51 protein-coding genes and 2 pseudogenes (1 of these 53 running past the window's edge) are annotated in these 56,771 nt (G+C 74.1%); 18 read left to right on the top strand and 35 right to left on the bottom strand.

All coding sequences use genetic code 11. The annotated features are described in order from the left end of the window. The 3 genes from O2W17_RS12160 to O2W17_RS12150 form a co-directional block, all read right to left on the bottom strand. Window positions 1–397: the 5' portion of an ABC transporter permease gene (locus tag O2W17_RS12160; RefSeq protein ID WP_269192699.1), read on the bottom strand. It extends 548 nt beyond the left edge of the window; the window shows 397 of its 945 coding nt (coding positions 1–397); it begins with the start codon at window positions 395–397; the stop codon falls past the left edge of the window. Window positions 398–432: 35 nt separating this feature from the next. Further along, window positions 433–1,986: an ABC transporter substrate-binding protein gene (locus tag O2W17_RS12155; RefSeq protein ID WP_269192698.1), complete on the bottom strand. Its 1,554-nt coding sequence runs from the start codon at window positions 1,984–1,986 to the stop codon at window positions 433–435. A 128-nt stretch (window positions 1,987–2,114) separates the two neighbouring features. Beyond that, window positions 2,115–4,238: a dipeptide ABC transporter ATP-binding protein gene (locus O2W17_RS12150; protein WP_269192697.1), complete on the bottom strand. Its 2,124-nt coding sequence runs from the start codon at window positions 4,236–4,238 to the stop codon at window positions 2,115–2,117. A 428-nt stretch (window positions 4,239–4,666) separates the two neighbouring features. On the opposite strand from O2W17_RS12150, the gene O2W17_RS12145 reads away from it, so the two are divergent. Continuing rightward, window positions 4,667–6,073 carry an amidase gene (locus tag O2W17_RS12145; protein ID WP_269192696.1) on the top strand — a complete coding sequence of 469 codons (1,407 nt, stop codon included), beginning with the start codon at window positions 4,667–4,669 and terminating at the stop codon, window positions 6,071–6,073. A 97-nt stretch (window positions 6,074–6,170) separates the two neighbouring features. On the opposite strand, the gene O2W17_RS12140 is transcribed toward O2W17_RS12145, so the two are convergent. The 9 genes from O2W17_RS12140 to O2W17_RS12100 all read right to left on the bottom strand — a co-directional run bounded on the left by O2W17_RS12140 (window position 6,171) and on the right by O2W17_RS12100 (window position 16,450). Then, window positions 6,171–8,465: a penicillin acylase family protein gene (locus tag O2W17_RS12140; protein WP_269192695.1), complete on the bottom strand. Its 2,295-nt coding sequence runs from the start codon at window positions 8,463–8,465 to the stop codon at window positions 6,171–6,173. 87 nt (window positions 8,466–8,552) lie between these two features. Further along, window positions 8,553–9,557 carry a carbohydrate kinase family protein gene (locus O2W17_RS12135; RefSeq protein ID WP_269192694.1) on the bottom strand — a complete coding sequence of 335 codons (1,005 nt, stop codon included), beginning with the start codon at window positions 9,555–9,557 and terminating at the stop codon, window positions 8,553–8,555. 9 nt (window positions 9,558–9,566) lie between these two features. After that, on the bottom strand, window positions 9,567–10,541 hold the full coding sequence (locus O2W17_RS12130; protein WP_269192693.1) for a cyclase family protein: 975 nt from the start codon (window positions 10,539–10,541) through the stop codon (window positions 9,567–9,569). After that, the gene (locus O2W17_RS12125) at window positions 10,538–11,209 is read right to left on the bottom strand and encodes a class II aldolase/adducin family protein (RefSeq protein ID WP_269192692.1); all 672 of its coding nucleotides are present in this window, start codon (window positions 11,207–11,209) and stop codon (window positions 10,538–10,540) included. The genes O2W17_RS12130 and O2W17_RS12125 overlap by 4 nt, the downstream gene beginning before the upstream one ends. 130 nt (window positions 11,210–11,339) lie before the next feature. Beyond that, window positions 11,340–12,581: an aminotransferase class III-fold pyridoxal phosphate-dependent enzyme gene (locus O2W17_RS12120; RefSeq protein ID WP_269192691.1), complete on the bottom strand. Its 1,242-nt coding sequence runs from the start codon at window positions 12,579–12,581 to the stop codon at window positions 11,340–11,342. Next, window positions 12,578–13,597 carry a transketolase family protein gene (locus tag O2W17_RS12115; protein WP_269192690.1) on the bottom strand — a complete coding sequence of 340 codons (1,020 nt, stop codon included), beginning with the start codon at window positions 13,595–13,597 and terminating at the stop codon, window positions 12,578–12,580. The genes O2W17_RS12120 and O2W17_RS12115 overlap by 4 nt, the downstream gene beginning before the upstream one ends. Next, a complete protein-coding gene (locus O2W17_RS12110; protein ID WP_269192689.1) occupies window positions 13,594–14,469 on the bottom strand; it encodes a transketolase in 876 nt (291 codons plus the stop codon). Before O2W17_RS12110 ends, O2W17_RS12115 begins: the two co-directional genes overlap by 4 nt. Before the next feature lie 70 nt (window positions 14,470–14,539). Next, window positions 14,540–14,878, bottom strand: a complete 339-nt coding sequence (locus tag O2W17_RS12105; protein ID WP_269192688.1) for a hypothetical protein — start codon at window positions 14,876–14,878, stop codon at window positions 14,540–14,542. Between the two features lie 144 nt (window positions 14,879–15,022). After that, window positions 15,023–16,450 carry an amidase gene (locus tag O2W17_RS12100; protein ID WP_269192687.1) on the bottom strand — a complete coding sequence of 476 codons (1,428 nt, stop codon included), beginning with the start codon at window positions 16,448–16,450 and terminating at the stop codon, window positions 15,023–15,025. A 225-nt stretch (window positions 16,451–16,675) separates the two neighbouring features. Here O2W17_RS12100 and O2W17_RS12095 point away from each other — a divergent pair, with 225 nt between their 5' ends. Next, window positions 16,676–17,911 carry a pyridoxal phosphate-dependent decarboxylase family protein gene (locus O2W17_RS12095; protein WP_269192686.1) on the top strand — a complete coding sequence of 412 codons (1,236 nt, stop codon included), beginning with the start codon at window positions 16,676–16,678 and terminating at the stop codon, window positions 17,909–17,911. A 49-nt stretch (window positions 17,912–17,960) separates the two neighbouring features. Here O2W17_RS12095 and O2W17_RS12090 read toward each other — a convergent pair whose 3' ends face one another. Further along, complete coding sequence (locus O2W17_RS12090) at window positions 17,961–19,547, bottom strand: gamma-glutamyltransferase family protein (protein ID WP_269192685.1); 1,587 nt, start codon at window positions 19,545–19,547, stop codon at window positions 17,961–17,963. A gap of 97 nt (window positions 19,548–19,644) precedes the next feature. Then, a complete protein-coding gene (locus O2W17_RS12085; protein ID WP_269192684.1) occupies window positions 19,645–21,060 on the bottom strand; it encodes an amidase in 1,416 nt (471 codons plus the stop codon). Window positions 21,061–21,547: 487 nt separating this feature from the next. Here O2W17_RS12085 and O2W17_RS12080 point away from each other — a divergent pair, with 487 nt between their 5' ends. Both O2W17_RS12080 and O2W17_RS12075 read left to right on the top strand, forming a co-directional pair. Continuing rightward, a complete protein-coding gene (locus O2W17_RS12080) occupies window positions 21,548–22,387 on the top strand; it encodes a spermidine synthase (RefSeq protein ID WP_269192683.1) in 840 nt (279 codons plus the stop codon). Between the two features lie 32 nt (window positions 22,388–22,419). Beyond that, on the top strand, window positions 22,420–22,623 hold the full coding sequence (locus tag O2W17_RS12075; protein ID WP_269192682.1) for a PspC domain-containing protein: 204 nt from the start codon (window positions 22,420–22,422) through the stop codon (window positions 22,621–22,623). Window positions 22,624–22,648: 25 nt separating this feature from the next. On the opposite strand, the gene O2W17_RS12070 is transcribed toward O2W17_RS12075, so the two are convergent. The 7 genes from O2W17_RS12070 to O2W17_RS12040 all read right to left on the bottom strand — a co-directional run bounded on the left by O2W17_RS12070 (window position 22,649) and on the right by O2W17_RS12040 (window position 27,650). Continuing rightward, window positions 22,649–22,936 (bottom strand): DUF2516 family protein, encoded by a 288-nt coding sequence (locus O2W17_RS12070; RefSeq protein ID WP_269192681.1) that lies wholly within the window; start codon window positions 22,934–22,936, stop codon window positions 22,649–22,651. Window positions 22,937–23,085: 149 nt separating this feature from the next. Beyond that, window positions 23,086–23,862: a hypothetical protein gene (locus O2W17_RS12065; protein WP_269192680.1), complete on the bottom strand. Its 777-nt coding sequence runs from the start codon at window positions 23,860–23,862 to the stop codon at window positions 23,086–23,088. A 34-nt stretch (window positions 23,863–23,896) separates the two neighbouring features. Further along, the gene (locus tag O2W17_RS12060; protein WP_269192679.1) at window positions 23,897–24,364 is read right to left on the bottom strand and encodes a helix-turn-helix domain-containing protein; all 468 of its coding nucleotides are present in this window, start codon (window positions 24,362–24,364) and stop codon (window positions 23,897–23,899) included. An 87-nt stretch (window positions 24,365–24,451) separates the two neighbouring features. Further along, window positions 24,452–25,396: an asparaginase gene (locus O2W17_RS12055; RefSeq protein WP_269192678.1), complete on the bottom strand. Its 945-nt coding sequence runs from the start codon at window positions 25,394–25,396 to the stop codon at window positions 24,452–24,454. Between the two features lie 38 nt (window positions 25,397–25,434). Continuing rightward, window positions 25,435–25,995, bottom strand: coding sequence for an RsiG family protein (locus tag O2W17_RS12050; protein ID WP_269192677.1), 561 nt, complete (start codon window positions 25,993–25,995; stop codon window positions 25,435–25,437). Between the two features lie 78 nt (window positions 25,996–26,073). Beyond that, window positions 26,074–27,195: a CAF17-like 4Fe-4S cluster assembly/insertion protein YgfZ gene (gene ygfZ / locus O2W17_RS12045; protein WP_269192676.1), complete on the bottom strand. Its 1,122-nt coding sequence runs from the start codon at window positions 27,193–27,195 to the stop codon at window positions 26,074–26,076. Window positions 27,196–27,206: 11 nt separating this feature from the next. Further along, entirely contained in the window at window positions 27,207–27,650 is a 444-nt protein-coding gene (locus O2W17_RS12040) for a Fur family transcriptional regulator (protein WP_269192675.1), read from the bottom strand. 38 nt (window positions 27,651–27,688) lie between these two features. Here O2W17_RS12040 and O2W17_RS12035 point away from each other — a divergent pair, with 38 nt between their 5' ends. The 3 genes from O2W17_RS12035 (at window position 27,689) to O2W17_RS12025 (ending at window position 31,209) form a co-directional block, all read left to right on the top strand. Beyond that, window positions 27,689–28,537, top strand: a complete 849-nt coding sequence (locus O2W17_RS12035) for an aminotransferase class IV (RefSeq protein ID WP_269192674.1) — start codon at window positions 27,689–27,691, stop codon at window positions 28,535–28,537. A gap of 71 nt (window positions 28,538–28,608) precedes the next feature. Beyond that, window positions 28,609–30,099, top strand: coding sequence for a Na+/H+ antiporter NhaA (nhaA, locus tag O2W17_RS12030; protein WP_269192673.1), 1,491 nt, complete (start codon window positions 28,609–28,611; stop codon window positions 30,097–30,099). A gap of 375 nt (window positions 30,100–30,474) precedes the next feature. Continuing rightward, the gene (locus O2W17_RS12025; protein ID WP_269192672.1) at window positions 30,475–31,209 is read left to right on the top strand and encodes a hypothetical protein; all 735 of its coding nucleotides are present in this window, start codon (window positions 30,475–30,477) and stop codon (window positions 31,207–31,209) included. Window positions 31,210–31,221: 12 nt separating this feature from the next. Here the strand turns inward: O2W17_RS12025 and O2W17_RS12020 are convergent, their stop codons facing one another. Both O2W17_RS12020 and O2W17_RS12015 read right to left on the bottom strand, forming a co-directional pair. After that, window positions 31,222–31,962, bottom strand: coding sequence for an LmeA family phospholipid-binding protein (locus O2W17_RS12020; protein ID WP_269192671.1), 741 nt, complete (start codon window positions 31,960–31,962; stop codon window positions 31,222–31,224). Window positions 31,963–31,975: 13 nt separating this feature from the next. Next, a complete protein-coding gene (locus O2W17_RS12015) occupies window positions 31,976–34,318 on the bottom strand; it encodes an MMPL family transporter (RefSeq protein WP_269192670.1) in 2,343 nt (780 codons plus the stop codon). Between the two features lie 91 nt (window positions 34,319–34,409). Here O2W17_RS12015 and O2W17_RS12010 point away from each other — a divergent pair, with 91 nt between their 5' ends. Next, a complete protein-coding gene (locus tag O2W17_RS12010) occupies window positions 34,410–35,054 on the top strand; it encodes a hypothetical protein (RefSeq protein ID WP_269192669.1) in 645 nt (214 codons plus the stop codon). A gap of 30 nt (window positions 35,055–35,084) precedes the next feature. Here the strand turns inward: O2W17_RS12010 and O2W17_RS12005 are convergent. The 3 genes and pseudogenes from O2W17_RS12005 to O2W17_RS11995 form a co-directional block, all read right to left on the bottom strand. After that, a pseudogene (locus O2W17_RS12005) lies at window positions 35,085–36,706 on the bottom strand (DUF885 domain-containing protein). Window positions 36,707–36,777: 71 nt separating this feature from the next. Further along, on the bottom strand, window positions 36,778–37,323 hold the full coding sequence (locus O2W17_RS12000; protein ID WP_269192668.1) for an FABP family protein: 546 nt from the start codon (window positions 37,321–37,323) through the stop codon (window positions 36,778–36,780). A 136-nt stretch (window positions 37,324–37,459) separates the two neighbouring features. Continuing rightward, window positions 37,460–38,389, bottom strand: a complete 930-nt coding sequence (locus O2W17_RS11995; RefSeq protein WP_269192667.1) for an NAD-dependent epimerase/dehydratase family protein — start codon at window positions 38,387–38,389, stop codon at window positions 37,460–37,462. Window positions 38,390–38,515: 126 nt separating this feature from the next. On the opposite strand from O2W17_RS11995, the gene O2W17_RS11990 reads away from it, so the two are divergent. Further along, window positions 38,516–39,193, top strand: a complete 678-nt coding sequence (locus O2W17_RS11990) for a TetR/AcrR family transcriptional regulator (protein WP_269192666.1) — start codon at window positions 38,516–38,518, stop codon at window positions 39,191–39,193. Between the two features lie 178 nt (window positions 39,194–39,371). Then, window positions 39,372–41,105 (top strand): SpoIIE family protein phosphatase, encoded by a 1,734-nt coding sequence (locus tag O2W17_RS11985; protein WP_269192665.1) that lies wholly within the window; start codon window positions 39,372–39,374, stop codon window positions 41,103–41,105. Window positions 41,106–41,187: 82 nt separating this feature from the next. On the opposite strand, the gene O2W17_RS11980 is transcribed toward O2W17_RS11985, so the two are convergent. The 6 genes from O2W17_RS11980 to O2W17_RS11955 all read right to left on the bottom strand — a co-directional run bounded on the left by O2W17_RS11980 (window position 41,188) and on the right by O2W17_RS11955 (window position 45,247). Continuing rightward, on the bottom strand, window positions 41,188–41,481 hold the full coding sequence (locus tag O2W17_RS11980; RefSeq protein WP_269192664.1) for a DUF1416 domain-containing protein: 294 nt from the start codon (window positions 41,479–41,481) through the stop codon (window positions 41,188–41,190). 6 nt (window positions 41,482–41,487) lie between these two features. After that, a complete protein-coding gene (locus tag O2W17_RS11975) occupies window positions 41,488–42,315 on the bottom strand; it encodes a sulfurtransferase (RefSeq protein ID WP_269192663.1) in 828 nt (275 codons plus the stop codon). 259 nt (window positions 42,316–42,574) lie between these two features. Further along, window positions 42,575–42,916, bottom strand: coding sequence for a TlpA family protein disulfide reductase (locus O2W17_RS11970; RefSeq protein ID WP_269192662.1), 342 nt, complete (start codon window positions 42,914–42,916; stop codon window positions 42,575–42,577). A 29-nt stretch (window positions 42,917–42,945) separates the two neighbouring features. Next, the gene (locus tag O2W17_RS11965) at window positions 42,946–43,635 is read right to left on the bottom strand and encodes an LmeA family phospholipid-binding protein (RefSeq protein ID WP_269192661.1); all 690 of its coding nucleotides are present in this window, start codon (window positions 43,633–43,635) and stop codon (window positions 42,946–42,948) included. Next, window positions 43,632–44,456: a hypothetical protein gene (locus O2W17_RS11960; protein WP_269192660.1), complete on the bottom strand. Its 825-nt coding sequence runs from the start codon at window positions 44,454–44,456 to the stop codon at window positions 43,632–43,634. The genes O2W17_RS11965 and O2W17_RS11960 overlap by 4 nt, the downstream gene beginning before the upstream one ends. Then, on the bottom strand, window positions 44,453–45,247 hold the full coding sequence (locus O2W17_RS11955) for an alpha/beta hydrolase (RefSeq protein WP_269192659.1): 795 nt from the start codon (window positions 45,245–45,247) through the stop codon (window positions 44,453–44,455). Before O2W17_RS11955 ends, O2W17_RS11960 begins: the two co-directional genes overlap by 4 nt. 83 nt (window positions 45,248–45,330) lie before the next feature. Between O2W17_RS11955 and O2W17_RS11950 the strand changes: the two genes are divergently transcribed. After that, window positions 45,331–46,062 (top strand): winged helix-turn-helix transcriptional regulator, encoded by a 732-nt coding sequence (locus O2W17_RS11950; protein ID WP_269192658.1) that lies wholly within the window; start codon window positions 45,331–45,333, stop codon window positions 46,060–46,062. Between the two features lie 7 nt (window positions 46,063–46,069). Continuing rightward, window positions 46,070–46,978, top strand: coding sequence for a mycothiol synthase (gene mshD / locus O2W17_RS11945; RefSeq protein ID WP_269192657.1), 909 nt, complete (start codon window positions 46,070–46,072; stop codon window positions 46,976–46,978). 27 nt (window positions 46,979–47,005) lie between these two features. Here the strand turns inward: mshD and O2W17_RS11940 are convergent, their stop codons facing one another. Together O2W17_RS11940 and O2W17_RS11935 are read right to left on the bottom strand one after the other, a co-directional pair. Further along, the gene (locus O2W17_RS11940) at window positions 47,006–47,314 is read right to left on the bottom strand and encodes a twin-arginine translocase TatA/TatE family subunit (protein WP_269192656.1); all 309 of its coding nucleotides are present in this window, start codon (window positions 47,312–47,314) and stop codon (window positions 47,006–47,008) included. Between the two features lie 34 nt (window positions 47,315–47,348). After that, window positions 47,349–47,999, bottom strand: coding sequence for a flavodoxin domain-containing protein (locus tag O2W17_RS11935; protein ID WP_269192655.1), 651 nt, complete (start codon window positions 47,997–47,999; stop codon window positions 47,349–47,351). 240 nt (window positions 48,000–48,239) lie between these two features. On the opposite strand from O2W17_RS11935, the gene O2W17_RS11930 reads away from it, so the two are divergent. The 5 genes from O2W17_RS11930 (at window position 48,240) to pstB (ending at window position 54,074) form a co-directional block, all read left to right on the top strand. Beyond that, window positions 48,240–49,718, top strand: a complete 1,479-nt coding sequence (locus tag O2W17_RS11930) for a PhoX family protein (protein WP_269192654.1) — start codon at window positions 48,240–48,242, stop codon at window positions 49,716–49,718. Window positions 49,719–49,993: 275 nt separating this feature from the next. Further along, entirely contained in the window at window positions 49,994–51,112 is a 1,119-nt protein-coding gene (pstS, locus tag O2W17_RS11925; protein WP_269192653.1) for a phosphate ABC transporter substrate-binding protein PstS, read from the top strand. Between the two features lie 115 nt (window positions 51,113–51,227). Continuing rightward, on the top strand, window positions 51,228–52,181 hold the full coding sequence (gene pstC, locus O2W17_RS11920) for a phosphate ABC transporter permease subunit PstC (protein WP_269192652.1): 954 nt from the start codon (window positions 51,228–51,230) through the stop codon (window positions 52,179–52,181). Then, window positions 52,181–53,266, top strand: a complete 1,086-nt coding sequence (gene pstA, locus O2W17_RS11915) for a phosphate ABC transporter permease PstA (protein ID WP_269192651.1) — start codon at window positions 52,181–52,183, stop codon at window positions 53,264–53,266. The genes pstC and pstA overlap by 1 nt, the downstream gene beginning before the upstream one ends. A 28-nt stretch (window positions 53,267–53,294) precedes the next feature. Then, on the top strand, window positions 53,295–54,074 hold the full coding sequence (gene pstB, locus O2W17_RS11910) for a phosphate ABC transporter ATP-binding protein PstB (protein ID WP_269192650.1): 780 nt from the start codon (window positions 53,295–53,297) through the stop codon (window positions 54,072–54,074). Between the two features lie 6 nt (window positions 54,075–54,080). Here pstB and O2W17_RS11905 read toward each other — a convergent pair whose 3' ends face one another. Continuing rightward, window positions 54,081–56,135, bottom strand: coding sequence for an LCP family protein (locus O2W17_RS11905; protein WP_269192649.1), 2,055 nt, complete (start codon window positions 56,133–56,135; stop codon window positions 54,081–54,083). A gap of 152 nt (window positions 56,136–56,287) precedes the next feature. Between O2W17_RS11905 and O2W17_RS11900 the strand changes: the two are divergent. After that, window positions 56,288–56,771 (top strand): annotated as a pseudogene (locus O2W17_RS11900) (hypothetical protein); the annotation flags it as partial.

The raw sequence follows: 56,771 nt of genomic DNA, 5'->3' as shown, positions 1-56,771 counted from the left end.
TCACCAGCCGGGCCCAGAGCGACCGCGGCTTCGCCGCGGCGTGGATCGCCAGCGGAACGGCGATCGCCGCGCTGATCACCGTGCTGCCCAGCGCCAGCAGGATGGTCGGCATGATGTGATCGAAGATCACCGGGAGCACAGGGCCCGAGAAGGCGATGGACTCCCCCATGTCACCCCGCACGAGGTTGCCGAGCCAGGTCACGTACTGGGTGAGCAGAGGCTGGTCCAGTCCCATCGACGCCGTGAGGTCCGCGATCTGCTCCTGGGTGGCGTACGGACCGAGCAACGCGATCGCCGGATTGCCCGGGATGAGGTGGATGATGAAGAACATCGCCGTTCCCACGAGGAACAGGACGATCACGAGATCCCGGATCCGTCTGAGAACCAGACCAGCCATCTACCGCTCCTTCTCCATAGCTCCGTCGAGCGGTCCTACTGGGACAGGTAGGTGCCCCAGAAGACCGCCGGCCGGAAGGTGGCCAGGTCCTGCACCTTCGAGCTGGAGACCTGCAGGGTCTTGCTCGGGGAGATCGAGATGACCGGGATCTCGTCCCAGATCGTCTGCTGGATCTGCTCGACGACCTCGTATGCCTCGTCGGCGTTCGTCGCTCGGTTGTACTCGGCGAGCAGCCCGTCCATCGTCTCCGACCGGTACTCGCCCGGCCAGGTCGGGGTGAGGTAGTTGATCTGGCTGGGCGCTCCCGGGATCCCACTGAACCCGGTCATGCTCAGGTGCCAGGAGGTCGGCTCCGAGGTGAGCCTGTCGATCATGGTGGGGAAGTCGAAGACCTCCACCTGAGCGGTCAGACCGATCTCCTCGAGCTGCGCCTGGATGACGACGGCCATCTGGTAGTACTTCTCGTAGGTCTGCGTCGTCGCGATCCGGATCGGCGTGTCCGCGGTCACCCCTGCCTCGGTGAACAGCTCTTTCGCCTGCTCCGGGTCGTACGTCTCGTAGACGTCACTGCCAGCCTCGGAGTACATCGGCTCGTTGATCGGGAACACCATCGCCCCGCTCAACGGCGTCCACAGGACCTCGGGTCCGAAGGCCGCGGTCGACATGGCCTCCTTGTCGATCAGCATGTTCATCGCCTGCCGGGCGCGGACGTCGCTGAACGGGGACTCCGCGTTGTGGTTGAGCAGCACCGTGTTGATGAGGCCGGTGTCGGTCACCTGCACGTTGAGCGCCGGGTCGTCCTTGATGGCCTCGTACTGGTCGGGGCTGACCGACTGGGCCCAGTGGAACTGCCCGGTCCTCAGTCCGTTGAGCTGCTGGGTCGGGTCCGCGACGAAGCGGAACTCGATGTTGTCGACGTGGGCTTCCTTCGCGCCGGCGAAGCCGCCCCAGTCCTCCTCGAGCGCTGCGTACTCGGGGTACTTCTCCAGCAGGATCCGCTGACCGTGGGTGTACTCGGCCAGCTGGTAAGGGCCGGTCCCGATGATCTGCTCGTCGGACATCGGCTGGTCGCCGGCGGCCTCGGCGATCTCGGCCGGGACGATGATCGCTGCCTGGACGTAGGCCGCCAGGTCGCTGATCAGCGAGTACCGGGGCTGCGTGAGGACGATCTCCACCGTCGAGTCGTCCGTCGCGGTGATGGACTCGAGGTCGGCCGCGACGAGCTTGCCGGGGCCGGACACGAGCTGCCACCGCTCGAGGCTCGCCACGACGTCGGCCGCGGTCATCGGCTCGCCGTTGTGGAACGTGACCCCCTCGCGCAGCGGGATCGTGTAGGTCAGCCCGTCCTCGGACATGGTGTAGTCCTCGGCGAGCATCGGGCGGGGGTTCAGGGTCTCGTCGAACTGGAAGAGCTGCTCGAAGACGTTCTGCCCGACGTAGATGGTCAGCGCGCCGCTGTTCTGGGCCACGTCGAGCGTCTGCGGGTCGCCGGCGAGCGCAGCGATGAGGGTGCCGCCGTCGACCGGCGTCGAGGAGCCCTCGGCGTTGCCGGTGCTCCCCTCCCCCGATCCGCATGCCGCGAGCCCCAAGGCCAGCAGGGTGCCTGCGGCAGCGAGTCGTACCCGTGGCAACCGGTACGAACGCTGTGCTTGAAACGAGCGTCGAGTTCTCATGTCATCCCTTGCCTCGGGTAGCTGCGGACATCGGTGGTGCTGGATCAGACGAGCGGGAAGTGGCAGGCCGCGGACTGGCCCGGTCGTTTCTCGGTGAGTTCGGGGACCTCGACGTCACAGCGCTCCTGGCGCCGGGGGCACCGGTCCCGGAACCGGCAGCCCACCGTCCGGTCGACGAGGGCGGTCTCGGAGTCCAGGCCGAGCATCGGGGTCTCGGCTCCGTCGGCCGACCGACGGCGGGGGTTGTGCGGGTCGGGATTGGCCCGCAGCAGCACCTGGGTGTACGGGTGGGCGGGCGCGCGGACCAGCGTCTCGGCGTCGGCGATCTCGACCAGGGCGCCGAGGTACATGACCCCGATCCGGTCGGCCACCGACAACACCAGGCTGAGGTTGTGGGTGATGAACACGTACGTGAGGCCCAACTCACGCTGCAGGCGCCGCAGGACGTTGACGATCTGACCCTGCACGGACACGTCGAGGGCTGACGTCGGCTCGTCGGCGACCACGAGTTGCGGGTTGCAGGCGATCGCACGGGCGATGGCGACGCGCTGGCGCTGTCCGCCGGACAGCTCGGACGGCATCTTGGAGAAGTAGTCCAACGGCAGGCCGACGGTCTGCAGCAACTCCCGGGCGCGAGCCTCGAGGGCCTCTCCCCGGACGTCGGTCAGGGACCGGAGCGGCTCACTCACCGAGCGGCCGACGGTCTGGCGCGGATCCAGCGAACCGGTGGTGTCCTGGAAGACGATCTGGACGTCACGCCGGAAGTCGCGGATCCGCTTGCGGCCCTTGAGCTGCTCCACCGAGACGTCACCGACACTGATGGACCCGGCGGTCGGCGCCTCCAGCTTGGCGATGAGCCGGCCGAGCGTACTCTTGCCCGATCCACTCTCCCCCACCAGACCGAAGAACTCGCCCTTGGCGATGGACACCGTCGCGGAGTCGACGGCGAGCACCCCACCGCTGGTGCGGGTCGAGCCCAGCGACTCGCTGCGTGCGCTGGCCGCGTAGCGCTTCGACACACCGCCGAGTACGAGGTACGGCTCCGCCTGCCGGGGCGGTCCGGCCAGGTCGTCGGACATCTGCCTCGATACCTCGACCTCGCCGGGCAGCGGCTCGGTCTCCGGGTGCCAGCACGCGGCGAGCCGGTCGCTCGTGCGGAGGGCCGTCGCCATTCCACCGGCACCGGCACCTGTACCCAGCTGCACCGGGACGGGGGCGAGCGGGGGCTCGATCGCCGTGCACCGCTCGGAGGAGTTGTGGCAGCGGGGCGCGAACCGGCACCCCGGCAACTGCATGGCCGGGTGGGGAACCGAGCCGGGAATGGTCTGCAGCTCCTTCTGCCCGACGAGCCCGACGCGCGGGACGCACTCCAGGAGCGCCCGCGTGTAGGGGTGGCGGGGGATGGTCAGGATCTCCCCGACGGCGCCGATCTCGACGAGTCGACCGGAGTACATCACCGCCACCCGGTCGGCGATCTCGGCCGCCACCCCCATGTCGTGCGTGATGAGGATGCAGGCCATGCCGCGCTCGCGCTGCAGACGGACGAGCAGGGTGAGGATCTCCGCCTGGATGGTGACGTCGAGCGCGGTGGTCGGCTCGTCCGCGATCAGCAACTCGGGGTCGCACATCAGCGCCATGGCGATCATGACCCGCTGCTGCATGCCACCGGAGAGCTGGTGGGGGTACTTGCCCATGCAGCCGGCCGGGTCCGGGATGCCGACCTGCCGGAGCAGGTCCACCGCCTTGGCGCGGGCGGCCTCGGCGACGTCGCGACGGCTCGAGCCGGCCGACGCCGCGAGCTCCCCGGGATGCTGGCGCACCGCCTCGATCAGCTGCGCGCCGATGACCTTCGTCGGATTGAGGGCCTCCATCGCCTCCTGGAAGATCATCGCGATCTTCCGGCCGCGCAGCCCCGCCATCTGCTCCTGGTCGGCGGCGACCAGGTCGTCCCCGTCGAGCAGCGCCTGCCCGGTCTGCGAGGTCGGCGCCGTGTATTCCAGCAGCCGCATCACCGAGAGCGCCGCCACGGTCTTCCCGCTGCCGGACTCCCCGACGATGCAGAGGAACTCTCCCCGCTCGACGGAGAAGGTCAGCTCGCGCACGAGGGAGACCGGTGCCTCTTCCCCGTCGAGGTCGACGGTGAAGTCACGGACGTCGAGCAGTGACACGGTGGCCCTCTCTCCCAGGGGACGTCACCCGACCCGCAGTGACGAGGATCATCGTCAGCCGGTAGGGATGCGGGTCATCCTGCAGCGAGCGGCCGAAATAAGAAAGAGGTCTGGGGAAGAATCTGCCGGCCACCGGGACGGCTCGGTGGACGTCCGCGAACCCGGGGCAACCTGGCGCGTTACGAGTCTGTTGCGTACGGAGAGAAGACCTGTTCGCCGGCTTTCCGCCCTGCTAATGTCGCCGCCACGAGGCATCGTCGGCGACTTGTTTTATGGCGAACGTCCGACTTACTCCTCGGTAACATGGGGCGGCTGACCGCGACAGTTCCCCCGCGCCCACCGCCGTGGCTCCGCACCGGGCCCGCGGCTGCTGCGGGGTGTCGGCCGCCACGACCCGTGGCCCCTCCGAGAGAGACGTGGACCTGCGCATGAGCGACGACGACCTGCTCTTCCTCCCCGCGACGCGAGCAGCGGCCCTGATCCGCAACAAGGAACTGTCCCCGGTGGAGTACGTCGACGCCGTGCTCGAGGCGATCGACACGTCCGGCCCGGCCGTCAACGCCTTCGCCACGGTCACGGCGGAGGCGGCCCGCGCCGCGGCACGACTGGCAGAGCAGGCCGTCATCGCCGGCGCGGAGCTCGGCCCCCTCCACGGCGTGCCGGTCAGCATCAAGGACCTCTTCGCCACCACCGGGGTCCGGACGGCCTACGGGTCGGTCGTCTACGCCGACCACGTCCCGGACCACGACGACGTGCTGGTCCAGCGGCTGGACTCGGCCGGCGCCATCATGGTCGGGAAGTCCACGACCCCCGAGTTCGGCCACAAGGGGGTGACCGACAGCCCCGTGTTCGGGGTGACCCGCAACCCCTGGGACCTCGACCGCGCGGCCGGTGGGTCCAGCGGCGGAGCGGCTGCCGCCGTGGCGGCCGGGTTCGGCCCCATCGGCCTGGGCACCGATGGCGCTGGATCGATCCGGATCCCGGCCGGCGCGTGCGGGGTCGTGGGCCTCAAGCCGACGACGGGCGCACTCCCCTACGAGCAGGCCAGCGACGTGTTCAGCAACTACGCGGCGGCCGGCCCGCTCACGCGCACGGTCGCCGACGCGGCGCTGGTCATGGATTGCCTGGCCGGGCCGACGACGATCGACCCGTGGACGCTCGGCGGCGGTCGGCCACGACGGATGCCGCAGCTGACCGGCGACGACCTCTCCGGGGTGCGCATCGGCTACATCCCCCGGATGGCCAACACCACGGTCTCCGACGACGTCCAGGAGCAGACGACCGCCACCCTCACCGCGCTCGCCGACCTCGGTGCGCAGGTCGACGAGATCGGCGGCGGCATCGACTGGATCCCCGAAGCGGCCCGGGTGCTCTACTTCGCCCACCAGTTCGTCGCCTACGGCCCGTTCCGGGACGAGTACGGGGACCGACTGGACCCCACCCTGATCGACTTCATCGAGAAGGGCAGCACCTACAGCGTGCGCGACTACCGGACGGCCGGCCTGGCCCGGAGCGGGCTCTACCGCAGCGTCCAAGGGCTGTTCGACCAGGTGGACTTCCTGGTCACGCCGACCCTGCCGACCACGGCACCGCCCGCGGTGGACAGCCCGGACGGTCGGGAGCCGAGGCTGATGAACGGCTGGAACGCCTACCTCTACCCGTTCAACCTGACCGGGCACCCCGCTGCCTCCGTGCCGTCGGGCTTCGGCGCGGACGGCCTGCCCACCGGCCTGCAGATCGTCGGGCCGTGGTGGTCCGACGCCGACGTCCTCCGGCTGGGCGCCGTGGTGGAGAGCGCCCGGCCCTGGGCGCACCTGCGTCCACCGACCCGCTGAGCACCCGGCGCCACGGTCGGACCGAACCCCTCGCCGGGGTCGGTCCGCCCGGGGCGCCGCTCGCGTGCGGCCGGCGCGACCTGGGCCGCCGTCCGCGCTAGCCGGCCGCCTGCTCGGCCGCCGCCGGGCGCAGCACCGTCAGGTGTCCCACGGCCGCGATCGTCGTCCAGTCGTAGCGCATGGGGACCAGCTCACCCGCGGCCCACACGCCGTGCTGGTCCAGGTAGTGCTCGTCGTCCGGGTCCCCCGACGCACCGGTCAGGACCACCCAGGAGCTGTCGTCCCAGGCCCCGACGTCGAAGACGTACCGCGCGACCGCTCCGTAGGCTGCTCGGGTCCCCGTCGCCGAGAGGCAGCCGTTGGCCAGCACCGTGTCGTTGTCCCCGCCCACCGGCGCCCCGGGCGGGTCGAGCCGGTCGGCGACGCCGGGGAACACGGCGCTCAGCGGGTGGACCATCGCCGCCGGGTGCTGCTTGCCCCACGACCGGCCGTCCACGACGGCTGACGCGCGGTCCAGCGCCTCGACGACGGCCCGCGCCCACGTCCACCCGCCCAGCAGCGAGGTGTCCTCCGCCCGCAGCAGCCCCGGCAGGGTCCACCAGAGCTGGTTGCGGACGTCCACGCCCGGCGGCAGGGCGACGACCAGCGGATCGGTCGCCGCACGGAGCAGCCCGGACCGCTCGGCCAGCACCCCGGCCAGGGCCCAGCGGAAGGACGTGTAGGCAGCCGCGGCCGACGAGCCCGCGTCCATCCGCGCGTTCCAGCCGACGATCAGGTCCCGCAGCTCGGCACACGGGCCGTCGGGCACGTCGGTCGCCGCCAGCGCCCGCTGGAAGTCCGGGACGGCGAGGCTGAGCACGTCCCCGTGGATGTCCCGCATGTCCTCGGCCGTGGCCACCGGAAGGCGCGACAACCGCTCCTCCACCCGTCGGGCCCGGTGGGAGGGGTGGCAGTCGGTCATCAGGTAGTCCGCGTCCGGGGAGTCGGCCACCACCCGGTTGTTCGCCGTCACGATGTAGCCACGGGCCGGGTCCGTGGTTCGGGGCATCGACTCCCACGGGATCATCCCGTTCCACTCGTACTCGCCGGTCCATCCCGGAACGGGCAGCCAGCCGTTGAGCCGGGGCCGCCGGGGAACGACCGCGCGCACCAGGTGGCCGATGCCCCCCGAGGTGTCGGCCGCGACGAGGTTGTGATCGATCAGGCCCCAGCCGCGGCACGCCTCGAACAGTTCCGTGCAGGTGGCGGCATCCAGCATGGGCAGCAGGCAGTCGAAGGAGCGGTCGGTCTCGGCGAACTGCATCGAGCGCAGCGTGAGGGCCGCACCGGCCGCGGGATCCCCGGCCACGACGGGGCCGTGATGGGTCTCCACGACCGGCACGTCGACCGGGTCGCCGCCCGCGACCAGGATGCGCTCGGAGCGAGTGCTGGTCGGGAGCCAGCCGTCCTGGAACCGGTACTGCGAGGCGTCCGCCGAGAACTGCTCGACGTAGAGGTCGTGGATGTCGGCGAAGGCGTGGGTCACCGACCAGGCCACCCTGCCGTTGTGGGCGAAATGGGGGAAGGCCGGCACCCCGGGGACGGTCAGCCCGATGGCGTCGAACCGGTCGCACGCCAGGTGTGCCTGGGTGTACATCCCCGGCATCTCGAACGCGCGGTGCGGATCGCCGGCCAGCAACGGCCGGCCGGTGGCCGTGCGCCCGCCGGACACGGCCCAGTTGTTGCTCCCCCCCCCGGTGGCGTCCCCCGCCGCCACGCCGGCCAGGGCCTCGATGGCCGGTGCCAGGGTCTCGAGCGTCGCTACCCAGCGCTCCGCGTCGGCGCCGGGCGGCATGCAGAGCCGGTCGGTGCCCCCGTCGTCGTACCGCAGCAGACCGAGCTGGTCGGGGCCGATGGCGCGCAGCGCCGCGGCCCGCCACAGCTTGAACCAGACCGAGCCCATCAGGTAGCCCCGCTGGCGCATCGCGGCGATGCTGTGCCACGGCTCCCAGGGTTCGGGTTCGACCTCCAGCAGGCCGTACTCGTGGGGCAGCCGGTCGAGACCGGCCAGGCGCGCGTTGACGCCGGCTGCGTAGGCGGTGAGCATGGCGCGGGTCTCGTGGGTCAGGACGTCGAGGTCGCGCCGGCACGCCGCCGGCACGCCGAGCCGGCGGGCCAGGGTGTCGGCGGGAAGCCCGGCCGGCCCCACCCATTCGGCCCAGCGCCCCTCCATCCGTCGGCGAGCGGCATCCATCTGGAACAGCCGGTCCTGCGCGTGGACGTATCCCTGGGCGAAGAAGAGGTCGTCCGACGTCCGCGCGCGCAGGTGCGGGATCCCCCACTCGTCCCGGTGGACCTCGACGTCCTCGGTCAGTCCGGCCAGGCGTTCGGTGGCTGGGGTACCGCTCTGCATGGTGGCTCCGCTCATCGGTGGGCTGGGCAGGGATCTGTCGGGGACCGGGACCGGTCGCCGCCATGGCGCTACCGCGCGCCCGGCGGTTCACCGGGCGGCGCGGCCGCGGTGCTCGTCCAGGAAGGCGAGGGTCGACGCGAGGTCCCGCAGGCCCGCGTCGGAGCCGAGCCCACCGGCGGTCAGGGTGCCCGAGGCGTTGCCGAGCTCCGCGGCCTCCCGCAGCGGCCACCCGAGGGACAGCCCGCGGATGACACCGGCGCAGAAGGCGTCCCCGCAGCCGGTGGAGTCGACGACGTCCACGGGGATGGCCGGCAGGGAGAACTCGCCGTCGGCCGTGACCCCGAAACAGCCGTCGGCGTCCATCTTCACGACGACCGCTCGCGGCCCGAGGTCGAGGATGGCCCGGGCACCGTCCTGGGGTGAGGAGAGGCCGGTCAGCAGGGCGACCTCGTCCCGGTTGGGCATGAAGACGTCGACGTGCCGCAGCGAGGCGGCGAAGACGGCCAGCGCGTCAGAACGCTTGACCCCCAGGCAGTCGGCGGTCGTGATCGCGCCGTGCGACCGGGCGAAGGCCAGCAGCTCGCAGGAGGGGTCGCCGTCGAGCCCCGGCAGCGCGGACACCCCGCCGTAGTGCAGGACGTCGACGCGGGCGAGCGCGTCCCACGGCAGGTCGCCGCTGCCCAGCTCGGCATTCGCGCCGCGAACGTGCCAGGCGGGACGGACCCCGGCGCTGCTGATGGGGAGCATCGTGGCCGAGGTCGGCACCCCCGGCTTGACGACCAGTCCGCTGACGTCCACGCCCTCCTGCTGCAGCAGGGTCCGCACGAACGCGCCCACGTTGTCCTCGCCCACGGCACCCACGGCGAACACGTCGGCGCCCAGGCGGGCGAGGTCGACCGCCGTCCCCCCGGCCGTGCCGGCCACGGTCATCCGGATCTCGTCGATGATCAGCGACCGCTGGGTCGTGGGCAGCTCGTCGATCGCGCGTCCCAGGACGTCGAGGATGTAGATCCCGACGCAGGCGACCCGTGGGGCTGCGCCGGGCGCTCCGCCCCCGTCCGTCCTCGACGGCCGTCCTGCCTCAGCGGACATCGCCCATCCTCACTTGATCGCCACGGCGTTGGCCGGGGAACCGATGCCGCCGGTCACGTTGACCGGCGCGCTGCACAGCAGGAACTCGTAGCGCCCGTCCACGGCGCAGTCCTCGGCGAGGTCGGCGAGCCACCACAGCTCGCCGATCGCCAGCCCGAACTGCCCGATGAGGATGCGGTGGAGGTAGCCGAAGGGCGCCGCCTCCGGACGGGGGTCCGGCGGCCACTCCTCGAGGCCTGGGGCGTCGCTGGCGACGGCGGCCGCGCCGCTGTCCCAGATGTACCGCGCCATCGCCTCGGTGTGCTCGATGCCCGCAGCCGTCAGCCCCCCGGGGCGGGACATCGCGAGCCGCGCGGTCTGGTCCTGGCGCTGGTACCACTCCACGAAGCCGGTGCGGATCAGCACGACGTCGCCCGGCCGGAAGTCGATGCCCGCCTCGGTCCGGGCCAGCTCCAGGTCAGCCACCGTCAGCGCGGTGCTCGTCCCGGGGTCGAGGGGCCGGCCGGCCGCGGCCAGCGTCCGCGAGACGTCCAGGAGGACTCCCCGCCCCGCGATACCCCGCTGCGCCCAGGCCTCGATGCCGTTGCGCTCGCCACGGGCGATCTCCGCCGCCGAGACGCCCTGGTAGAAGACGTCGGGCTGGTAGGCCTCGTGCGACAGCGCGTCCCACTGGCTCGACGCCTGCGGGTAGTAGTTGTCGTACACGTCGTCGAAGGCCGCCCCACCGGCGAGGGGGAGCCGGGTGTGGCGGATCCGGCCGCGGCCGAACAGCGGCGGCGTGAACAGGTCGTGCGGCGCGTTCAGCGGGAACACCGCTCCCCGGACCACCGAGCGCGCGGCCGCCGCGACCGCTCCGGCCGACTGCAGGTTCATCCGGCCGACGGAGTCCCCGGGGCCGAACACGCCCCACCCGACCGGCGCTCCGGCGTCGTCCCGGGGCAGGTCGTCGTACGCCGGCAGCCCGTCGTGGCCCTCGCCGATCATCGGCTCGCCGCCTTCGCTCCGCCGTACCGGCGGCGAGCGGATTCCGACGCGACCTCCCCGAGCTCGTCGGGAGTGAGGATGCGGGGCGCACCGAGACCGCGTGCCGCGAGGTACACGTCCGCCAGCCACTCCACGAGCTGGGCACGCTCGTAGGCCTCGGCGAGGTCGGCCCCGTAGGTGATGGCCCCGTGGTTCTGCAGGAGCACCGCCGTGCGCTCGGCCAGGCCTTCCAGCGCGACGCGCGCCAGCGCGTCGGAGCCGAAGCGCTCGTACGGCGCGACGCGGATCGTCGGACCGCCGCCGGCGCGGAGGACGCAGTAGTGCACGGCCGGCAGCTCGTCGACCACCGTGGAGACCGCCACCGCGCGCGGCGAGTGCGTGTGCACGATGGCGGCCGCATCCGTCTCCCGGTAGACGGACAGGTGCATGGGCGTCTCCGCCGAGAGCTTGCCCTCTCCCCCGACGTGCCGGCCGTCGACGGTGACGAAGCAGATCGACTCGGGAACGATGTCCTCGTAGCGGATCTGTGACGGGGTGATCGCGACGACGTCGCCGAGGCGCACGCTCAGGTTCCCGGCCGGCCCCACCGCCAGCCCGTCCGGGTTCAGTCGCCGCCCGTACTCGATCAAGGTGTATGCGGCTGCACGTCGTTCGGGGTCAGGAATCATCCTCTGCTCGCCATCCTCGTGCCGGGGCTGTCGGGTTCTCCGCGGATCGGGACGCCCACCTCGATCTCGGGTGCTCGCTCGGTCGCACCGGCCACGGGTGGCCGTGACCACCCGGCCGGGCCCGCGCCGGCTACCCCACGAGGCGGCTGAGCTCGGCGAACGCGTCGTCGGTCCGCTGCAGCGCCTGGTCGATGTCCTCCCGCGTGTGGGCGGCGCAGACGAACCAGTTGTGCACTGGGTGGAGGTACACCCCGCGCTTGACGGCTTCGTTCGTCCAGATCCGGGCCAGCGTCGATTCCGCGGTGTCGTCCGCGAAACGCATGAGGGGCATCTGGACCGGCCCGGTCTGCCGGGTGACGAAGCCGTGGGCAGCCGCCTGGACGGTCAGCCCGTCACGCAGGTACCGGCCCGCATCCGCCATCCGCGCCAGCGCGTCGGTGTCCCGGAGCGCCGTGAGCGTGGCGATCGAGGCCGCCATGGACACCGCCGAGTACCAGAACGAGCCGGTCACGTAGACCCCTGTCGCGCCCTGGCGGAGGCTCTCCCGGCCGGTGATCGCGGCGAGCGAGTACCCGTTGGCGATGGCCTTGGACCAGGCGGCCAGGTCGGGCTGGACGCCGTAGGGCTCCCAGCTGCCACCCAGGTCCAGGCGGAAGCCGCACCGCACGTCGTCGAGGATCATGACCGCTCCGGTGCGGTCGCAGATCGCCCGGATCGCCCGGGCGAACTCGGCGGTCCCCATCTCCTGGTCACGGGCGAGCTCCTGGCGCGCCGGCGCGACGATGATGCCGGCCAGGTCGTCACCGGCCTCGGCCACGGCGGCCTCCAGCGACGCGACGTCGTTGTACTCGAAGTAGCCCAGGTGCGCGCGGTCCTCGGCCAGCACTCCCCCGGCCTTCGGGGTGCACCACGGGATCGCGCCGTGGTACGCGCCGTCGGCGATGAGGATCTTCCGCCGGCCCGTGGCCGCCCGCGCGATCGTGACGCAGGCCGTCGTGGCGTCCGTGCCGTTCTTCGCCAGCATGGCCCAGTCCGCGTGCGGGACCAGGTCGACCAGCAGCTCGGCGAGGTCCACCATCACCGGCGACGGGCCGTCGAGGAGATCCCCGGTGTCCAGCTGCGCGCGAACCGCGGCCTCCACCCCGGGGTGCTTGCGGCCGAGGACGACGGGGCCCCAGCCGCACATGAAGTCGATGTACTCGTTCCCGTCGGCGTCCCAGAGCCGGCTCCCCTCGCCGGCGGTCATGAACTGCGGGTAGGCGTCGGGCATGCCCGCGACGTTCATGTGCCCGTACATGCCGCCGGGGATCACCGAACTGGCCCGCGTGCGAAGGGCGGCGTCGGCCGTCCGGGCGGCGAGAACCTGCGTCATCTCATCAACTCTTTCGCTTGAGTGGCAATGCCCGTCGCATCGAGCTGGTAGTGCGCGTAGAGCGCGGCGGGGGGACCGAGCAGCACGTGCTCGTCGGGGACGCCGAGGCGCTTGAAGCGCGCTCCGGACACCCCGGCCTCGAACAGGGTCTCCGCGACCGCCGTCCCGAGGCCGTTGGTGATGTTGTGCTCCTCCACGGTGAGCACGGCACCGGTGGCCGCGGCCGAGGACACGACCTCGTCTTTGTCCAGCGGGCTGACGGTGAACATGTCGACGACGCGCGTGGAGTAGCCGTCCTCGGCGAGCAGGGCGGCGGCATCGAGTGCCGGGCGGACGGTCGACCCGGTCGCCAGGATCGTGAGGTCACTCCCCTCCCGCAGCCGGATGGAGCGGCCGAAGGTGATCTCCGGGACGGTGGGGTAGACCTCGGGGTCACGTCCTCGGCCGAGCCGCAGGTACATCGCACCGGGGTGGTCCATCGATGCCCGCAGCACGGCGCGCAGGTGGTTCTCGTCCGTGGCGCACACGACGGTGAGATCGGCGATGGTCCGCATGATGCCGAGGTCTTCCAGGCTGTGGTGGCTGGTGCCGTAGAAGCCCATCGACATGCCCGAGTGGTGGCCGACGACACGGACCGGCATCCGCGGGTACGCGCAGTCGGTCCGGATCTGCTCGCAGCCCAGCAGCGCGGCGAACGAGGCGAAGGTCGCGGCGAAGGGGACGTACCCGCAGGAGGCCATCCCGGCAGCCGCGGTGATCATGTTCTTCTCGGCGATCCCCACGTTGAGGAACCGGTCGGGGTGGCGCTGCTGGAAGTCCACGGCCCGGTTCGACCGGGCCAGGTCGGCGGTGAGCACCGCGACGCGCGGGTCCCGGTCGGCGATGTCGGCGAGCTCCTCGCCGAACACGAAGGCGGTGGTCCCGCGGCGGTCGTTGCCGTCGGCCGACCTGGAGTCCTTGAGCGCGGTGTCCGACGTGCCGTTGAAGATCTCCGACTGGTCCTGCCACTCGCTCATCGGAGGTCCCCGCCGCCCGAGAGACCGGCCGACAGCTCCGCGACGACGTCGTCGTAGTCGGCGCCGACCAGGTTCCCGACGTGCCAGTCGGGGCTCAACTCCATCCGTCGGACCCCCCGGCCCTTGACCGTGTCGGCGATGATGCACTGCGGTCGGCCGTCGTCGGCGTCCGGCAGACCGGCGAAGGCGGCCAGGATGCTCGGTAGGTCGTGGCCGTCGATGCGTTGGGTCGCCCAGCCGAAGGACTCGAACCGCTGCGCGATCGGTTCCACCGTCATGACGTCCTTGGTGAAGCCGTCGATGCCCAGCTGGTTGACGTCCACGACCGCCCGCAGGCGCCCGAGGCGGTAGTGCCCGGCCGACATGGCTGCCTCCCAGATCTGCCCCTCGGCCAGCTCGCCGTCGCCGAGCACCACCCAGGTGCGGTAGTCCGCCCCCGACATCCGGCCGGCCATGGCCATGCCGAACCCGATCGACAGCCCGTGCCCGAGGGATCCGGAGCTGAAGTCGATGCCGGGAATCTTCTTCATGTCCGGGTGGTCACCGAACGCACTGCCCAGCCGCGTGTAGTCGTCCAGCAGAGCAGGGTCGAAGAAGCCCAGGTCGGCCAGGACGGGGTAGAGGCCGATCGCCGCGTGTCCCTTGCTCAGCACGAACCGGTCCCGCTGCGGATCGCGAGGGTTCTCCGGGTCCACCCGCAGCTCGGAGTAGTACAGCGCCGCGAGCAGCTCCGCTGCAGAGAAGACGGCCGAGTAGTGACCGGCGCCGGCGATCCGGCTCAGCCGGACCGTTTCCAGCCTGATGAACATCGCCTTCCGCGCGAGCAGTTCAGGGCTCGCGGCGGTCGCCGGTCGGACCGTGCTGAGGCTCATGGGTCGTCCTTCGCTCGCCAGAACCGGAGTGCGGGATCGGGGTCACTATATTGGTCGGGCGTCCGGTATATCAAGTGTCCAGGACTTCCGAGAAACCGGCAGCGGGTGCGCCTCCCCGATGGCTACGGCGACGAGGGCACCTCCGACGGCGCTGCCCCGGTGGCCGGCTCCGCGCCCTCCTCCACCGCCCGACCGGCGTCCTGGCCGGCCGGCGCAGGTCGTGGCGCGGCGTCGCGACGGTCAGCGCGCGGGTGGACATGGACGGGTCCGAGCCCGGCAGGCTGGCGACACAGCAGCCAAGCGAGCGGTGCACCGGGGAGGTCGGAGCGGCATGCGTCGTCGGACGGGAGTCCTCGAAGCAGCCACCCTGGTCGATGGAGATGTCGACGAGCACGCCACCCGGCTCCATGCCGCCGCCTGCGCGTCGTCGACCAGGCGCGGCGCTCGAGCCCCGGGCCCGGAAGCGGTCGGCAGCCAGCGACCGGCGTCGGTTTTATATCATCCGTCCACCATAATCAATAGTGTGTCGGTCCCCTCCCCGCTCCGGGCTCCCTCAGAGCCGCGGGCGCCTGGCTCCCGCGGGATCGACGAGCTCGAACGAGGCCGCGACACGGAGCAGGTCCACCTCGCCGTACGGCTGCCCGACCAGCTGGAGCCCGACGGGGAGCCCGCCGCTGGTGAAGCCGCAGGGCACGGAGATCGCCGGGAGCCCCGTGAGCGTGATGTACCAGCACGACCGCATCCACGTCAGGTAGTGGCCCTGCGCCACCCCCGCCACCTCGTGCGGCCAGTCCCAGCCGATGGGGAACGGCGGCAGCTGGACGGTGGGCATCGCCAGGACGTCCGCGTGGTCGAAAGCCGCGAGGACCCGAGCCCGCACCGCCGCCTGGAGGCGGATCGCGCGGTAGAGGTCGTCGGCGGTGACCTGGAAGCCCTCCTCGACGTCGGCCCGCAGGTTCGCACCCAGGAGGTCCGCGTGCTCGCGGTACATCGGTCCCAGACGGCCGGCGACGCTCCAGGCCCGGATGGTGTGGAAGGCGACATCGGCGCCGCGGAAGTCGGCTGCCCAGTCGTCGACCGTCGCGCCGAGACGCTCCAGCGCGGAACGCCCGCGCTCCTCCAGGACCGCGGTCACCTCGGGGTCGACCGGCAGGCCGCCGAGATCGGAAGTCCAGGCGACCCGGAGGTGGGGCCACTGGTCCCGGGGCGACTCCTCCGCGAGGGCGAGGAACTCCGCCCCGGTCCCGGGGACCGAGTTCGGGTCCGCTGGGTCGAAGCCGCTGAGCACTCCGTGCAGCAGGGCGGTGTCCGCGACCGTGCGCCCCATGGGCCCCAGCACGGCGAGGTCGGGCCAGCCGCCCCGCTCCACGGGAGCCTGGGTCACGCGTCCGACCGGGGGGCGCAGCCCGACCACGTTGCAGAAGGACGCGGGATTGCGCAGCGAGCCGCCCATGTCGCCCCCGTCCGCGAGGCTGACCATCCCGGACGCCAGTGCGGCAGCGGCGCCACCCGACGAGCCACCCGCACTGCGGTCCGGGGCGTAGGGGTTCCCCGTGCTGCCGAACACCGGGTTGACGGTGTGCGAGCCGAGCCCGAACTCGGGCACGTTGGTCTTGCCGACCCGGACGGCCCCCGCCTGGGCCATGCGTGCGGCCGCGTGCGCGTCCGCAGCCGGCACGTGGTCGGCGAACAGCCGGCAGCCCCAGGTGGTGCGCATGCCACCCGTGGCCAGCAGGTCCTTGTGCGCCATGACGAGGCCGTGCAGTGGCGGCAGGTCCTCGCGGTGGACGAATGCCTCGTCAGCGGCGGTGGCCTGACGGAGCGCTCCCTCCGGATCCAGGGTCACGACGGCGTTGAGCACGGGGTTCACCTGCTCAATGCGCTCGAGGGAGTTCTGCAGCAGCTCGCGCGCGGAGAGCTGACCGGAGCGGAGCAGCGCGCGCTGCTCGACCGCGGGCAGGTGGCACAGCTCGACGTCCAAGAACCCCTCCAGGGTGGGTGTGGCCGAAACCTAGCTGCCGCGTCAACGCCCGGCCGGCCGCTCGGACCAGGTCGCGATCGGCACTGCCCACCGGTGCGCTGCTCGCCGGTCGCTGGCTCCCCGGCCGGACGACGGGGACGGGCGCCGACGGCTCCTGCCCACCCACCCACCCACGAGGCCCATCCCCCGCCGGAGACCGCCCCGGCCGACGACGGAGACACCACCATGACCACGCCGTTCCCCCCATCGGGCGTCGCCGCGTCCGACGTGCTCGGGCACATCGACCGGATGCAGGACGAGGACATCGACTGGCGGGACGGGCGCGCCTTCGCCTACGTCTACCACGGCGGCGAGGCGCTCGAATCGCTCCTCCAGCGGGCGTACCTGGCGGGTTTCTCGACCAACGGCCTCAGCCCTTCGGCCTTCCCGAGCCTGGCTCGGATGGAGCGGGAGGTGATCGAGATGGTCGGCGACCTCCTCGGCTGCCCGTCCCCCGCCGGGAGCATCACGTCCGGGGGATCGGAGAGCATCCTCCTGGCGGTCAAGACGGCGCGGGACCGGCTGCTCGAACGGCATCCGGAGGTGGGCAGGCCCCGGATCGTCCTGCCGACGTCAGCCCATCCCGCCTTCAGCAAGGCGGCCCACCTGCTCGGGATGACGACGACGCGCGTCCCCGTGGACCCGGCCGGACTGGGCGCGGACCCGGAGCAGATGCTGGCCGCCGTCTCCGACGACACGGCGCTCGTGGTCGCGTCCGCCCCCTCCTATCCGCACGGGGTCGTGGACCCGGTGGCCGAGCTGGCCGGGCACGCCCTCGCCCGCGAGGTCCCGCTCCACGTGGACGCGTGCGTCGGGGGCATGCTGCTGCCGTTCGCGCGTGACCTGGGCAGGACCATCCCCGACTTCGACTTCGCGGTTCCCGGGGTGTCGTCCATGTCCGTCGACCTGCACAAGTTCGGCTATGCGGCCAAGGGCGCATCCCTCGTGCTCTACCGGGACCCGGCCTACTTCGCCCACCAGCCCTTCGTCTTCGACGACTGGTCCGGCGGCCGATACGCGGCTCCCAACGTGGCGGGCACCCGGCCGGGCGGAGCCATCGCCGCGGCCTGGGCCGCGCTCACCCACCTGGGGAGAGAGGGTTACCTCGGCCTGGTCAGCCGTGCGCTGACCGCCTCGGACGCGATCCTCGCCGGGATCGAACGCACCCCCGGCCTGCACGTCCTCGGCTCTCCCCACGCCAGTCTGCTGGCGTTCGGCTCGGACGTGCACTCCCTTCCGGCGATCGCCAAGGACATGCGACGCCGCGGGTGGGCCATGGGCCTCCAGGGGCCACCCGAGTCGATCCACCTGACCGTCACCGCAGGCCACGACCGGGTGGCCGAGGCGCTCCTCGCCGATCTGCGGTCGGCGTGCTCGGCCGACGACGCGACCCCCTCCGAGCAGTCACCCGGGTACAGCTGAACACGCCGCCCCGGCCTCCGGCGCCGTCGCGGAGGCCGGCTTCAGCCGCTCAGCCGGCCACGGCCGCGCCGACCAGCGACCGCGGGTCCGCGGCACCCCGGGGCGAGCCGTCGCGCGGGAAGTCGATGAGGTGGGCGTGCCCGAACCCCACGAGGTCCCGGCCCGCGGTCTCGACCTCGTGCCCGCGCTCCTGGAGACCCGTGCGCCAGGGCCCCGGCGCGTGCTCCTCGATGCGGACGCGGTGCGTGTCGGGACCGTCCCACACGTTGAACCCGGTCCCCTCCTCGACCCCCAGGACCCACCGCGGAGCGCTGAGCACGGCACCCGGGTCCTGACCGGCGACGAGCAGGCGGGCGAGCATCTGCAGCACCACCTGCGGCTGCGAGTCCCCGCCCATCGTGCCGAGCACCGCGCGCAGGGACCCGTCGGGGCGGGTGACGAGCGCCGGGGCCAACGTGTGCGGCGGGCGCCGGCCCGGCCGGTACTCGGCCGGGTGCCCTTCCTCCAGGCTGAAGCCGATCCCCCGGTTGTGCAGCAGCACTCCCGTCCCGGGCACCGCCACGTGGCAGCCGAATCCGCCGGCGTTGGACTGGATCAGGCTGACGCCCATGCCGTCGCCATCGGAGGCGCAGAGGTAGATCGTGCCGCCGGCGCGGTAGCGATCACCCACCCGCGCCGGACGGTGGGGGTCGAACATCGCAGCCCGCTCGTCCAGCCGGTCCGGGGCGATGAGCCGGGCGCCGTCCGCGCCGTCGAAGAGGCACCGCGGCCGGTCGAACCCGGCCAGCCGCGCCGCCTCCACGGTCACGTGCGCCCAGGTCGCGTCGTCGGGGTCGGCGCCGAGCCCCAGCCGCTCAGCGATCCCCGCGCCGGCGAGCCCCAGGTAGCCCTGGGAGTTCGGCGGGACGGTCCAGACCCGGTGGCCCCAGACGTCGAGGGCCAGTCCGCCCACCCAGTCGGCGAGCGACCCGGAGAGGTCCTCGGGGGTGTACTCCCCCGCCCCCACCTCCAGCAGCCGCTCCCCGAACTCCCCGCCGTAGAAGCCCTCGCGTCCCTCGGCCGCCACGGCGCGGAGCATCCGGGCGGGGCCGGGCCGCAGCAGCACGTCACCCGCCGCGACCCCCGACCCGACGAGCTCGTCGCAGCCGGTGACCCCGGCGAGCCGGGGAAGGGCCGCGGCGAGGAGCGGCGACGTGGGGAACCCAGCTTCCGCCAGCTCGATCGCCGGCGCCAGCACGTCGGCGAGGGGCAGCCGTCCGAGCCGCCCGTGCAGCGTGACCCAGCCGTCCACGCAGCCCGGCACCGGAGCGCTCCGGACATCGCCGCGCAAGGGCATGGCGCGGTGGCCCTCGGCGCGCATCCGGTCCGGATCGGCTCCGCTCCCGGCACGCCCGGAGGCGTTGAGCACCAGGGGCTCCGCCGCGCCGGTGCCCGGGCCGCCGACGAGGGCGAACAGGTCACCGCCCAGGCCGCACATGTGCGGGGTCGTCACCGCCAGGGCCGCGCTGGTCGCGATCGCGGCGTCGACCGCGTTCCCACCGGCCCGCAGCACGGACGCACCGGCTTCCGACGCGAGCCGGTCCACGCTGCACACCAGGCCGTCCGGGCCGGTGACTGTCTCGGTCTTCCAGGTCATGACGGGCAACTTTCGGTCGGGGTGCGGCTGCGTCGGTCTCGCAGGTCCAGGGTCGGAGCGGGCCGGACGACGTCGTCCGTCCGCGCGGCACGGCTCGTCAGAGGTCCGGCACGGCCTGCGCCCACGGCTGGACGGCCTCGAAGGCCGCCGACGCGGTGAGGCAGAGGGCGTCGGCGTGCCACGGGGTGATGATCTGCAGCCCGATGGGCAGCCCCTCGGACGTGAAGCCACAGGGAACGGAGGCCGCTGGCCAGCCGAGCGCGTTCGCGGGGAACATCAGCGGCCAGCGACCACCCGGGACGGCCTGCACGGGGTGCCCGCCGATGTCCCCCGGCTGACCGTCGTAGGGCCACGCCCCACCGGTCATCGTGGGGCTCAGCAGGATGTCGTAGCCGTCCATGAAGGCCCGCGCCTGGTCGTAGAAGACCGACCGCTGGCCCTGCGCCTGGACGAGCTGCGTCATGGTGATGTCCCTGCCGGCCTCCATCAAGGCGGCCAGGCTGTCGTCTACCCACTCCGGGTGCTCCCGGGCCCGCTCCCCGAAGCTGCCGACGATGCCCGCCCGGAACAGGGTGCGGTGCCACTCGGACGGATCCGCCCAGCCCGGGTCGACCTCGTCGACGGAACAGCCCAGCTCGCTGAACCGGTGCGCGGCCGCCTCCGTCGCGGCGCGGACCTCCGGGTCGAGACCCACCCAGTCGAATCCGAAGTTCGGGGTCCAGGCGACGCGCAAGCCGGTGAGGTCCCGGGCGCAGGCCGACAGGTAGTCCTCCGGCGTGCTGTCGATCGACAGCGGGTCCCGGCGATCGGGGCCGGCCATGACCGAGAGCATCAAGGCCGCGTCCCGCACGGTGCGCGACATCGGACCGATGTGCGACCGCGCGCTCCAGTAGTCGCGGTTCGGCCAGAAGGGCACCCGTCCCGCCGACGGCTTGATGCCGTACACCCCGCACAGCGCGGCCGGGATGCGGATGGACCCGGCGCCGTCCGAGCCCAGCGCGATCGGCCCCATCCCGGCCGCGACCGCAGCCGCGGCTCCACCGCTCGAGCCGCCGGCCGTGCGACCGAGGTCCCAAGGGTTCCGCGCCGCCTCCGCCACCAGGTTGTCGGACATGTCCTTGTGCCCGAGCTGCGGGGTGTTGGTCTTCCCGATGATGATCGCGCCGGCCGTCCGCAGGCGCTGCACCGCCACGGCGTCGAAGTCCGGCACGTGGTCCTCGAAGAACTTCGAGCCCCACGTCGTACGGAGGCCCGCGGTCGCGAACAGGTCCTTGACCGAGACCGGGATCCCGTGCAGCGGCCCGAGGTCTCGCCCCTCCGCCACCGCCTTCTCCGCCTCGCGGGCGCTCTCCCGCGCCCGCTCTTCGTCGAGCGTGATGAACGCGTGCAGCGACGGCTCCACGGCCGCGACGCGTTCGAGCACGGCGTCCACGAGTTCCACCGGCGACAGTTCCGCGGACCGGATGCGTTCGGCCAGCTCCGTCGCGGGCGTGTACACCAGGTCGGTCGTCATGCTGGGCCTGCTCTCGTCGGGGCCGCCGCCGCGGCGCCGGACCGCGCCGCGTCGCACCGCCGCGCCCGGTGGGTGGGTGGTGGGCTGCCGGGGCGCCTTCGTCGCATCCCGGCGGCGAGCGGCCGGCGACGCGCATCCGGGCGACGGCGACCGCGCGAGGCCGGCTCTTCCGTCACGTCGTCGACTCCTCCGAGCGCGGGATCGAGAGCTGGTCGCAGTCGCGGAACCCGTCCCGGAACGTGGCGCACGCTACGACCGCGCGCGGGGCGGGCGCAAGGATCATCCCGTGTCTCCCGTCACCGGGCACCCGGCACCCCGTCGATCCGGCCGGGCACGATGGGGGCATGCGCGCGTTCCACGACCGGCCCCTCGTCCGGACCGGCACCGCCCGCGGACGGCTCCCGGACGTGGCACCCGCCCCCCGTGGTCGCGCCTCCCGGGCTGCTGCCGACTCCGAGCGGGCGACCGTCCGCACGTCGTGCCGTCGATGAGGACGCCCCCCGGCCCGACCCCCGTCGCGGGCGGCACCGCTGAGCTGCTGGCCGACGCCGACCGCGACGGGGCCTGGATGCTCCTGGTGGACGGCACCCCGCAGTCGCACGTCGACCTCGACGACCCGGCGCACCTGGAGTTCGAGTACGTCCGGCGGATGGGCCACGTGCTGGACCTCGCCGCGGAGCCCGGCGCCGCCCTCGACGTCGTCCACCTGGGCGGCGGAGCGCTGACGCTGCCGCGGTACGTCGCGACGACCCGGCCCGGCTCCCGGCAGCGCGTGGTCGAGATCGACGAGCCGCTCACCGGGCTGGTGCGCGACTTCCTGCCCCTCCCGCGGCACGCCCGGGTGCGGGTCCGCGCCGCCGACGCCCGGGAGGCGCTGGGCACGATGCGCACGGCGAGCGCCGACGTCGTCGTGACCGACGTCTTCGCCGGCGCGCGCACCCCGGCGCACCTCACCACGGCGGAGTTCGCCGCCGAGGTCGCGCGGGTGCTGCGCCCCGGGGGCGTCGCCGTCGCCAACGTCGCGGACGGTCCCCCGCTGCGCTTCGCCCGCGGGCAGGTCGCCACCCTGCGGACCGCGTTCCGGCACGTCTGCCTGCTGGCCGAGCCCGGCACCCTGCGCGGCCGCCGATTCGGCAACCTCGTCGCGGTCGCGTCCGACGCCGAGCTGCCGCTGGCCGACCTCAGCCGCGCCTGCGCGCGCGACCCGATGCCGTCGCGCGTGGTCGACGGCGGGGACCTCGACCGCTTCACGGGCAACGCCCGGCCGGTCCCCGACGCCGAGGCCCAGCCCTCGCCCGAGCCGCCCGACGGCGTCTTCACCCGCTGACCGGCAGCGCCGGCCGGCCCTAGGCTGCGGGCATGACGATGCCTGCCTCGTACCGGCTGCGCCGGGACACCCGCCACAAGATGGTCGCCGGCGTGTGCGCCGGGATCGCCCGCCGCTACGGGCTCTCGCGCGGCGGCCTTCGCGTGGCCTTCCTGATCTCCTGCGTGCTCCCCGGCCCGCAGTTCGTCGCCTACCTGCTGCTGTGGGTCCTGATGCCGGCCGACGACCGGCCCTGAACGCCGCCCGCGGACGGGCGACCGGCTACCAGCTGTTGCCGCTGCTGAGACCCCGGACCGCGGGGCGCACGTCGACCAGGTAGACGACCGCGGCGATGACGGCGGGCAGGCCGAGCAGCGACATCGGCGTCTTCTGCCAGAAGATGATCAGCAGGGCGAGCCCGGTGATCGCAGCCCAGCCGGGCTTGGTGAGCTTGCCGGCCGCGACGTAACCGGAGGCCGGCCGGACCAGGGCGTCGGCGAACGCCCAGGCGGTGAGCGCCAGGGACGCCCAGTACAGGATGAGCAGCAGCCATCCGTCGAACACGCCCATGGGTCCGAGCCTACCCGCGCCCGGGGGCGGCCCGGGTGCCGCGCACGCCGACTCGCCCGGACGGGGTGGGCGGCCACGGACGCGACAGGGCCCCGGAGCGCTGGTCGCAGCTCCGGGGCCCTGGTCGGTGGTCCGACGTGCGGGTGACGTCAGCTCTTCTTCGCGGGCACCGCGGTCGGGTCCGCCGGCTTGGCGGTGCGGGCCCGGGTCACGCGCGCCGAGGTCGCCTTGGCCGGCGACTTGCGGGCGGCGGCGCTGCTCTTCTTGGCGGAGGTCTTCGCCTTGGGCTCGGCGACGGCGTCCTCGGCGACGTCCTTGGTCGCGTCGGCGGCGTCCTCGAGCGCGTCCTCGGCCTTGGCAGCCACCTTGGTGGCCTTGGCCGCGGTCTTCTGCGCGACCGAGGTCACCTCGTTGGAGGCCTCGACGACGGCCTCGGCGGTGTCCTCCAGCACGTCCTCGAGGGTGTCCTCGACGCTGTCGACGGCCTGCTCGGCGCGGCGGACGACCCGGCGGACACCGGGCTGGCGGCGCAGGTCCTCGACGACCACGGCGCCGCGCTCGGCCAGCGTCTCGACGGTGGTGAGGGCCTGGGTGCGGGCCGTCTCGACCAGCCCGACGACGGTGCTGCGCAGCGCCTCGGGGCGGACGGCGGTGGCCAGCTGCTGGGCGGTGGTGCGGGCGGTGCCGACCGCCTCGGTGGCCCGGGTGCGGGCCTCCTTGACGGCCAGGTCGGCCTGGACCTGCGCCTCGCCGGGCAGCGCCTCGGCCTTGGAGCGGAACGAGGCGACGGCGGTGCGGGCCCGCTCGACGGCCAGGTCACCGGCGCCGACGAAGGCCAGCAGCGGGGTGCGGGCCTGCTCGGCGAGGGTGCGGCCCTGGGCGACGGCGACGTCGCCGTGCTGCTTCGGGGTCTGGGTGGTGGTCATGCCGACTCCTTCGGAGTGGAGGGGAGGGGGACGTTCAGTTGGCGGCCGGGGCGGCGGCGGCACGGTGCTCACGGACGTAGGTCTCGTAGAGCTCGAGCAGGACGGCCTTGTGCCGCTCGGACAGCGCGTCGTCGTTGCGGATCGCCGCCACGGTGTCCGGGTTCCCGGTACGCCGGTCGAGGATCCCCGCCTGCTCGTAGAGCGTCTCGGCCGAGATCTTCAGGCCCCGGGCGATCGACGCGAGGATCTCCGCCGACGGCTTGCGGAGGCCGCGCTCCACCTGGGACAGGTAGGGGTTGCTGACGCCGGCGGTGCGGGCCAGCTCGCGCAGCGAGACACGCGCGGCGCTGCGCTGCTCGCGGATGAAATCGCCCACCGAGGAGCTGACCACCGAGACGCTGGGGGCATCGGCGACCGTGTCGGCCACGCTGCCGGCGACCCGGTCCACCGTCGAGCGGACCGTCGTCACCTGCTCGCGGACGAATTCACCGGGCTTCTGCACGCTCTCGACGTTAGCCCGGGGTGCTAGCTCTTGCAAGCGGAACGGTTAGCACGGCGGCGTGAACCCCCTCACACGCGAAGCCGCAGCTCAGGCGTCGAGGGCAGCCGACTCCCGGACCTCGCCGACGACCCCGTCGCCACCCGGCACGGGTGGCCGGGCCCACGGAGCAAGCACCTCCGCCGGCACGCCGATCCGGCGCAGCCCCGCGGTGAGCGCCGGCGTCCGGCCTCGGTCGCCGCCGTCGTCCAGCTTCAGCGCCACCGCTCCCCCACCGGGCAGCGCCGCCACGTGGACGCCGTCCGCACCGCCCTTCACCAGCAGCCCGGGTACCGCGCGCATCAGCTCGGTGTCCTCCCGGCCGGTCCCCGCGACGAACCACGGGTGCGCCCGCACGGCGTCGGCCACCGCCCGGTCCCGGGAGCCCTCCGGCGCCTGCACCAGCGAGAGCACCCCGCGCGCCAGGCCGGTGAGGGACAGCGCGTGCTGCGGAGCCCCGCAGCCGTCGACCACGACCGCCGCGACCGGCTCCCCGGCCGCCTCGCCCAGCCGGGCCTCGATCGCCTGCTGGAGCGGGTGGTCCCGCTCGAGGTACCCCGTGGTCGGCCAGCCCGCCGCGACGCACGCCGACAGCATCGCGGCGTGCTTGCCGGAGCAGTTCATCGCCAGGCGGTCCGGCGCCCGTCCGGCGACCAGCCAGCCGGCCCTCGTCGCCTCGTGCTGGGGAAGGGCCGGGGGGCACCCCAGGTCGTCGGGCCCGAGGCCGGCGGCCGCGAGCATCGCGGCGGCCAGCTCCCGGTGCCCGTCCTCGCCGCTGTGCGAGCCGGCCCCGACGGCCAGCTCCTCGCCGGAGCGCGGAGCCCAGCCCGCCGCGAGCAGCGCGGTCGCCTGCACCGGCTTGTTCGCCGAGCGCGGCAGCACCGGCCGCGTGACGTCCCCGGCGGCGAACCGCACGTCGCCGCCGGCGCCCAGCACCGCGAGGGCTCCCCGGTGCACCGACTCCAGGAAGCCCGACCGCCACACCTCGACGAGCACCGGGGCGTCCGGCCAGCGGCCGGCCGGGCCCTGCTCGTTCAGTGCCGGCCCTCGTCGGCAAGCAGGGCGGCGACGTCGGCCTCCCCGTCGCGGTACCGGCGGCCCAGCTCCGCGGCCAGCCCGTCCATGACCTGCTGCACGCCCCGCCGGCGCTCCGACAGCCCCTTCTCCGCCTCGGCGAGCGACCGCGCCGCCGCCTCCAGCTTGTCGTCGGGGAGCTCGGTGATCGCCGACAGGTCGGCGCCCGGGGTCAGCGAGTTGACCCAGGACTCGTACTCCTCCGGGCTGGCCGGCTGCACCGTCTGGTGCCGCCCCAGGCCGTGCGCGGGGCCCCGGCCCTTCTCCGCGAGGATCTCCGGCAGGAGGTCGACCAGCGACCGCCCGTCGTCCTCGGCGCGCCGCTGCAGCTCGCGCCGGACGATGTCCAGGCGCCCCTGGAGCAGCCGGCGCGTGTAGGAGAGGTTGACCTCCTGCTGCTCCGCCTCGCGGCGCAGCCGCCGCACCTCGGCCATGGGCCGCCGGACGGCGTCCTCCAGGAACGACGGGTCCAGCAGCGCGTCGACGGCGGCACCCCCGGCGGGGGACGGCTTCGGGCTCACGGGGCGGCCTCCAGGGGCGGAACACCCGGCACGCGGGCATCGGCGGTGGTCATCGGTGGCCGCCGCGGGGCGGCGGGGTCACGGCGCGATCGTCCCAGACCGGACCGCCCGCACGCGGTCACGCGCCGCGGCCTGGGTGTCGTCGAGCGCCGGCGGGGCGTCCCCGGGGTCGATGGCCGCCGTCGAACCCCCGACGGTGAGCGCGGCGTCCTGGGCCACCGACTGCTTCACCAGCGCCAGGGCGACCACGCCGAGCTCGTGGTGGCGGACGACGCTGCCCACCCGGCCGACCACGCGGGTGCCGGCCTGCACCGGCTCGCCGGGCCCCGCGAGGTCCTCGCTGACGCCGTCGAGGTGCAGCAGCACCAGCCGGCGGGGCGGACGCCCGAGGTTGTGCACCCGGGCGACGGTCTCCTGCCCGCGGTAGCAGCCCTTCTCCAGGTGCACCGCGGTGGTGAGCCACTCCAGCTCGTTGGGGATGGTGCGGTGGTCGCTGTCGATCCCGAAGCGCGGCCGCCGGGCCTCCACGCGCAGCGCCTCGTAGGCGGACAGCCCGCTCAGCCGCGCCCCGGCGGCCAGCAGGCGGTCGGCGACCGTCCCGACGTCGGCCCGCGGCACCAGGACGTCGAACACCGGGGCGGAGCCGTCCCCGACGGCGGGCATCCGCCGCACCCAGCCCCCGTCGGCGGCGGCGACCGCGTAGGGGGCCCCGGGCACGGGCAGCCCCGCTGCCACGAGCACCGCCGGGCCCTGCGGCCCGACGACGGCGAGCAGCGCCCAGGCCTCGGTGACCAGCTGCGGCTCCACCCGGAGCATGAACCGCATCCGCTCCAGGTAGGCGTGCAGCGCCGCGCCGGTGCCCGGCTCGACGTCGGCCCACGTGGTGCCACCCAGCTCGGTGACCACCAGGTGGTGCTCCACGTGCCCGTTCGGGCTGAGGACCAGGGCCTCGCTGCCCGTGCTGTCGCCCAGCTGCTCGAAGTGCTGGCTGGTGATGCTGTGCAGCCACGTCAGCCGGTCGGCGCCGGGCACCACGAGCACGTCGCGGTCGCTGCGGTCGACCAGGCCGGCGCCCTCGGCCAGCACCCGCTGCTCGCGCAGCGGGTCGCCGTAGTGGGCGGCGACGGTGCGGGCGACGTCGGGCGCGACCTCGACGGGCACCGCCCCCGGTCGGGACAGGAGGGGCGAGGGCGTGGTCATGACGACTCCGTTCAGGCGCGTTCTCGGCAGGCGCGGCACGTCCCCGAGAGGGCGACGTGACCGACGTCGACGGTGAAACCCAGGTCGGCCGCCAGACGTTCCGCCGCCTCGTCGAGCAGGTCCGGCGCCGCCGACGCGATCTCCCCGCAGGAGTTGCACACCACGTGCAGGTGCGGCCGCTCGGCGGCGTGGTAGACCGGCGCGCCCCGCCCCAGGTGGGTGTGCCACACCAGCCCGAGCCGCTCGAGCAGCTCGAGGGTGCGGTAGACCGTCGAGGTGTCCGGGGCGCTGCCGCCCGGGCCGGCCTCCTGGCGCAGCCGCGCCCCGATCGCCTCCGGCGTGGCGTGCGCCAGCGCCCCCACCGCGGCCAGCACCCGCGCGCGCTGCGGGGTCAACCGCAGGCCGCGGGCCCGCAGCTGCTCGGCGAGCGGCGCGGCGACGTCGTCCGGGCCCATGGGATGAGCCTATGCCGGGGGTGCGGCAGGCTGGGCGCGTGACGGAGCAGCGCAGGGTGGCGGTCTGGCGGGACGGCGCGGCGGTGGCGGTCCCGGCCGGCGAACCGGTGGTCGCCGCCTTCGACCAGGGGCTCGGCCGCGGGGACGGCGTCTTCGAGTCCGTCGCCGTCGTCGGCGGGCGCACCCCGCACCTGGCCGCGCACCTGGCCCGGCTGTCCCGCTCCGCCGCCCTCCTCGGCCTGCGCGATCCCGGGGACGCCGCCTGGACCGAGCTGGTGACCGCGGTGCTGTCCGGCTGGGACGCCGGGGCCGAGGGGGTGTGCCGCCTCTTCCTGACCCGGGGCCTGGGCGACGGCACCCCGCCGACCGCGCTCGCCCTGCTCGCCCCCGTGCCGCCGGAGACGCTCCGGCAGCGGGCCGCGGGTCTGTCGGTGGTGAGCCTCGGGCTCGGGCTGCCCGCGGACTTCCGCGCCCGGGCACCGTGGCTGCTGGGTGGGGCGAAGACCCTCTCCTACGCGGTCAACATGGCCGCCCAGCGCCACGCCCACGACCTCGGCGCCGACGACGTCGTCTTCACCAGCCTGGAGGGCCTGCTCCTGGAAGGACCCACCTCCACCGTGGTGTGGGCCGCCGGGGGCACCCTGCACACGCCGCCGGCGGACACCGGCATCCTCGCCGGCACCACCCAGGCCCGGCTGTTCGCCGCCGCCGAGGCCGACGGCTGGCCCACGGCCACCACTGCCGGGACGGTCGAGGACCTGCACGCCGCCGACGCCGTCTGGCTGCTGTCGGGGGTGCGCGGCGCGGCGCACGTGCACACCCTCGACGGCGTCCGCCGGGGAGACGCCGGGCTGTCCCGACGGGTCCGGGCACTGCTGGCCGGGTAGCGTGGAGCGGAGGTGAGCCGGGAAGTCTGGTCGGCACTCTCTTCGCCGACCCATCCCCACGGAGCCGCCGCATGACATCCCCCGCATCCACCCGCCTCCTCGGCCGGGGCTCGTGGTCCGAAGCGCAGCGGGTCGCCTCGGTGCTCCGCAAGGAGACCGTCGGCGGCGCCCTGCTGCTGATCGGCGCGGCGATCGCGCTGGTCTGGGCCAACTCCCCCTGGGCGGGGTCCTACGAGGCGCTGCGCGACACCCGCGTCGGGCCGGCCGCGCTGCACCTGGACCTCACGCTGGGCACGTGGGCGGCCGACGGCCTGCTGGCAATCTTCTTCTTCGTCGCCGGCCTGGAGCTCAAGCGCGAGTTCGTCGCCGGCGACCTCCGCGAGCCCCGCCGCGCGGCGCTGCCGATCGCCGCGGCGGTCGGCGGGATGGCGGTGCCCGCCCTCTTCTTCGTCGCGTTCAACCTGGCCGGCCCCGAGGGCGCCCTGCGGGGCTGGGCGATCCCGTCGGCCACCGACATCGCCTTCGCGCTCGCCGTCCTCGCGGTGATCAGCACCCACCTGCCCAGCGCGCTGCGCACCTTCCTGCTCACCCTCGCCGTCGTCGACGACCTGCTGGCCATCGTCGTCATCGCGATCTTCTACACCGCCGAGCTCGTCGTCCCGGCGCTGCTGCTCTCCCTGGTGCCGCTGGCGATCTTCGGCTTCCTCGTGCAGAAGCGGATCCGCTCCTGGTGGCTGCTGCTGCCGCTGGCGGCGGTCACCTGGGTCCTGATGCACGAGTCGGGCGTGCACGCCACGGTCGCCGGCGTGCTGCTGGCCTTCACCGTGCCGGTCATCCGCAGCGACGCGGCCGGTGGGCCCGACGCCGGACCGGGGCTCGCCGAGCACTTCGAGCACCGCATCCGGCCGCTGTCGGCGGGGGTCGCCGTCCCGGTGTTCGCCTTCTTCTCCGCCGGCGTGGCCGTCGGTGGGCTCTCCGGTCTGGGCGAGTCGCTCGGCGACAGCATCGCCATCGGCATCATGGTCGGCCTGGTGGCCGGCAAGGCGATCGGCATCACCGGCGCCACCTGGCTGGTCGCCCGCTTCACCCGCGCGCAGCTCGACGAGAACCTGGGCTGGCCCGACGTGGTGGGCCTGGCCCTGCTCGGTGGCATGGGCTTCACGGTGTCGTTGCTCATCACCGAGCTCGCCTACGGCGCGGAGAGCGAGAGCTACGAGCACGCGAAGGTCGGCATCCTCTTCGGGACGCTGCTCGCCGCCGTGCTCGCGGGGATCATCCTGCGCCTGCGGAACCGCCGCTACAAGCAGATGTACGCGGCCGAGAGCCGCGACGTCGACCGGGACGGGATCCCCGACGCCTGGGACACCGTCGACGACCGCGCCGAGCACCAGCCGGGCTGGGAGGGTGCCACGCCCCCGGGACACACCTTCGGCGAGCGCCGGCTCGGGGACGAGGACGACGCGCCCCCGCCGGCCTACGAGACCGTGGACGACGAGGCGGAGCACCAGCCGGGCTGGGAGGGCACCCCTCCGCCGGGGCGCACGCTCGGCCCCGACCGCTGACCGCCGGCGACACGCCCGGCGCCGACCGCGGCACGCGCCCGTCCAGCGCGTTCGCCCAGAGCAGACGAAATCTGTTGCAGGCCCCGATCTCCCGGTCGTACCGTCGTGGCACACGAGAGAGGAGGTGGTCCGTAACTTGCTGAGCTACAGGACTCGTGAGGTGGCTGTCCGCTAGCCGCCGTCCAGATGGGCCGCCCGTTCGGATGGGAATCCGAACGACGGCATGATCGCCCGTCCGTCGCACGGCGGCGAGCGAGAACCGGACAGTCACCCGACCCCCGGGCCGCCGACATTTGTCCAGTCGGCCCGCGTGCTGCTCCCCCTGGGAGGCGCCGCGGAGCAGCCCGGGGGTTGTCCGTTCTCCGGGAGGTCCGCGTGCAGCTCGGCGGACTCCCCGTCGAGACCGACGTGTCGCGGGGCTCCTGGGTCGCCCGGGCCGTCGCCGACGAGCCCGCCGGCACCGTCGGGTCGCTCGTGCCCCCCGTCTTCGCCGCGTACGCGCGGGTGCTGCACCCCGCCTACCGCTACGACGGCGACGACGACGTCGAGATCCCCTGGTCGGCCGTCGCCGCCCTCAACGGCACCGTCGCCCACCCGCTGATGCAGTGGCCCGCGGTCACCGGTGGCTGGGAGTACCTGAACGAGGACAGCCAGCCGCCCACCTGGGACGGTGCTCCCGCCGAGGGGCATCTGCCCACCACGGTCGCCGAGCGCCTGGCCGGCGCGCTAGCCCGGCACACCACCGCGCCCGGGGGGTGCCTCTTCGGCCGGTGGTCGGGATTCGGCTTCGACGCCGACGGTGTGCGCGACCTGCCCGCGCTGGCGCTGCCCGGGGGGCGCGACGTCGTCCTCGTGCGCGGCCGGGTCGCCGACGCCGCCCGCAACCTGGCGCCGGAGCCGTCGGAGCAGAGCGCCAACCTGTGGTGGCCGGCCGACCGATCCTGGCTGGTGGCGACCGACATCGACCTGATGTCCACCTACGTCGGCGGCAGCGCCGCCTGCGTGGCCGAGCTGCTGGCCGTCCCCGGCCTGGAGGTCGTGCGCAGCCGCCCGGCCGACCGGGTCGGCTGGGCCGACGACCCGGTCAATCCCGTGCCGGCCCGCGGCTGAGGAAGGCCCCGCTCAGGGCTCGATGAGCACCCATTCCCCGGCCACGTCGACGAGCACCCCCGTGTCGGTCGGCTCGATGCCGGTGATCCGCTGGGCGAAGGGCAACGGGTCCAGCGGGACCCGGAAGGTGAAGCGCTCACCGAGCAGCAGCTCGCTCACCCCGCTGATCCCGGGGATCCCGCCCAGCCCCCGGGGCTCCACCACCAGGGCACCGTCGTCCGCGCCGATGTCGACGTCGGCGGAGGCCTCGACCGTGCGGCCGAGCACATCGGCCGAGCCGACCACCCGCAGCTCCCCCGGATCGGCCGCGTCGAGCGAGAGCGAGCGGCCGGTCAGGTCGAGGTACCGGCTCAGGTCGTCGTAGCCCAGGAACGCCTCCGCCTCCGTGCCGGTGATCAGCATCCGGTCGGCGTCGCCGCGCAGGAGGTCGTGGAAGGACAGGTAGACGTCCTCCAGGCGGGCGTCGACGGACGCGATCCGCAGCGGGCCGGAGGTCACCCCCTCCATCGACAGCTCCACGTCGTCGTAGCGACCGCGGAGGACCTGCGGGAGGAACAGCGGCCCCCGGACCGTCACGACCGGCTCCTCGAGCGTCCCGGTCTGCTCCTGCAGCGCCTGCGCGACGAGCTTCTCGGCCGCCCGGCGGGCCACCAGGTCGGCGACCCACAGCAGCAGGACGGTGCCCAGCAGCACGCCGGCGGCGATCCGCACACCGCGGCGGCCCAGCCACCGCGCCGGCCCTGCTGCCCTCACCCACCCGCTCCCCTCATGCGCCTGTCCCGACGGGAGCGGCGGGCTGCCGGTCCGGCACGATCCCGGCGTCCCGCTGCTCCAGCAGGGCGTCCTGCTGCGCCGCGTCCAGCGTGCCGCCGGAGGTCCGGATCCGCTTGCTGGGCCAGCCCGCCGCGCGGCCGAGCAGCGTCAGGACGGCCGGGGTGATCACCGGCCGGATGAGGAAGGTGTCGATCAGCAGGCCCAGCGCCATGATGAAGGCCACCTGGCGGAAGCTGTCGAGCGGGATGATCGCCACCATGGCGAAGGTGGCCGCGAGGATGATCCCCGCCGCGCTGATGGCCCGCGCGGTGGCCGGCATCGCCACCGCGATCGCCTCGCGCAACGGCCTGCGGGACGCCTCGTCCCAAATCGAGCCGACGGCGAACACGTTGTAGTCGGAGCCCAGCGCGAGCAGCAGCACGGCGGTGGTGAACGGCACGTAGAAGGTCAGGCCGGGGTCGTCGAGGAGCCCCTGGAACACCAGGACCGTGATGCCCAGCGATGCGGCCACCCCCAGCGCGCTGGTCGCCAGCAGCAGCAGGGGCGCCAGCATCGAGCCCAGGTACAGCGCCAGGATGACGAACTCCACGACCAGCGCCGCCAGCAAGGTCTTCCGGAGGTTCTCCTGGGTGATCAGCGCGAGCTCCGCGGCGACCGCGGTCTGGCCGGCCACCCCCGCGGTCGCCCCCTCCACCCCGGCCTGGTCCAGCAGGCCGGGCAGCCGGTCCCGCAGCAGGGCCAGGTCGTCGATGGCGTCGGCCGCCAGCGGATCGCTGTCCAGGATCACCACGAATCGGGCGAGGTCCCCGTCGGCCGAGAACACGATCCCGAACTCCTCGGGCAGCGGGTTCTGGGCCGCGCCGAGCACCTGGGCCACGCCCGGCTGCGCCTCCAGCAGGTCCTGGAAGCGTCCCAGCGCGGCGCGCTGGCCGGCGATGCCGGGCGCGTCCACGAGCACCTCGGTGGGCGCCACCACACCGCGGACGCCGGCGTCGTCGAGGATCTCCGCGCCCTCCCGCACCGGGTCACCGGCGGGCAGGCCGGAGACGAACGACAGGTCCAGCCGGAGGTCCGACACGGGCAGCGCGGCCGGCACGAGGAGGCCCAGGCCGACGGCGACGGCGATCCAGGCGCCGCGGCGGGTGGAGGTGGTCCGCGCCATCCACCGGGCACCGCGCCCGGCCCGGCGGTCCAGTGCGCCGCCCTTCGCCACGCCCGACGGGAAGAACAGCCACGGCCCCAGGACGGCGATCACCGCGGGCACCAGGGTCAGCGAGACGACGACCCCCACCACGACGGTGAGCGACAGCGCGGGCCCGAAAGCACGGAACAGCTCGAAGTCGGCGACCAGCAGGGCGGCGGTCCCGGCGGCGACGGTGATGCCCGCGACCGCGACGATCGGCCCGTCGGTGGTCACCGTCCGCCGGGCGGCCTCCTGCGACGGCAGCCCGGAGTCCAGGTGCCGGCGCATGCCGGAGAAGAACAGGACGCAGTAGTCGGTGACCACACCGATCAGCAGCGCGGCGGTGAGCGGCTGGAGCTGGTCGGGCAGCGCGAAGCCGAAGGCCGCGGCCGCCCTCGCCAGGAGGTACGTCGCCAGCACGTAGCCGATCCCGGCGGCGACCAGCACCACCAGGGGTGCCACGACCGACCGGAAGGTGAGCCCGACGACGACGGCGATGAGCACCAGGGTCGCCACCTCGAACAGGTGCAGCCGCGCCTCGAGGTGCTCGGCCTGCTGCACCCGCGCGGGGGTGATGCCGGTGACGTACGTGTCCACGCCCGGCTGGTTGCGGAAGTGCTGCGCGTACTGGCGGGCCAGCGCGGTGCCGTCGGCCAGCGACGTACCACCGGTCGTGTACAGGTAGGTGACCGCGGTCTCCGGCGTGTTCGTGGGCAGCGGTACCGCGGCCACGATGTTCCCGTCGGCGGTCGGGGCCTCGCTGCGGAGGGTCGCCTGGGTGTGCTGCAGCGCCCACAGGGCGATGTCGGCCCGGGTGAGGGCGCTGAGCCCCCCGGGATCGTGGACGACGACCGCGGTCTGGGACAGCACCGGGACGCGGAACTCCGTGAGCGAGCGCATCTGCACCTCGGCTGCCTCGCTGCCCTCGGGCAGCAGGCTGCCGAAGTTGTTGCTGCCCCCGCCACCCGACGGCGTCGGCAGGAGCACGGCGGCGACGGCGGCGGCCAGCCAGAGCCCCATGACGACCCACCGGCCGGCCACCACGACGGAGCGGAACCCCCGGCCGGCGGCGGACACCCCCCGGCCGGCCGCGGACAGCCCTCGGAGCGGCGCCCGCAGAGCAGACCGCGCCGCCGACCGTGCAGCCAACACGGCCTCCCAGCATGCGACCGGCACCGACTACCGGTGGTGGGAGGAGGGTAGGGCGATCCAGGACGAACCGCAGGCGGAAGGACGCTCCCCCATGCCCGAGGACCGCACCGAACCCACGGCCGGCGCCTCCGCCGCCCCGGCGGCTGCCGACGCGCCCACCGCGGGCCACGACGAGCCGGCCGCCGGCCGCGAGGCGCCGGGCGGACGGGCGGGAGGCCGGCCGAAGAGCTGGTGGCTGATCGCCCCGGCCTTCGTCGTGGGCCTGTTCGCGGGTGCGATCCTCCTCGGGCTGCTCCGCGAGGACCCGCCGCCGGTCCCCGCCACCACCGCCGAGTCCCCCGCCGCCGGAGCGGCGGAGACGTCCGCGCCGGACGGCGAGGGCCCGGGGGCGAGCGCCGAGATCACCGTGAACGAGGCGTGCCTGCGCGTCGTGAACGGGACCAGCGACCTGATCGACGTCATCGGCGACCTGGGCGACGCCGCGGCAGGCCTGGACATCTCGGGGCTGGACCAGTCGATCCGGGAACTCCAGCCGCTGGAGCGGCGGCTGCGCGACGACCTGGACGGCTGCGAGACCGACACCACGCTGCCGGGCGACCTGTCGCCCGCGACGGGGACCCCGGGGCCCTCCGGCACGACCGCGCCCACCGGTACGACGGCGCCCACCGGCACGACCGGCCCCACCGGCACGGCCGCGCCCTCCGGGTCGCCGGCGACCAGCGCTCCGCCCGACTGATCCCCCGCCGCGGCGGTCAGCCCCGGGCGCTCAGAGCTGCGCCAGCTCGGCCGCGAGGTCGTCGAGCCCCAGCGACCCCTGGGACAGGGCCGCCATGTGCCAGGCCTTGAGGTCGAAGCCGGTGCCCCGGGCCTGCTCGGCCGCGGCCCGGCCCTCCCGCCAGGCGCGCTCGCCGAGCTTGTAGCTGATCGCCTGCCCCGGCATGCCCAGGTAGCGCACCAGCTCGCTGTCGAGGCCACGTCGGCGCCGGAGTGCTCGCCCAGGAAGGCCCGGGCGAGCTCGGGCGTCCACGGCTGCCCGCGGTGCCCGGCCAGCACGCCGTCGGCGTCGTCGGGCACCGGCAGCCCCAAATGCATGCCGATGTCGATGACCACCCGCACCGAGCGCAGCTGCTGCGCGTCGAGGAAGCCCAGGCGCTCCGCCGGGTCGGCGAAGTAGCCCAGCTCGTCCATCAGCCGCTCCGCGTACAGCGCCCAGCCCTCGACGTTCGCGCCGACCGAGCCCAGCGAGGTCTGGTAGGTCGACAGCTGCCCGGAGACGAGCGCCCACTGGGCCAGCTGCAGGTGGTGGCCCGGAACGCCCTCGTGGTACCAGATGGAGACCAGGTCCCAGAGCGGGAAGCGGGTGCGCCCCAGGGTGGGCAGCCAGGTGCGGCCCGGCCGGGAGAAGTCCTGCGCCGGCCGGGTGTAGTAGGGCGCCGCGGCGCTCCCCGGCGGCGCGATCATCGCCTCGACCCGCTTCACCGGCCCGGCGAGGTCGAAGTGGGTGCCGTCCAGCGCGGCGATCGCCTCGTCCATCATCGCCTGCAGCCGCTCGCGGATCGCCTCGGCGCCCTCGACCGCCGGGCCGTTCAGCGACAGCCAGCGCATCGCCTCCAGCGGGGTGGCGCCCGGGCGCACCCGCTCGGCCTCGACGCGCTGCTCGGCGAGGATCCGGCGGTGCTCGGCCCAGCCCCAGGCGTAGGCCTCCTCCAGCCCCTGCCCGGCGCCCAGCTCCGATCCGGTCCAGCGGCGCGCGGCGACGGCGTACCGCTCCCGGCCGACGGCGTCCGGCGTCCCCTCCGTCCGCGGCGCGTACTCGTCCCGCAGGAAGTCCCGCACCTCCGCCACGGCGCCGTCGGCGGCGCGGGCGGCGGCGGCGAGCTCGTCCTGCAGCGCAGCCGGACCGGCGGCCACGAAGGTCGTGAAGAAAGGCCCGGCGAGCCATTCGTCGAGCTGGGCGACGACGGTGCGCACCTGACGGGGCGCCACCAGCAGCCCGCGCCGCGCGCCGTCGGCGAGGGTCCGGCGGTACCCGCGGTAGGCCTCGGGCACCCTGGCCAGCCGACGGCCGAGGACGGACCAGTCCTGCTCGGTCGCCGCCGGCATCAGCAGGAAGACCTGTCGGACGGAGTGCAGCGGGCTGAACAGGTTGTTCAGCGAGCGGAAGCCCTCCCCCGCCTCGAGGCCGGCGAGCTCGGCGCCCAGCCGCTCGCGGAGCAGCCGGGCGCAGCGCCGCTCCACCGGGTCGTCGTCGAGCGAGGGGTCGGCCGCCAGCGCCCGGTCCAGCTCGGTGAGCGTGGTCCGGGCGAGGGCGGCCTCGGCCTCGAGCCCGGCCGGGCTGTAGTCGGGCAGCCGGTCGTCACCCGGGCGGGTGCCCAGCGACGTCGCCACGATCGGGTCGAGGTCGCACACGGCGTCGACGTAGCGGTCGGCGACCGCGCGCGGGGTGTCGCGCGGAGCGCTCACCGGAGGCGCTCCAGCCGGGCCGACATGGTCGGGCGCAGCGGCTCCTCGCCGACGGCCCGGTCGATGGCGTACATCAGCGCGCCCTCGACGATCCCGTAGAGCCGCACCGCCCGGGTCACCTCGGGGGCGTCGGGCGTGCGGGCCACCACGTCGCTGGTCAGCTCCCAGCTCGTCGTGGTGCGCGCCGTCCCGACGTAGATCTCCACGAGCCCCTCGGGGCCGGCCACCAGCAGCTCGACGTCGTCACCGCCGCGGGGCCGCCAGAAGCCGGACTCCCGGACGTCGGGGCCGACGATCGCCCCGTCGTCGGTGAGCCGCCAGGTGCGGGACTCGTAGGCGAGGAAGCCCCGGCCGTCGTGGCTGAACCGGATCCACTGGCCGAACCGGAGATCCTGGTCGGACCCGGCCACGGCACCGCTCAGGATGCCCTCGCCGTGCCACTCCCCCAGCAGGGGCAGCACCGAGAGGATCTCCTCGGAGACCTCCGGGCCGCTGCGGACGTCGGCGGTGTCCGGCACCGGCAGCTCGGTCTCCCCGCTCATCGCCGGGCCCCCTCGGGACGGCGGGACAGGCGGACCGCGCCGTACCCCAGGGCCAGGGCGGACAGCGCCGTCAGGGTGACCAGGACCCAGGCAGAAACCATGGCGACCACCGTAGTGACGGCGCCCCGGCTCGACCTCAGGCGACCACCGGGGCGCCCGCGACCGTCGCCCGGACGACCTCGTCCCAGGGCGTGGCCGGAAGGCCGAAGGTCGCGGTCGTCGACGTCGCCTCGGAGACGAAGTCCTGGTCCCACTGGTGCCGGATGGCCACCACCTCCCGCATCACCGGGACGGCGACGCCCACGGCCCGCAGCACCGGCCACGGGATGCCGCTCACCCGGGCGGGCGGGGCGCCCAGCTCGGCGGCGACGTCCCCGAGGGCCTCCCGCTGCGAGCGCGGCGCGGTGGTGGGCACGTGCCAGGCGCGACCGAGCGCCCGCTCGTCGGTGCCCAGGACGGCCAGCGTGGCGGCGACGTCGGGCAGGTAGGCCCAGCTGCGCCTCGCGTCCGGGTCGCCGACCACCCAGGCGCGCCGGCCCTTCCGCAACGCGGGCAGCTGCCGGACGAGGTGCGAGTGGTCGGCAGGCACCTGCGGGCCCACGAAGTCGGCGGCCCGGGCCTCGGTGACGCGCACCCGCCCGGCCTCGTGCGCGGCGAGGGCCTCCCGCCACATCCGCGCCCGCACGACGCCCTTGGTGTCGGTCGCCGCGAGCGGCGTCTCCGGCGTCATCGGCCCCGACGGGCGGCCGTACCCGTAGAGGTTCGACATCGTGACGAGGACGGCGCCGGCGCGCTCGGCGGCGGAGAGCAGGGCGGCCGCCACCGGCGGCCAGTCGGTGGCCCACCGGTGGTAGGCCGGGTTCACCGCGTTGTAGACGGCGGCGGCGCCGCGGGCCGCGCCGGCGAGGGCGTCGGCGTCCGCGGCGTCGACCTGCCGGTGCTCGATGCCGTTCCCGGACCTCCCGCCGCTGCGGGAGAGCACCCGCACCTCGTGGCCGCGGTCCCGCAGCTCGCGAGCGGTGGTCAGGCCGACCGGCCCCTTGCCGACGATCACGTGCAGTGCCATGGGTGCTCCCGGGTCGATGTGCGAGCGGTGCTCTCGTCCGAGGACGATGCTCACGGTCCCCGGTCATGCTGTCAAGAGCACCGCTCTCGATTGCGTGCACTGCTCCGCATCTGGCAGGGTGGCGGGATGCCCACCGCCCGCGCGCGCGTCCGCGCCGAGATCACCGGCGAGATCGCCGACGCAGCCCGGCGCCAGCTGGCCGAGGTCGGCGCGGCCGCGCTGTCGCTGCGCGCCGTGGCGCGCGAGCTGGGCATGGCCTCCTCAGCCGTCTACCGCTACGTCCCGAGCCGCGACGACCTGCTCACCCGGCTGATCATCGACGGCTACGACGCCCTCGGCGCCGCCGCGGAAGGAGCGGACGACCCGGCGGCGGCTCCCCGGGACCGCTGGCTCGCGGTGTGCCGCGCGGTCCGGGCGTGGGCCCTCGCGCACCCGCACGAGTACGCGCTCCTCTACGGGTCCCCGGTGCCCGGCTACACCGCGCCGCGGGACACCGTGCCCGCCGCGGCCCGGGTCGGCGTCGTCCTGGGCCGGATCCTCGGGGACGCCGCGCGGGCCGGCGTGCTGCCCGAGGGGTCCGGCGAACGGGATCCGGCGCTGGTGAGCGACGAGACCGCCGCCGTCCTGGGCGGGTCGCACCCGGCCATCGACGAGGACGTGCGGGTGCGGGCCCTGCTCACCTGGAGCTCGCTGTTCGGGGTGATCAGCTTCGAGCTGTTCGGCCACTTCACGGGCTCCGTGGCGGACCACGACCGCTGGTTCGACCGCGCGGTGGGCGAGCTGGCCGGCACGCTCGGCCTCTGACCGGCCGCGAGCGGGCGCCGCCGCGTGCATCCGCCACCCCGGCGGGGTGAGGCCGACCAGACAGGCGCGGTCGCTGGTGGCGCCGGGGGGTCGTACGGCAGGCTGAGCACGGACCCCGGGCGGCGGGGAAGCGACGGGAGGAGCAGTCATCGAGAAGGCCGAGGCCGGCCGCGGCACGGTGCCGACCCCGGACGACGAGGCGCTCCCCGGCACCCCGTCGTGGTACGCGGTGCTGCACGACTCGTCGTTCATGTTCGCCGCGGTCTGCGACACCGCCGGGACGCTGCTCACCGCGAATCGGCTGACCGTGGAGGGCTGCGGCTTCGACCGGCGCGAGCACCTGGGCCGTCCCTTCTGGGAGGCCGGCTGGTGGGCGGTCGACCCCGAGGTGAGCGCCACGGTGCGCCGGTGGTGCCAGGAGGTGGCGGCCGGGGGCGAGCCGGTGCGCGCGGTCACCAGCTTCTTCCTCGCCGACGGCACGCGGCGCACCGCCGACCTCACCATGCAGCTGGTCCGCGACGGCGAGCAGCAGACGTTCCTCCTGGTCACCGGCATGGACATCACCGCCCGGCTGCAGGCCGAGCGGGTCACCGCCGAGGCGCGCGCGGCGGGCGTGGAGGCCTCCACGCTCCGCCAGATCGCCACCGCCCGGGCCCGTGACCTGGAGGTCCTCCGGGAGACCGAGGCCAAGCTGTCCCGCGCCCTCGCCATCACCGAGCGGGTGCTGGCCAACGTCGCCGACGGCATCTACGGCCTCGACATCGACGGCCGGGTGGAGTTCCTCAACCCCGCGGCGTCCCGGCTGACCGGCTACCCGCCGGAGGACCAGCTCGGCCGCGACCAGCACGCCCTGATCCACGGGCGCCGCCCGGACGGCTCGGAGTACCCGCGCGAGGAGTGCCCGGTGTGGCGGGCGCTGCGCACCGGCCGGACGGTGGTCGCCGACCACGAGACGCTCTGGCGCAGCGACGGCACGCCCATCCCGGTCGAGATGGTCGTCGTGCCCACCGTCGACGACGGCGTGCACACCGGCGTGGTGGTCTCCTTCCGCGACCTCACCGACCGGCTGGCCGCCCGGCGCCAGGCGGCGCAGCTGGAGGAGCTCGCCGCCCGGGTGGCCGCCGACCGCGCGCTGTCCGACCGGCTGCAGCAGTCGCTGCTCACCCCGCCACCGGAGCCCGACCACCTGCAGATCGCCGTCCGCTACAGCCCCGCGGCGCACGAGGCGCAGGTGGGCGGCGACTGGTACGACGCGTTCCTGCAGCCCGACGGCGCCACCATGCTGGTGATCGGCGACGTCGTCGGCCACGACAGCAGCGCGGCCGCGGCGATGGGCCAGGTCCGCGGGCTGCTGCGCGCCCTCGCCTACGCGGAGGAGAACGGCCCGGCCGCGACGCTCACCCGGGTGGAGCACGCCGCGCGCGGGCTGGCGGTCGCCACGCTGGCCACCGCCGTGCTGGCCCGGATCGAGCGCCATCCCGACGTGCCGGTGGCCGGCCGCCGGCTGCTCCGCTGGAGCAACGCCGGGCACCTGCCACCGATCCTGCTGGCACCCGACGGCAGGAGCACCCTGCTCACCAGCAAGCCCGAGCTGATGCTGGGCATCGACCCGGACGCGCCGCGCAGCGACCAGTCCGTCGACCTGCCCGACGCGCACACGCTGCTGCTGGTCACCGACGGCCTGGTCGAGCGCCGCGACATCGACCTCGATGAGGGGATCGAGCGGCTCCTCGACGCCCTGCGCGACCTCGGGGCCACACCGCTGGAGGAGCTGCTGGACACCGTCCTGGCCCGGCTGGTGCCGGAGGCCGGCGCCGACGACGTGGCCATCGTCGCCGTCCGCACCTTCCCGGAGGACCGGCCGCGCCCCGCCGAGGCCGGTCCCAACCGGCTGCCGTCCGGCATCGACTGATCCGCCGGACGCGACAGCGCCCGCCCCCCGCGTGCGGGGAACGGGCGCTGCCGTCGGACCGGTCCTCCGGGGAGGGGCGGTCTCAGGAGATCGCGACGGTCGTCTCGTTCAGGCCGACCTCGGCGGGGAGCACGCGCTCCCCCTTGCCGACCGCGGCCAGGGCACGCACCTTCCACTGGCCCGGCGCGGCGAAGAACCGGAACTCGCCCTCGGGGCTGGTGACGACCTCGGCGGTGAACTCGTCGGTCGAGTCCAGCAGCCGGACGTAGGCCCCGGCCACCGGTGCGCCGTCGTGCCACACCGAGCCCTGGATGACCGTCTGGGTGCTCAGGTCGATGCCCGCGAGGGCACCACCCTGCTTCGGGGCTCCGCACATGTCAGCTCACTTCTCGATCGGGACGCCGACGAGCGAGCCGTACTCGACCCAGCTGCCGTCGTAGTTCTTGACGTCGGTCTTGCCGAGCAGCTCGCGCAGGACGAACCAGGTGTGGCTCGAGCGCTCACCGATGCGGCAGTAGGCGATGGTCGGCTTGCTCTCGTCGTAGCCCTGCTCGGCGTAGAGCGCGGCGAGCTGCTCGTCGGACTTGAAGGTGCCGTCCTCGTTGGCCGCCTTGCTCCACGGGATGTTGATCGCGGTCGGCACGTGGCCGGCCTTCTGGGACTGCTCCTGCGGCAGGTGGGCGGGCGCGAGGATCTTGCCGGAGAACTCGTCGGGCGAACGCACGTCGACCAGGTTCTTGCTGCCGATCGCGGCCACGACCTCGTCGCGGAACGCGCGGATCGAGAGGTCCGGCTCGGCGGCCCGGTACGAGGTGGCCGGGCGCTCGACGGCGTCCTTGGACAGCGGGCGGCCGTCCAGCTCCCACTTCTTGCGGCCGCCGTCCATCAGCTTGACGTCGCCGTGGCCGTAGATCTTGAAGTACCAGTAGGCGTACGCGGCGAACCAGTTGTTGTTGCCGCCGTAGAGGACGACGGTGTCGTCGTTGGCGATGCCCCGGCTGGACAGCAGCGCCTCGAAGGCGCTCTTGTCCAGGTAGTCGCGGCGCAGCGGGTCCTGCAGGTCCTTCTTCCAGTCGAACTTGACGGCGCCCTCGAGGTGGCCGCCGTCGTAGGCGCTGGTGTCCTCGTCCACCTCGACGAGGACGATGCCGGGCTGGCCCAGGTGCTCCTGGACCCAGTCGACGGTGACGAGCACGTCGGTGCGACTCATGTGGTTCCTCCGGGGATCGGTGTGCAGGTGGTCGGCGCGGGCCGGCGGGCCCGCCGGGCATCAGGTGCAGCTCACCGCCGCGCACGGGTGCGGCAGGACGGTGCGGTCGTGTGCGGAGAAGACCTCCGGACGGCGGACGGGGCGCGTCTGGACGGTCGGGACCGACCTCAGGAGGTCGGACAGAGGCAGCTGCCGACGCGGCACAGGTCGACTGTGCGGCGCGAGGTCAGCAGGGTGCCCACGGCGCGAGAGTAGCCGATCACACCCGCACCCCCGCACGGGCGTCTACCAGAGCGGTCAGCTCCGCCGGCCGCGGCGCGCCGCTGGTGCGGGCGACGACCCGGCCCGCGCGGTCCAGGAAGAACAGCGTCGGCGTCTGCTGCACGCCGAGCTCCCGCACCTCCGCCAGGTGGCTCTCCGCGTCGACCTGCACGACGGCCAGCCCCGGGCGGGTGGCCTGCAGTCCCGCGAGCCGCGCCCTGGTGGCCCGGCAGGGACCGCAGAACGCGGTGGAGAACTGGACGACGGTCAGGTCCGCCGCCGCCGGGCGCACACCCAGCCGCGCGAACACCGCCGCCGGGTCCGCACCGTCTCCGTCCACCCGGGGTGCAACCGGCCCGCTGCGCCGGGCTATTCCGCCCGGAGCACCGCGTCGTCGGCCGCGACGCGCACGTCCACCCCGCGGGCAGCCGGGACGACACCGGTCAGCCGCAGCCCGAAAGGCAGCTCCACCGGGTAGCGCAGGTCGAGCAGGTCGGTGACCCGGCCGACCAGGACGCGGGGGACGTCGACCCCGGCACCGGCGGCGTGGTCGACGTCGATGACCAGCTCGTCGCCGTCCACGGCGACCGTGCCGATGGCGGTGAGCGGCATCGTGTGGCCGAGCAGCTCGACCGTCCGGGTGATCCGCAGCCCCGCGCCCTCGCGCGCCAGCGTCGTGTCCCCGCCGAGCTCGCGGGAGAGCAGGTCGTAGGAGAGCGTCGCGGTGCCGTCGATGCGCTCGACCGGCAGCTCGGCGACCTCGCCGGACAGGACCGCCGCGAGCGGCAGGTGCACGCCGCGCAGCGTGACGTCGGCGCGCGTCCCCTCCGGCTGCCGCAGCTGCTCGGCGGTCAGGGCGATGTGCACCTCCTCGTAGCGCCCGCCGGCCGCCTGGGTCAGGAACGGGAAGCCCCGGACGTCCACCTCCGGCCGTCCGGCCAGGCCGCCCTGGGCCGCCAGCTGGACGGCGACCTGGTCCTCGGCGACGCCCACCGCGATCCGGTCGAGCAGGACGCCGAGGCCGAGGAACAGCAGGACGAGGACGGCGAGGGCCTTCACAGCACGGTCAGCAGGCCGAGCGCCACCGGGGCGCACGCCGCGAACGGCAGCACGACCTGCACGACCGTCGGCGCCCACGGCGACAGCGCCTCCGCCTCACCCTCGGCCGTCGTCTCGACGGCGAGGTAGCTGCCGGCCACGGCGACCAGCGCCACGATCCCGGCGACGGCTCCCCCGAGGGCCAGCGCCCGCAGCTGTCCCAGCCCGGCCAGGTCGCGCACGGCCCACGCGGTCGCGGCGCCGGCCAGCACCGCCAGCACGGCGCCGGTCAGCCCCCGGGGGACGCCGGGGGCCAGCTGCGGCCGCGGCAGCACCTGGTCGGTGAGGTGGCCGACGAGCAGCGCGGCCCCGGCCACGAGCGCGGTCGTCACCAGCCGGCCGTCGTCGGACCGGGCGAGGAGCAGCAGCGCCGCGAGCGCGCCCACCGCGGTGAGCAGCACCGCCGACCCGGCCAGCGAGTCGACCAGGTCGTGCCGGGGGAAGCGCAGCATCTGCTGCAGCACGGCGGCGAGGAAGCCCACGCCGAGCACGGCGAGCAGCCCACCCAGCACCGGCTCCTCGGGCAGCACCACGGCCAGGTCCGCCGCGACGGCCGCGGCCGTGCCGACGGTCAGGGAGGCCGCGAACCCCTGCATCCCGGTGGCGAGCACCCAGGAGAGGACCAGCGCCAGTTGCAGCACGAGCACCGCGGCCAGGGCACCCAGGTCGCCGAGCGCCGCGGGGAGCCCGGCGAGCAGGCCCGCGGCGACCACCGCGAGGCCGGCGGCCGGAAGGTGGTGCGGCAGGGCCGGCGTCGGGGACGGGACGGCGCTGGAGCTCACGGGCCGATGTTGTCAGAAGCCCAGCGCCCGATCCGCTCGACGAGCGGAGCCGTCGCGCCGTTCTCCGCGTGCCCGAACCCCGGCACGACCCAGGCGGTGGCCGCCGGGCCCGCCGCCCGGACCAGCGACCGGAAGTGCTCGAGCGGGAAGAACTCGTCCCGGTCGCCGTGCACCAGCAGCAGCGGGGTGGGCGCGATCGCGCTGACCACCGCCAGCGGCGCCGGCGGCGCGGTCACCCACGGCTCGCCCAGGCGCACCCCGAACCGCCCCGCGACCCGCCGACCCGCCGTCGTCTCGATCAGCCAGTGCACCCGCCGCATGGGCCGGGTGTCCCGCACGTACCAGCGGCTCACCGCGCTGACGCTGACCACCGCGTCCGGGCGGTGCCGGCCCAGCACCGCCTGGCGCAGCACCGCACCGCCACCCATCGACAGGCCCAGGGTCACCACCGCAGCGGCGCCGTCGGCCCGGGCCGACCCCACCGCGGCATCGACGTCGGCCATCTCCTGGTCGCCGCCCGCGCCGGAGCGCCCACCGGACCGGCCGTGCCCCCGGAAGTCGAACGCCCGGACCTCGCCGAACCGGCGCAGCCGGCCCGCGAGGCGCAGGAAGGGCGGGTACCGCACGGAGTTGGAGAAGCCGTGTGCGACGACGAACGTCAGCGGCCGGGCCGCCGGCGGGCGCGGCCCGGGCGGAGCGGGTGGCACGACGATGCCGGAGAGGACCACGCCGTCCGGTGTGCGCAGCTCCACCGCGCGGGTCCCCTGCGGTTCCGGCTGCTCGACGGGCACGTCCGCTATCCTGCTCCCCACCTCGACAGCGTTGTCGTAGGTCCGGCCGGTACCCGCCGGCCCTGGACCCCTGAGGAGACGACATGCGACTCGTGCTCATGACTTCCGCGCGTCAGGCCACGACCGAGGTGCTGCCCGCCCTGGGGCTGCTCGGCCACCAGGTCCGCGTCGTGGCCCCCGAGCTCTCCAGCCTCCTCGACGGCGACTCCGGCGACGTCGTGCTGGTCGACGCCCGGCACGACCTCATCCGGGCGCGCACCCTGTGCGGGCTGCTCTCCTCCACCGGCGTGGCCGCGGCGCTGGTCGCGATCCTCTCCGAGGGCGGCCTGGTCGCCCTCTCCGCCGACTGGGGCGTCGACGACGTGCTGCTCGACACGGCCGGCCCCGCGGAGGTCGACGCCCGGCTCAAGTGGGCGACCGCCCGCCGGCTGGCCGCCGCGACCCCGGCCGACGGCGGTGACGGCGGCGTCACGCAGGCCGGCGAGCTGGTCATCGACGAGCACAGCTACTCCGCGAAGCTGCGCGGCCGCCCGCTCGACCTCACCTACAAGGAGTTCGAGCTGCTGAAGTACCTCGCCCAGCACCCGGGCCGGGTCTTCTCGCGGGCGCAGCTGCTCCAGGAGATCTGGGGCTACGACTACTTCGGTGGCACCCGCACCGTCGACGTCCACGTCCGGCGGCTCCGGGCCAAGCTGGGCACCGAGCACGAGGCGCTGATCGGCACCGTGCGCAACGTCGGCTACAAGCTCGACCAGCAGGTGGCCGACGCCACCGCCAGGGCCGCCCGGGCGGAGACCGACGCCGAACTGGTCTGATGACCGGGTGAGCGCTCCTCCCGACGTCGACGGCGTCCTCGCACTGCTGCGCGCCGCCACGGCGGCCGACGGCGTCCGCCCGGTCTCCGAGGAGGCCGAGCTCCGGCTCCAGCACGGCGGCCCCGGCGGGCACGACCTCGTCGTCCGCGACGCCGACGGCGCGCCGGCCGGCTACGCGCGGCTCGACGACGGCACCGCCGAGCTGGTGGTCCACCCCGGGCTGCGGCGGCGCGGGCACGGTACGACGCTGCTGCGCCGGCTGCTCGAGCTCTCCGGCGACCGCGGGCTGAGCATCTGGGCGCACGGCGACCTGCCCGGTTCGGCCGAGCTGCTCGCCCCGCACGGTTTCGACCGCGCCCGGGTGCTGCTGCAGATGCGCCGGGACCTGGCCGGCGTCGACCCGGACCCCCGGCCGGAGCTGCCCGCCGACGTGCGCGTGCTGCCCTTCCGGCCCGGCCGGGACGAGGAGGCGTGGCTGCGGGTCAACGCCCGCGCCTTCGCCTGGCACCCGGAGCAGGGCCGGATGACCCGCGCGGACCTCGAGCTGCGCGAGGCGGAGCCCTGGTTCGACCCCGCGGGCTTCCTCATGGCCTGGCGCGGGGACCCCGACGGGGGCGGCGCGCTGCTCGGCTCGCACTGGACGAAGGTGCACCCGCCCGGCAGCGTCGGCGGCACGGCGGCGGACGAGGCGATCGGCGAGGTGTACGTGCTCGGCGTCGACCCGGACGCCCAGGGGCTGCGGCTGGGTCGGGCGCTCACCGACCTGGGGCTGGCGCACCTGCGCGGCCGGGGGCTCGGCCAGGTCCTGCTCTACGTCGAGGAGGACAACGAGGCGGCGGTGCGGCTGTACGAGAAGCGAGGCTTCTCCCGGTTCGCCGTCGACGTCGCCTGGCACCGCGAGCCGCCGGTCTCCTGAGCCCGCCCGGCGGCTGCCGGGCAGCGGTCAGGACGAGCCGGGACCCGGGGACGGGCAGCTCCCCCGCCGCACCGGGCGGTCGTCGTCCTCCCCGAGGAGGTGCTCCCGGATGAGGGCCTTCGGGTGGTAGCGGCGCAGGTCGACGTCGCGGAGGTGGTCGAAGTCCTCGCCGAGGGTGTCGTGCAGCTGACCGCGCACCCCGGCCACCGCACCCCGCACCCGCTCGAGGCCGCCGGCGGCGTCCCTGGCCAGGTCCGGCAGCCGCTCCGGGCCGAAGATGAACAGGGCGGCCAGGCCGAGGACGACGAGCTCGCCCCATCCGATGGAGTTGAACACCAGCGCTCCTCCCAGATCGATCAGCGGACCGGGGTCACCCCGCGACGGGGACCGCCCGGCGGACGACGGCGGCGGTGGCGATCTCCTCGGCCCACCTGCGGACCGCCTCCCGGTCCCGGAGATCGCCGGCCGCGCCGGCGGCCGGCCAGGCGCTCCGCTCGGCGGCCGACAGCAGCCGTCGCTCGAGCCGGCCGGGGAAGACCCGGTGGCCGCGCGCCTCGATCCAGTCCCCCAGCAGGCCCGCGTCCCGGTCGCCGTCCCCGGTGCACCCCGACCGGCCGCCCCCCAGGCCGCTGGAGAACAGCCACGTCGGGCGGCGGCGCAGCTCCGGGGCGACCGCGTCGACGTAGCGCCGGGCCGGCTCCAGCCAGCGGCCCTCGTAGACGGCGCTGCCGAGCACGACCGCGTCGAAGCCGGCCGGGTCGGGCTGCAGCTCGACGGGGGCGAGGGTCGCGGACAACCGGCCGCCGCCGCCCGCTGCGGATGCGGTCAGGCACCGGGCCAGCTCGGCCGCGATCTCCCTGGTCGATCCGTGCCGGCTGGCGAAGGCCACCAGGACGCGGGGCCCGCCGCCACCGGTCGCCCAGGGCGGGGTCAGGAGAGCCGTGGTCCCGGGTGCGGGGGCCGGGACGACGGGCGTGGTGCCGGGCAGCGCTCCAGGACCCGTCACCAGGGAGTCGGTCATGACCGAGCACGTTAGGCGGCACGCGACGGCGTCGACGTGAACGCCGGAGGAACACCCGCCGACCACCGCAGGCGGCTCGGACCGCGCTCCTCCGGCCGGTCCCTCGCCGGGCGGACGCGGGACCCCGACCGTTGTCCGGAGGTTCGCCCTCGGGCCGTCCCGGCGCCTCCTCCCGTGCCTAACGTCCGACAGGCCCTGGGGCCACCCCAGCCCCTAGGACCACACAAGGAGAAGCGGTTCATGACCACCTCGTTCGATCGACGCAAGTTCCTGCAGCGCGGCGCAGCGGTGACCGCCGGGACCATGCTGGCCAGCGGCACCCAGCTCCTGGGAGCGCACGGCGCACTGGCCGCCCCGGGCCGGCGCGGCCAGGAGCTCAAGGCCCCGGACAACGGCGGCTACGGCCCGCTGCAGCCCACCGAGGACCGGACCACCGGGCTGACCCTGCTCCACCTGCCGGCCGGCTTCGAGTACGCGTCGTTCGGCCACGCGGCCGAGTACGCCGCCGCCCTCGGCCTGCCGGCGGCCGTCGGCTCCGACGGCTACCCCACCCCCGGCCGGCACGACGGCATGGCGACCTTCACCGAGCCGCAGAGCCACCGGGGCATCATCAAGCTGGTCCGCAACCACGAGCAGGGCTACTCGCCGATCGACGCGGGACAGGAGCCGGGGGACTACACCGGCCGCGACTACGACCGCGACCTGATCGGGGACCCGGAGACCGCCTACGACCCGGTGGCCGCCGGTGGGACGACGACCCTGACCTTCGACACGCGTTCGCTGACGCTGGTCGACAGCTTCATCAGCCTCAACGGCACGTCGGTCAACTGCGCCGGCGGTCCGACGCCCTGGGGCTCCTGGCTGAGCTGCGAGGAGACGGTCAACGGGACCCAGAACGGATTCACCGAGAACCACGGCTACATCTTCGAGGTGCCGGCCAACGCCCCCGACCGGAAGCGGAGCCGCGGTCCGTTCCGGGAGATGGGCCGGTTCGCGCACGAGGCGGTGGCCGTCGACCCGGCGAACGGGACCGTCTACGAGACCGAGGACAGCGGCACGTCCTCCGGCTTCTACCGCTTCCTCCCGAACAAGCCGGGCTACCTGGCCGAGGGCGGCACCCTCCAGATGCTCGCCGTCAAGGGTTCTCCCCAGCTGGCGACGTACGAGGGCCAGAGCGACCGCGTGGGGCAGCCGATGCAGGTCGAGTGGGTCACCATCGACGACCCGGACCCGGCCGACATCACCCGGGCGTCGGTCTTCAACCAGGGCTTCGCCAAGGGTGGCGCCGCCTTCGCCCGGCTGGAGGGCTGCTGGTACGACGGGGGCAGCATCTTCTTCAACGCCACCAGCGGCGGTGACGCCGAGTGCGGCCAGGTGTGGGAGTTCCGGCCGCGCGGCCGCTGCGGCGGCCAGCTGATCCTGCTCTTCGAGTCCCCCTCGCCCGAGGTGCTGGACGCGCCGGACAACCTGACCGTCAGCCCGCGCGGCGGGCTGGTCCTGTGCGAGGACGGCGGCGACGAGCAGTACGTCCGCGCGCTCAACGAGCGCGGCGAGATCTTCGACTTCGCGCGGAACAGCATCGAGGGCGAGGAGTCGGACATGAACAACGAGTTCGCCGGGGCCTGCTTCAGCCCGGACGGCGAGGTCCTGTTCGTCAACATCCAGACCCCGGGTGTCAGCTTCGCCATCCGCGGCCCCTGGGAGAAGGGCGCCATCTGATCCCGGGTGCACCCGCGCGGCCCCTGCCCGCGCGCTGACGCACCGATCGACGACTGCGCCCCGGCCTCCCCGACGGATGCCGGGGCGCAGTGGTGTCCCCGATCACGGGAGTCGTGCAGCGTGACCGGTGCCACGCATGATCATCAAGATCCTCGGCGCCCGTTCACCGGCCGTTCACCTCGGCACGGGGAGCCCGCCACCTGGGCTCCCTACCGTCCTCCTCGTCGGTCCAACGCTGCCCGGAACGGGTCCGGGCGAACCTGAGAGGCCCTGAGTTGAAGCTCAGCACCAAGACGCGCGCCACCACGCTCTCCGTGGCGCTCGCCAGCACCCTCGCGCTCGCCGCTTGCGGTGCCTCGAACGAGTCCGAGACCGCCGGCGGCGGCAGCGACACCGGCAGCGGCGGCGGCAGCGAGCTGAGCGGCACGCTCGTCGGCGCGGGCTCCAGCGCCCAGCAGGCGGCCATGCAGGGCTGGGCCGCCGGGTACAACAGCGTCCAGCCCGACGTCACCGTCAACTACGACCCGGTCGGCTCGGGCGGCGGCCGGGAGCAGTTCCTCGCCGGCGGTACCGACTTCGCCGGCTCCGACGCGGCGCTGGACGAGGAGGAGCTCGCGCAGGCGGAAGAGCGCTGCGGCCCGTCCGGGGTCTTCGAGATGGTGAACTACATCGCGCCGATCGCGGTCGTCTACAACCTCGAGGGCGTCGACGAGCTGAACCTGTCGCCCGAGACGGTCGCCGGCATCTTCAACCAGCAGATCACCAACTGGAACGACCCGGCGATCGCCGCCGACAACCCCGACGCCACGCTGCCCGACCTGCCGATCACGCCGGTGAACCGTGCGGACGACTCCGGCACCACGGACAACTTCACCGAGTACCTGGCCGCCGCGGCCGCCGACGCCTGGCCGCACGAGCCGGACGGCGTCTGGCCGGTTCCCGGCGGCGAGGCCGCCCAGGGCACCTCCGGTGTCGTCAGCGCGGTCGGCGCCGGCAACGGCGCCATCGGCTACGCCGACCTGAGCCAGGCCGGCGACCTCGGTGTCGCCAACATCGGCGTGGGCGAGGAGTTCGTCGCGCCGTCCGCCGAGGCCGCCGCCGCCGTCGTCGAGAACTCCCAGACGGTCGAGGGTCGAGGCGAGTATGACTTCGCCATCGAGCTCGCCCGTGACACGACGGAATCCGGCAACTACCCGATCGTGCTGGTCAGCTACCACATCGGCTGCATCGAGTACGACGAGCAGGAGACCGCGGACCTGGTCAAGGACTTCATGGGCTACGTGATCAGCGAGGAGGGTCAGCAGGCCGCGGCCGACGCCGCCGGCTCGGCGCCCATCTCGGACGGTCTCCGCGAGCAGAACCAGTCGGCGATCGACGCGATCACCGCCGGCTGATCCGGCACCATCAGTGACGGCCCGGAGCGTCTGAGACGCTCCGGGCCGTCACTCCGCCCGCCACAGGCGGGCATCCCCGACGGGCACCTACCGACGCGCAGCAGACGGAGCAGCGGTGACAGTCACCAGTCCCCCGCAGGAACCGACGGCACCCAGGGCCGTACGGCGGCCCGGCGACCGGATCTTCTCCGGCGGCGCCAAGGGCGCCGGGATCCTCATCCTCCTCATCCTCGCCGGGGTGACCGTCTTCCTCCTCGCCGAGTCCCTCCCGGCGCTGACCGCGTCGGCAGAGGAACTCCCGGGAGAGGGTGGGCTGGTCTCCTACGTCTGGCCGCTGATCTTCGGCACCCTGCTGTCCGCCACGATCGCCCTGCTGGTGGCCACCCCGCTCGCGGTCGGCATCGCGCTCTTCATCACCCACTACGCGCCCCGCCGGCTCGCGCAGGTCCTCGGCTACGTCGTCGACCTCCTGGCTGCGATCCCGAGCATCGTCTACGGCTTCTGGGGCATCGCCTGGCTCGCCCCGCGGCTCGTCCCCTTCTACCGCTGGCTCGAGGAGAACCTGGGCTTCATCCCGTTGTTCGCCGGCCCGGTCTCAGCCACCGGGCGGACGATGCTCACCATCGGGCTGGTCCTCGCGGTCATGATCCTGCCGATCGTCAGCGCCATCTCTCGTGAGGTCTTCACGCAGGTCCCCACGCTGCACACGGAGGCCGCGCTGGCCCTGGGCGCCACCCGCTGGGAGATGATCAGAATGGCGGTGATCCCCTACGGCAAGAGCGGCGTCATCGGTGGCGCCATGCTGGGCCTGGGCCGGGCGCTGGGCGAGACCATGGCGGTCGCCATCATCCTCTCCGGCTCGGCCGCAGGGATCACCTTCGCCCTGATTTCCAGCGCCAACCCGCAGACGATCGCGGCCAACATCGCGCTGCAGTTCCCGGAGTCCACCGGGCTGGACGTCAACACGCTGATCGCCAGCGGCCTGGTGCTGTTCGTGATCACGCTCCTGGTCAACATGCTCGCCCGCTGGATCGTCAACCGCCGGGCCGACTTCTCCGGAGCCAACTGATGAGCACGTCGATCCAGCAGCGCAACACCGGTACCGGACCCCACGACGCGCCTCCCGAGCGGCGCGGCGACGGCAAGCTCCCCCGGTGGGCGCCGTGGGCCTGCTTTGCCGCGGCCCTGGCGCTGGCGTTCCTCCTGGGCGCCCTGACCAGCTCGAACATCGTGCTGCTGGTCATCTACACCGTGGTCCTGGGCACCATCGCGGTCTACGTGATCTCACGGGTCGTCGAAGGTCACCGACGGGCCACGGACCGGCTCGTGACCTGCCTGGTCGTGACCGCCTTCGGCATCGCCATGGTGCCGCTGGTGTCGCTGGCGTACGAGGTCATCCGTCGCGGTGCCGAACGGTTCGACGGCGAGTTCTTCGGCGCGTCCCTCCAGGGCGTGATCGGTGAGGGCGGCGGTGCGTACCACGCCATCATGGGCACGCTCATCATCACCCTGCTGACCACGGCCATCTCGGTGCCGATCGGACTGATGACCGCCATCTACCTCGTCGAGTACGGCAGCGGCCGCCTCAAGCGGTCGATCACCTTCTTCGTCGACGTCATGACCGGCATCCCCTCGATCGTCGCCGGCCTCTTCGCCTATGCCCTCTTCGTCATCTTCTTCGGCCCGGGGATCCGGCTCGGCATCATGGGCGCCGTGGCGCTGTCGGTCCTGATGATCCCGGTGGTGGTCCGCTCCGCCGAGGAGGTCCTCAAGCTCGTACCGAACGAACTGCGCGAGGCCAGCTACGCACTCGGGGTGCCCAAGTGGCGCACCATCCTGAAGGTCGTCATCCCCACGGCGATCGCGGGCCTCGGGACCGGCGTCACGCTGGCCATCGCGCGAGTGATCGGCGAGACCGCACCGCTGCTGGTGACGGTCGGCATCACGAACGGCACCAACCTGAACCCCTTCGAGGGTCGCATGGCCACCCTGCCGGTGTACGCCTTCTACCAGCTGACCCAGCCAGGTGTGCCGCCGCAGAACGCCATCGACCGCGCCTGGACAGCGGCACTCATCCTCATCATGCTGGTGATGGGCCTCAATGTGGTCGCCCGCGTGATCAGCCGCGTCTTCGCTCCCAAGACCAGTCGCTGAGCTTCATCCACCCAGGAAGGGACCACTCGTGGCCAAGCGCATCGAGGTGTCGGACCTCGACATCTACTACGGCAAGTTCCTCGCCGTCCAGGGCGTGAACGTCTCGATCGAGCCGCGCAGCATCACAGCTCTGATCGGACCCTCCGGCTGCGGTAAGTCCACGTTCCTGCGTGCGCTGAACCGGATGCACGAGGTCATCCCCGGGGCACGGGTGGAGGGCAAGGTCGTCATGGACGGCCAGGACCTCTACGGGCCGGATTCCGACCCGGTGACCGTCCGCCGTCACATCGGCATGGTCTTCCAGCGGCCGAACCCGTTCCCGACGATGTCCATCTCCGACAACGTCGCGGCTGGGATGCGGCTGAACGCCAAGAGGATGAGCAAGTCGGACACCGACGACCTCGTCGAGCGCTCGCTGCGCGGGGCCAACCTGTGGGAAGAGGTCAAGGACCGCCTCGACCGGCCCGGTTCCAGCCTCTCCGGCGGGCAGCAGCAGCGGCTCTGCATCGCCCGCGCGATCGCGGTCGAGCCCGACGTGCTGCTCATGGACGAGCCCTGCTCGGCCCTGGACCCGATCTCCACGCTGGCCATCGAGGACCTGATGACCGAGCTCAAGGAGAAGTTCACGATCGTCATCGTCACCCACAACATGCAGCAGGCCGCGCGCGTGAGCGAGCAGACCGGCTTCTTCAACCTCAACGGCGTGGGCCAGCCCGGCCGGCTGATCGAGTTCAACCCGACCGAGAAGATCTTCAGCAACCCGGACGAGAAGGCGACCGAGGACTACATCTCCGGCCGCTTCGGCTGAGCCGGCTCACGCGCAGCTGACGGTGGCCGCCTCCCGCTGGGGGGCGGCCACCGGCGTGTCCGCAGCCGGTTCCGCGGCCACCGGGCCGCCGATCTCCACCGGCACGACGCCGGCGTAGCCCGGGCCGATCACCAGCTGCACCGAGTTCCCGATCGAGTCGCTCTCCTGGAGCACCGAGCCGGGCACCGCGGCGGCCACGGTGCGGGCCCGCTCGAACGCCGACGGGCCGTACCGGACCACGCTCTCGTTGACCGTGCCCGCTTCGTTGCCGACCGCGCCGACGCCGTAGCCCTGGCCGCGGAGCTCGTCGGCGACCGTCGCGGCCAGCCCGGCGGTGCCGGTCCCGTTCAGCACGTCGACGGCGACCTCCGCCGGCGGGACGACCAGCGGCGCCGACCCGGCGGGCACCTCCGGCTGGGGAGCGGCCTCGGGCGCGGCCGCCTGCTCGGTGCGCTGCCCCTCCACGACCTCGGCCGGCAGCTGAGCGCCGTCGATGATCTCGTCGAACAGCGATCGGGTGGCCGGCGCGTCGAGGATCACGAAGGCATCCTCGGTGCCGGCCGGCACGTAGCCCACCTGCGCGACCGGCAACCCGGCCCGCTGGACCGCGTCGCCCGAGAGGTCGCCGAGCGTGCCGGCGAGCACCCGCAGGTCGCCGAGCGTCGTCTGGTCGTCGACCGTGAGCGCGTCCGAGGCCCGGGTCAGGAACCGGGTCAGCGTCACCGGGTCGAGCAGCGTGTCGGCGGACATCGCCGCGCGCAGCGTGGAGGTGAGCAGCCGCTGTGCCCGCTCGGCGACGGCCGCCCCGGTGACGTCGGCACCGCTGTCCCCCGGCTGCAGGAAGCCCGACGCCGCCGGCCCGGACAGCTCGGAGGGGCCGGGCGGGGGCGGTGTGGCGGCGGCCGCGGTCGCCTCCGACGGCACGACGCACACCGGCACGCCACCGAGCGAGTCCACCATCCCGGGCAGGTCGGCGAGGTCGACGCCGAGGTAGTGGTCGATCCGCAGACCGGACAGCTGCTGGACGGCCCGGACCATGCAGGCCGGCCCGCCCTCGAGCAGGGAACTGGCGAACGCCTCCGTGGCCGGGTCCCGCAGGTCGCCGTCCGGCGTGCGGCAGGTCGGGGTGTCCACCAGGGCCGTGGGCGGCACGCTCACCAGCACCGCGCGGTCGCCCTCGGCGGCCACCGAGACCACCAGGGTCGCGACCGACGCCGCCCCGGTCTGCCCCGGGATGCCGGTGCCGACGACGAGGTAGGTCTCGGCGGCCTCCTGGAGCTCGGGGGCGAGCACCTCGGCACCGTCGAGGGCGAGCACGTCCACCCGGTCGATGCGCTGGTCGACGTAGAAGTAGAGCGCCAGGTGGTACAGGACGACGACGCCCACGATGCCGGCGAGGGCGATCGCCGCGCGCCCGACGCGGCGACGTCCGGGGCTGCGCGGCGGGCGGGGGGCGGGGCGGAGCCGGGTGGCTCCCGACGGTCGCGGCGGAGCGAGCCCGGGCAGCGGCGGGATCGGGCCGCTGCGCCGGGAGGGGCGCTCGTCGGGCGCCCAGTCGGCCGGGGACCGGCCGGGCACCGGGGGCAGCCCGGACCGGGCCCCGGGAACGGGCGGCAGCCCCGGCTCTGCCCCCGGGACGGGCGGCAGCCCCGGCTCGGCCCCGGGAACGGGCGGCAGCCCCGGTTGCGCCGACGGGACCGGCGGCAGGCCCGCCTGCGGTCCGGGCGGCCGGCTCGCGCCCGGTACCGGGGGCAGCCCGGCACGGACGGCGGGGGCGTCGTCGGGCCGGGCGGGGCCCGTGTCCGGCTTCGCTGCGGCGCGACGGCCGAACCGCCCGGCCTGCTCGCCTGCCTCCGGCGTCGCGCGCGTGGCGCCACCGGCGCGGCCGTTCGCGGCGCCCCGGCGGGCGGCGCGCCGGTTGCCGACCGCGCTGCCCTGCCGGGCGATCAGCTGCTCGACGGTGACCGGCTCGGCGGCGCTCCCCTGGGCGGTGCGCCCGTGGCGGGTGCGTCCGGGGACGTCGCGGTCGCCCGCGCCGCCCCGCGTCGGCTGATCCCCCAAGGTGTCGACACCTTCTCGTCGTCCGCTCGTCCGTTTGCCGTCGGCCCACGATACGGGCGGACGGGCGTGGGCCACGCCGACGCGCGGCAGCCGGTGACACGAGGGGGTCAATGGAATGGTGGCCCACCGGCGCACTGCGTAGCGTTCCCCCGGTGCGCCTCCCTTCCGTGCCCGGCCCCTCCGACGTCGTCGCGCTGGTAGGCGGCGTGCGGGACGGCGTCGGTGACGCCGTCGCCCTCGTCTCGCGCGCCGCGGCCGCCCTCGGCCAGCTCGAGGCACTGCTCGGCCGGGTGTCGGGCGTCGTCGACCGGGTGGACACGCTGCTGGACCACGCGGACGGGGCGATCGCGCGCATCGACGCCACCCGCGCCGGCGCGGACGAGGCGATCGCCGCGGTCGGGGTGACCAGGCAGCACGCCGACGACGCGATCGCCGCGGTGAACCAGACCCGTGCCAAGGCCGACGACGCCATCAGCGCCATGGACCAGACCCGCGGCAAGGCCGACGACGCCATCGACGCCATGAACCAGACCCGCGGCAAGGCCGACGACGCCATCAGCGCCATGAACCAGACCCGCGGCAAGGCCGACGACGCCATCGACGCCATGGACCAGACCCGCGGCAAGGCCGACGACG

Origin of the sequence: Blastococcus sp. VKM Ac-2987, from assembly GCF_026967805.1 — a bacterium.
Taxonomy (GTDB): Bacteria; Actinomycetota; Actinomycetes; order Mycobacteriales; family Geodermatophilaceae; genus Blastococcus.
The sequence above is the reverse complement of the archived record's forward strand: the minus strand, read 5'-3'. Positions and strand labels throughout refer to the sequence as shown.

Excerpts from the sequence above, each read along its gene's own strand:
- O2W17_RS12145 (WP_269192696.1), top strand. The coding sequence starts at position 4,667 with ATGAGCGACGACGACCTGCTCTTCCTCCCCGCGACGCGAGCAGCGGCC.
- O2W17_RS12140 (WP_269192695.1), bottom strand. The coding sequence starts at position 8,465 with ATGCAGAGCGGTACCCCAGCCACCGAACGCCTGGCCGGACTGACCGAG.
- O2W17_RS12135 (WP_269192694.1), bottom strand. The coding sequence starts at position 9,557 with ATGTCCGCTGAGGCAGGACGGCCGTCGAGGACGGACGGGGGCGGAGCG.
- O2W17_RS12130 (WP_269192693.1), bottom strand. The coding sequence starts at position 10,541 with ATGATCGGCGAGGGCCACGACGGGCTGCCGGCGTACGACGACCTGCCC.
- O2W17_RS12125 (WP_269192692.1), bottom strand. The coding sequence starts at position 11,209 with ATGATTCCTGACCCCGAACGACGTGCAGCCGCATACACCTTGATCGAG.
- O2W17_RS12120 (WP_269192691.1), bottom strand. The coding sequence starts at position 12,581 with ATGACGCAGGTTCTCGCCGCCCGGACGGCCGACGCCGCCCTTCGCACG.
- O2W17_RS12115 (WP_269192690.1), bottom strand. The coding sequence starts at position 13,597 with ATGAGCGAGTGGCAGGACCAGTCGGAGATCTTCAACGGCACGTCGGAC.
- O2W17_RS12110 (WP_269192689.1), bottom strand. The coding sequence starts at position 14,469 with ATGAGCCTCAGCACGGTCCGACCGGCGACCGCCGCGAGCCCTGAACTG.
- O2W17_RS12105 (WP_269192688.1), bottom strand. The coding sequence starts at position 14,878 with ATGGAGCCGGGTGGCGTGCTCGTCGACATCTCCATCGACCAGGGTGGC.
- O2W17_RS12095 (WP_269192686.1), top strand. The coding sequence starts at position 16,676 with ATGACCACGCCGTTCCCCCCATCGGGCGTCGCCGCGTCCGACGTGCTC.
- O2W17_RS12090 (WP_269192685.1), bottom strand. The coding sequence starts at position 19,547 with ATGACCTGGAAGACCGAGACAGTCACCGGCCCGGACGGCCTGGTGTGC.
- O2W17_RS12085 (WP_269192684.1), bottom strand. The coding sequence starts at position 21,060 with ATGACGACCGACCTGGTGTACACGCCCGCGACGGAGCTGGCCGAACGC.
- O2W17_RS12080 (WP_269192683.1), top strand. The coding sequence starts at position 21,548 with ATGAGGACGCCCCCCGGCCCGACCCCCGTCGCGGGCGGCACCGCTGAG.
- O2W17_RS12075 (WP_269192682.1), top strand. The coding sequence starts at position 22,420 with ATGACGATGCCTGCCTCGTACCGGCTGCGCCGGGACACCCGCCACAAG.
- O2W17_RS12070 (WP_269192681.1), bottom strand. The coding sequence starts at position 22,936 with ATGGGCGTGTTCGACGGATGGCTGCTGCTCATCCTGTACTGGGCGTCC.
- O2W17_RS12065 (WP_269192680.1), bottom strand. The coding sequence starts at position 23,862 with ATGACCACCACCCAGACCCCGAAGCAGCACGGCGACGTCGCCGTCGCC.
- ygfZ (WP_269192676.1), bottom strand. The coding sequence starts at position 27,195 with ATGACCACGCCCTCGCCCCTCCTGTCCCGACCGGGGGCGGTGCCCGTC.
- O2W17_RS12040 (WP_269192675.1), bottom strand. The coding sequence starts at position 27,650 with ATGGGCCCGGACGACGTCGCCGCGCCGCTCGCCGAGCAGCTGCGGGCC.
- nhaA (WP_269192673.1), top strand. The coding sequence starts at position 28,609 with ATGACATCCCCCGCATCCACCCGCCTCCTCGGCCGGGGCTCGTGGTCC.
- O2W17_RS12010 (WP_269192669.1), top strand. The coding sequence starts at position 34,410 with ATGCCCGAGGACCGCACCGAACCCACGGCCGGCGCCTCCGCCGCCCCG.
- O2W17_RS12000 (WP_269192668.1), bottom strand. The coding sequence starts at position 37,323 with ATGAGCGGGGAGACCGAGCTGCCGGTGCCGGACACCGCCGACGTCCGC.
- O2W17_RS11995 (WP_269192667.1), bottom strand. The coding sequence starts at position 38,389 with ATGGCACTGCACGTGATCGTCGGCAAGGGGCCGGTCGGCCTGACCACC.
- O2W17_RS11990 (WP_269192666.1), top strand. The coding sequence starts at position 38,516 with ATGCCCACCGCCCGCGCGCGCGTCCGCGCCGAGATCACCGGCGAGATC.
- O2W17_RS11980 (WP_269192664.1), bottom strand. The coding sequence starts at position 41,481 with ATGTGCGGAGCCCCGAAGCAGGGTGGTGCCCTCGCGGGCATCGACCTG.
- O2W17_RS11975 (WP_269192663.1), bottom strand. The coding sequence starts at position 42,315 with ATGAGTCGCACCGACGTGCTCGTCACCGTCGACTGGGTCCAGGAGCAC.
- O2W17_RS11950 (WP_269192658.1), top strand. The coding sequence starts at position 45,331 with ATGCGACTCGTGCTCATGACTTCCGCGCGTCAGGCCACGACCGAGGTG.
- O2W17_RS11935 (WP_269192655.1), bottom strand. The coding sequence starts at position 47,999 with ATGACCGACTCCCTGGTGACGGGTCCTGGAGCGCTGCCCGGCACCACG.
- O2W17_RS11930 (WP_269192654.1), top strand. The coding sequence starts at position 48,240 with ATGACCACCTCGTTCGATCGACGCAAGTTCCTGCAGCGCGGCGCAGCG.
- pstA (WP_269192651.1), top strand. The coding sequence starts at position 52,181 with ATGAGCACGTCGATCCAGCAGCGCAACACCGGTACCGGACCCCACGAC.